Source organism: Mycobacterium sp. DHQP2018-32-09, from assembly GCF_058148405.1.
Map to the genome: position 1 here is coordinate 1 of NZ_JBYVYK010000035.1, position 57671 is coordinate 57671.

The 57671-nt window shown below is 70.4% G+C and carries 55 protein-coding genes and 1 pseudogene (1 of these 56 running past the window's edge); 20 read left to right on the forward strand and 36 right to left on the reverse strand.

What is annotated here, in order from left to right; genetic code table 11:
• Both AC30CM_RS17440 and AC30CM_RS17445 read right to left on the reverse strand, forming a co-directional pair.
• Positions 1–759: coiled-coil domain-containing protein (locus AC30CM_RS17440; RefSeq protein WP_490118159.1), on the reverse strand; the 759-nt coding region annotated here is incomplete at its 3' end.
• A gap of 237 nt (positions 760–996) precedes the next feature.
• Positions 997–1575 carry an Rv1476 family membrane protein gene (locus AC30CM_RS17445; RefSeq protein ID WP_490118160.1) on the reverse strand — a complete coding sequence of 193 codons (579 nt, stop codon included), beginning with the start codon at positions 1573–1575 and terminating at the stop codon, positions 997–999.
• A 175-nt stretch (positions 1576–1750) separates the two neighbouring features.
• Here AC30CM_RS17445 and acnA point away from each other — a divergent pair, with 175 nt between their 5' ends.
• Positions 1751–4579 carry an aconitate hydratase AcnA gene (gene acnA / locus AC30CM_RS17450; protein WP_490118161.1) on the forward strand — a complete coding sequence of 943 codons (2829 nt, stop codon included), beginning with the start codon at positions 1751–1753 and terminating at the stop codon, positions 4577–4579.
• 31 nt (positions 4580–4610) lie between these two features.
• A complete protein-coding gene (locus AC30CM_RS17455; protein ID WP_490118162.1) occupies positions 4611–5174 on the forward strand; it encodes a TetR/AcrR family transcriptional regulator in 564 nt (187 codons plus the stop codon).
• A 10-nt stretch (positions 5175–5184) separates the two neighbouring features.
• Here the strand turns inward: AC30CM_RS17455 and AC30CM_RS17460 are convergent, their stop codons facing one another.
• From AC30CM_RS17460 to AC30CM_RS17530, 15 genes and pseudogenes are all read right to left on the reverse strand, one after another.
• A complete protein-coding gene (locus tag AC30CM_RS17460) occupies positions 5185–5379 on the reverse strand; it encodes a helix-turn-helix domain-containing protein (RefSeq protein ID WP_490118163.1) in 195 nt (64 codons plus the stop codon).
• A gap of 114 nt (positions 5380–5493) precedes the next feature.
• Positions 5494–7122, reverse strand: coding sequence for an ABC-F family ATP-binding cassette domain-containing protein (locus tag AC30CM_RS17465; protein ID WP_490118164.1), 1629 nt, complete (start codon positions 7120–7122; stop codon positions 5494–5496).
• An 81-nt stretch (positions 7123–7203) separates the two neighbouring features.
• Positions 7204–8040: pseudogene (locus AC30CM_RS17470) on the reverse strand (enoyl-CoA hydratase); the annotation flags it as partial.
• A gap of 55 nt (positions 8041–8095) precedes the next feature.
• The gene (gene trxA, locus AC30CM_RS17475; protein WP_490118165.1) at positions 8096–8458 is read right to left on the reverse strand and encodes a thioredoxin; all 363 of its coding nucleotides are present in this window, start codon (positions 8456–8458) and stop codon (positions 8096–8098) included.
• An 84-nt stretch (positions 8459–8542) separates the two neighbouring features.
• Positions 8543–9637 carry an NADH:flavin oxidoreductase gene (locus AC30CM_RS17480; RefSeq protein ID WP_490118166.1) on the reverse strand — a complete coding sequence of 365 codons (1095 nt, stop codon included), beginning with the start codon at positions 9635–9637 and terminating at the stop codon, positions 8543–8545.
• Between the two features lie 60 nt (positions 9638–9697).
• Positions 9698–10351 (reverse strand): hypothetical protein, encoded by a 654-nt coding sequence (locus AC30CM_RS17485; protein ID WP_490118167.1) that lies wholly within the window; start codon positions 10349–10351, stop codon positions 9698–9700.
• Between the two features lie 41 nt (positions 10352–10392).
• On the reverse strand, positions 10393–10851 hold the full coding sequence (locus tag AC30CM_RS17490; RefSeq protein WP_490118168.1) for an intersectin-EH binding protein Ibp1: 459 nt from the start codon (positions 10849–10851) through the stop codon (positions 10393–10395).
• Positions 10852–10913: 62 nt separating this feature from the next.
• A complete protein-coding gene (locus AC30CM_RS17495) occupies positions 10914–12839 on the reverse strand; it encodes a family 16 glycosylhydrolase (RefSeq protein WP_490118169.1) in 1926 nt (641 codons plus the stop codon).
• A 446-nt stretch (positions 12840–13285) separates the two neighbouring features.
• On the reverse strand, positions 13286–13633 hold the full coding sequence (locus AC30CM_RS17500) for a metal-sulfur cluster assembly factor (protein ID WP_490118170.1): 348 nt from the start codon (positions 13631–13633) through the stop codon (positions 13286–13288).
• Complete coding sequence (gene sufU / locus AC30CM_RS17505) at positions 13630–14163, reverse strand: Fe-S cluster assembly sulfur transfer protein SufU (RefSeq protein ID WP_490118214.1); 534 nt, start codon at positions 14161–14163, stop codon at positions 13630–13632. The genes AC30CM_RS17500 and sufU overlap by 4 nt, the downstream gene beginning before the upstream one ends.
• A gap of 49 nt (positions 14164–14212) precedes the next feature.
• On the reverse strand, positions 14213–15472 hold the full coding sequence (locus tag AC30CM_RS17510) for a cysteine desulfurase (protein ID WP_490118171.1): 1260 nt from the start codon (positions 15470–15472) through the stop codon (positions 14213–14215).
• Positions 15473–15488: 16 nt separating this feature from the next.
• Positions 15489–16256, reverse strand: a complete 768-nt coding sequence (sufC, locus tag AC30CM_RS17515; RefSeq protein ID WP_490118172.1) for a Fe-S cluster assembly ATPase SufC — start codon at positions 16254–16256, stop codon at positions 15489–15491.
• Positions 16253–17449, reverse strand: coding sequence for a Fe-S cluster assembly protein SufD (sufD, locus tag AC30CM_RS17520; RefSeq protein WP_490118173.1), 1197 nt, complete (start codon positions 17447–17449; stop codon positions 16253–16255). Before sufD ends, sufC begins: the two co-directional genes overlap by 4 nt.
• Positions 17446–18873, reverse strand: coding sequence for a Fe-S cluster assembly protein SufB (gene sufB / locus AC30CM_RS17525; RefSeq protein ID WP_490118174.1), 1428 nt, complete (start codon positions 18871–18873; stop codon positions 17446–17448). The genes sufD and sufB overlap by 4 nt, the downstream gene beginning before the upstream one ends.
• Positions 18870–19625 carry a helix-turn-helix transcriptional regulator gene (locus tag AC30CM_RS17530; RefSeq protein WP_490118175.1) on the reverse strand — a complete coding sequence of 252 codons (756 nt, stop codon included), beginning with the start codon at positions 19623–19625 and terminating at the stop codon, positions 18870–18872. Before AC30CM_RS17530 ends, sufB begins: the two co-directional genes overlap by 4 nt.
• Positions 19626–19747: 122 nt before the next feature.
• On the opposite strand from AC30CM_RS17530, the gene mptB reads away from it, so the two are divergent.
• Genes mptB through AC30CM_RS17555 form a run of 5 tightly spaced genes read left to right on the forward strand, consistent with a single transcriptional unit; the run spans position 19748 to position 24925 of the window.
• On the forward strand, positions 19748–21433 hold the full coding sequence (gene mptB, locus AC30CM_RS17535) for a polyprenol phosphomannose-dependent alpha 1,6 mannosyltransferase MptB (protein WP_490118176.1): 1686 nt from the start codon (positions 19748–19750) through the stop codon (positions 21431–21433).
• Complete coding sequence (locus AC30CM_RS17540; protein WP_490118177.1) at positions 21430–22362, forward strand: ABC transporter ATP-binding protein; 933 nt, start codon at positions 21430–21432, stop codon at positions 22360–22362. The genes mptB and AC30CM_RS17540 overlap by 4 nt, the downstream gene beginning before the upstream one ends.
• A complete protein-coding gene (locus AC30CM_RS17545) occupies positions 22359–23138 on the forward strand; it encodes an ABC-2 transporter permease (protein ID WP_490118178.1) in 780 nt (259 codons plus the stop codon). The genes AC30CM_RS17540 and AC30CM_RS17545 overlap by 4 nt, the downstream gene beginning before the upstream one ends.
• A 19-nt stretch (positions 23139–23157) precedes the next feature.
• The gene (locus tag AC30CM_RS17550; protein ID WP_490118179.1) at positions 23158–23832 is read left to right on the forward strand and encodes a DUF429 domain-containing protein; all 675 of its coding nucleotides are present in this window, start codon (positions 23158–23160) and stop codon (positions 23830–23832) included.
• Positions 23833–23890: 58 nt separating this feature from the next.
• Positions 23891–24925, forward strand: coding sequence for a COX15/CtaA family protein (locus tag AC30CM_RS17555; protein ID WP_490118180.1), 1035 nt, complete (start codon positions 23891–23893; stop codon positions 24923–24925).
• Here the strand turns inward: AC30CM_RS17555 and AC30CM_RS17560 are convergent.
• Positions 24884–25813: an ATP-grasp domain-containing protein gene (locus tag AC30CM_RS17560; RefSeq protein WP_490118181.1), complete on the reverse strand. Its 930-nt coding sequence runs from the start codon at positions 25811–25813 to the stop codon at positions 24884–24886. The two genes, AC30CM_RS17555 and AC30CM_RS17560, sit on opposite strands and share 42 nt — an antisense overlap.
• 18 nt (positions 25814–25831) lie before the next feature.
• Here AC30CM_RS17560 and AC30CM_RS17565 point away from each other — a divergent pair, with 18 nt between their 5' ends.
• Together AC30CM_RS17565 and arfB are read left to right on the forward strand one after the other, a co-directional pair.
• Complete coding sequence (locus tag AC30CM_RS17565) at positions 25832–26818, forward strand: quinone oxidoreductase family protein (RefSeq protein ID WP_490118182.1); 987 nt, start codon at positions 25832–25834, stop codon at positions 26816–26818.
• Between the two features lie 10 nt (positions 26819–26828).
• Complete coding sequence (gene arfB / locus AC30CM_RS17570; RefSeq protein ID WP_490118183.1) at positions 26829–27254, forward strand: alternative ribosome rescue aminoacyl-tRNA hydrolase ArfB; 426 nt, start codon at positions 26829–26831, stop codon at positions 27252–27254.
• A gap of 29 nt (positions 27255–27283) precedes the next feature.
• Here the strand turns inward: arfB and AC30CM_RS17575 are convergent, their stop codons facing one another.
• On the reverse strand, positions 27284–28234 hold the full coding sequence (locus AC30CM_RS17575; RefSeq protein ID WP_490118215.1) for a heme o synthase: 951 nt from the start codon (positions 28232–28234) through the stop codon (positions 27284–27286).
• Between the two features lie 212 nt (positions 28235–28446).
• Between AC30CM_RS17575 and tkt the strand changes: the two genes are divergently transcribed.
• Genes tkt through AC30CM_RS17605 form a run of 6 tightly spaced genes read left to right on the forward strand, consistent with a single transcriptional unit; the run spans position 28447 to position 35280 of the window.
• Positions 28447–30540: a transketolase gene (gene tkt / locus AC30CM_RS17580; protein ID WP_490118184.1), complete on the forward strand. Its 2094-nt coding sequence runs from the start codon at positions 28447–28449 to the stop codon at positions 30538–30540.
• Positions 30541–30566: 26 nt separating this feature from the next.
• The gene (gene tal / locus AC30CM_RS17585) at positions 30567–31682 is read left to right on the forward strand and encodes a transaldolase (protein ID WP_490118185.1); all 1116 of its coding nucleotides are present in this window, start codon (positions 30567–30569) and stop codon (positions 31680–31682) included.
• A gap of 24 nt (positions 31683–31706) precedes the next feature.
• Positions 31707–33236: a glucose-6-phosphate dehydrogenase gene (gene zwf, locus AC30CM_RS17590; protein ID WP_490118216.1), complete on the forward strand. Its 1530-nt coding sequence runs from the start codon at positions 31707–31709 to the stop codon at positions 33234–33236.
• Positions 33237–33238: 2 nt separating this feature from the next.
• Positions 33239–34150 carry a glucose-6-phosphate dehydrogenase assembly protein OpcA gene (gene opcA / locus AC30CM_RS17595; RefSeq protein ID WP_490118186.1) on the forward strand — a complete coding sequence of 304 codons (912 nt, stop codon included), beginning with the start codon at positions 33239–33241 and terminating at the stop codon, positions 34148–34150.
• Positions 34143–34883, forward strand: a complete 741-nt coding sequence (gene pgl / locus AC30CM_RS17600) for a 6-phosphogluconolactonase (protein WP_490118187.1) — start codon at positions 34143–34145, stop codon at positions 34881–34883. The genes opcA and pgl overlap by 8 nt, the downstream gene beginning before the upstream one ends.
• A gap of 19 nt (positions 34884–34902) precedes the next feature.
• Entirely contained in the window at positions 34903–35280 is a 378-nt protein-coding gene (locus tag AC30CM_RS17605; protein ID WP_490118188.1) for an ATPase, read from the forward strand.
• Between the two features lie 63 nt (positions 35281–35343).
• Here the strand turns inward: AC30CM_RS17605 and AC30CM_RS17610 are convergent, their stop codons facing one another.
• Positions 35344–36285: an SDR family NAD(P)-dependent oxidoreductase gene (locus tag AC30CM_RS17610; RefSeq protein WP_490118189.1), complete on the reverse strand. Its 942-nt coding sequence runs from the start codon at positions 36283–36285 to the stop codon at positions 35344–35346.
• A gap of 80 nt (positions 36286–36365) precedes the next feature.
• On the opposite strand from AC30CM_RS17610, the gene AC30CM_RS17615 reads away from it, so the two are divergent.
• On the forward strand, positions 36366–37298 hold the full coding sequence (locus AC30CM_RS17615; RefSeq protein ID WP_490118190.1) for an AraC family transcriptional regulator: 933 nt from the start codon (positions 36366–36368) through the stop codon (positions 37296–37298).
• Between the two features lie 88 nt (positions 37299–37386).
• On the forward strand, positions 37387–38322 hold the full coding sequence (gene pip, locus AC30CM_RS17620; protein WP_490118191.1) for a prolyl aminopeptidase: 936 nt from the start codon (positions 37387–37389) through the stop codon (positions 38320–38322).
• A 10-nt stretch (positions 38323–38332) separates the two neighbouring features.
• On the opposite strand, the gene ppc is transcribed toward pip, so the two are convergent.
• A complete protein-coding gene (gene ppc, locus AC30CM_RS17625; RefSeq protein ID WP_490118192.1) occupies positions 38333–41131 on the reverse strand; it encodes a phosphoenolpyruvate carboxylase in 2799 nt (932 codons plus the stop codon).
• Positions 41132–41276: 145 nt separating this feature from the next.
• Between ppc and AC30CM_RS17630 the strand changes: the two genes are divergently transcribed.
• Positions 41277–41549, forward strand: a complete 273-nt coding sequence (locus AC30CM_RS17630; RefSeq protein ID WP_490118193.1) for an SHOCT domain-containing protein — start codon at positions 41277–41279, stop codon at positions 41547–41549.
• A 29-nt stretch (positions 41550–41578) separates the two neighbouring features.
• Positions 41579–41989 carry a hypothetical protein gene (locus AC30CM_RS17635; protein WP_490118194.1) on the forward strand — a complete coding sequence of 137 codons (411 nt, stop codon included), beginning with the start codon at positions 41579–41581 and terminating at the stop codon, positions 41987–41989.
• A gap of 12 nt (positions 41990–42001) precedes the next feature.
• On the opposite strand, the gene secG is transcribed toward AC30CM_RS17635, so the two are convergent.
• From secG to AC30CM_RS17690, 11 genes are all read right to left on the reverse strand, one after another.
• The gene (gene secG, locus AC30CM_RS17640) at positions 42002–42238 is read right to left on the reverse strand and encodes a preprotein translocase subunit SecG (protein ID WP_490118195.1); all 237 of its coding nucleotides are present in this window, start codon (positions 42236–42238) and stop codon (positions 42002–42004) included.
• Positions 42239–42269: 31 nt separating this feature from the next.
• Complete coding sequence (gene tpiA / locus AC30CM_RS17645) at positions 42270–43064, reverse strand: triose-phosphate isomerase (protein ID WP_490118196.1); 795 nt, start codon at positions 43062–43064, stop codon at positions 42270–42272.
• A gap of 3 nt (positions 43065–43067) precedes the next feature.
• Entirely contained in the window at positions 43068–44282 is a 1215-nt protein-coding gene (locus AC30CM_RS17650; RefSeq protein ID WP_490118197.1) for a phosphoglycerate kinase, read from the reverse strand.
• A gap of 27 nt (positions 44283–44309) precedes the next feature.
• Positions 44310–45332, reverse strand: coding sequence for a type I glyceraldehyde-3-phosphate dehydrogenase (gap, locus tag AC30CM_RS17655; protein WP_490118198.1), 1023 nt, complete (start codon positions 45330–45332; stop codon positions 44310–44312).
• A gap of 113 nt (positions 45333–45445) precedes the next feature.
• Entirely contained in the window at positions 45446–46429 is a 984-nt protein-coding gene (whiA, locus tag AC30CM_RS17660; RefSeq protein ID WP_490118217.1) for a DNA-binding protein WhiA, read from the reverse strand.
• A 13-nt stretch (positions 46430–46442) separates the two neighbouring features.
• Positions 46443–47459: a uridine diphosphate-N-acetylglucosamine-binding protein YvcK gene (gene yvcK, locus AC30CM_RS17665; RefSeq protein WP_490118218.1), complete on the reverse strand. Its 1017-nt coding sequence runs from the start codon at positions 47457–47459 to the stop codon at positions 46443–46445.
• Between the two features lie 20 nt (positions 47460–47479).
• A complete protein-coding gene (gene rapZ / locus AC30CM_RS17670; protein WP_490118219.1) occupies positions 47480–48358 on the reverse strand; it encodes an RNase adapter RapZ in 879 nt (292 codons plus the stop codon).
• A gap of 65 nt (positions 48359–48423) precedes the next feature.
• On the reverse strand, positions 48424–50586 hold the full coding sequence (gene uvrC, locus AC30CM_RS17675; RefSeq protein WP_490118199.1) for an excinuclease ABC subunit UvrC: 2163 nt from the start codon (positions 50584–50586) through the stop codon (positions 48424–48426).
• A gap of 10 nt (positions 50587–50596) precedes the next feature.
• Positions 50597–52024: a Mur ligase family protein gene (locus AC30CM_RS17680; RefSeq protein WP_490118200.1), complete on the reverse strand. Its 1428-nt coding sequence runs from the start codon at positions 52022–52024 to the stop codon at positions 50597–50599.
• Positions 52017–53363, reverse strand: a complete 1347-nt coding sequence (locus AC30CM_RS17685) for a MurL-like N-terminal domain-containing (protein ID WP_490118201.1) — start codon at positions 53361–53363, stop codon at positions 52017–52019. The genes AC30CM_RS17680 and AC30CM_RS17685 overlap by 8 nt, the downstream gene beginning before the upstream one ends.
• Complete coding sequence (locus AC30CM_RS17690) at positions 53360–54160, reverse strand: hypothetical protein (RefSeq protein ID WP_490118202.1); 801 nt, start codon at positions 54158–54160, stop codon at positions 53360–53362. The genes AC30CM_RS17685 and AC30CM_RS17690 overlap by 4 nt, the downstream gene beginning before the upstream one ends.
• Before the next feature lie 48 nt (positions 54161–54208).
• Here AC30CM_RS17690 and AC30CM_RS17695 point away from each other — a divergent pair, with 48 nt between their 5' ends.
• On the forward strand, positions 54209–54679 hold the full coding sequence (locus AC30CM_RS17695; protein ID WP_490118203.1) for a GNAT family N-acetyltransferase: 471 nt from the start codon (positions 54209–54211) through the stop codon (positions 54677–54679).
• On the opposite strand, the gene AC30CM_RS17700 is transcribed toward AC30CM_RS17695, so the two are convergent.
• From AC30CM_RS17700 to AC30CM_RS17715, 4 genes are all read right to left on the reverse strand, one after another.
• Positions 54672–55148 (reverse strand): PH domain-containing protein, encoded by a 477-nt coding sequence (locus AC30CM_RS17700; protein WP_490118204.1) that lies wholly within the window; start codon positions 55146–55148, stop codon positions 54672–54674. The genes AC30CM_RS17695 and AC30CM_RS17700 overlap by 8 nt on opposite strands.
• Positions 55145–55624, reverse strand: a complete 480-nt coding sequence (gene ribH, locus AC30CM_RS17705; protein WP_490118220.1) for a 6,7-dimethyl-8-ribityllumazine synthase — start codon at positions 55622–55624, stop codon at positions 55145–55147. Before ribH ends, AC30CM_RS17700 begins: the two co-directional genes overlap by 4 nt.
• Positions 55621–56946 (reverse strand): bifunctional 3,4-dihydroxy-2-butanone-4-phosphate synthase/GTP cyclohydrolase II, encoded by a 1326-nt coding sequence (locus AC30CM_RS17710; protein WP_490118205.1) that lies wholly within the window; start codon positions 56944–56946, stop codon positions 55621–55623. The genes ribH and AC30CM_RS17710 overlap by 4 nt, the downstream gene beginning before the upstream one ends.
• 139 nt (positions 56947–57085) lie before the next feature.
• Positions 57086–57671, reverse strand: the 3' portion of a protein-coding gene (locus AC30CM_RS17715; RefSeq protein WP_490118206.1) for a riboflavin synthase. Its footprint extends 17 nt past the window's final position; only the last 586 of its 603 coding nucleotides appear in the window; its start codon lies beyond the right edge, outside the window — the gene reads right to left on this strand; it ends in the stop codon at positions 57086–57088.

Here is a 57671-nt window from a genome sequence, read left to right on the forward strand (position 1 = left end):
GGCGTTGCCCTGCGGCACCGCCGCAGGGCCTGCGGCGGCGGGCGCGGAGGCCGGGCGCGCGGCGTCCAGTTCGGCCTTGGCGGCGGCCCGCTCCGCCGACAGTCGGTCGAGTTCGGCCTGCTGAGCCTTGAAGGTCTGCTGCGCCGCGGTGAGGGCGGCGACGGCGTCGTCCTGGCTGGTCTGGGCGTCGACGACGGCCTGGTCGGCCTTCTGCTTGGCCAGCCGCGCCGCGGATTCGCGATTCACCTGGTCGGTCCGGGCGCGCTGCAGGTCGGCGACGACCTGCCGCGACGACACCTTGAGCGTCTCGTCGGCCGAGGCCGCGGTCAGGATGTCGGCGGGGTCCTTCGCCGTCAGATAGGACCCCGACGGGCCACTGACGTAGGTCGACGCCGCGAAGACGTCGAAGCGGTGCTGGGCGGCGCCGATGGCGGCGTTGGCCTCGTCGAGGCCGCGCTGGCTGGCGTCGACCTCGCCCTGGGCGGCGGCAGCCGCATCGCGTGCGGACTGCACGCCGACCAGGGCCTTGTTGACGTCCTCCTGCTGCGTCTGGATCTGGGCGCCCAGTTCCTGCAGCTTCTGGTCGGCGTCGGCGACGGCGGCGACGAGCCGCGCAACCCCGTCGGCACCTCCCGGTTCGGCCACGGCGATCCCCGAGCCGTGGCCGAACACCGAGGTGAGCAGGATGCCGAAGGCGACGGAACACGCGCCGACCCGACCGCATGCGCGGTAGGCAGAGGCGCTCGGGATGCGTCTCATCAGACTCCGGTCTCCTTGGGCTCAGCGCGGACGCCGACACGTCCGTCCGGGCTTGGTAACAACTGAGTCACAAATGTCACTTGGAACGCAGCTGCAACATCAAGCACCTTCTGCACCGTACGTCACAGAAAGCGCCAAAGAAACGTTCGCGAAGAATTACAGAGTTGTAATTGAAACGAGCGTTATCGAATGGTTACGAACAATTTCTCGAATTGCGAGGAATGGCCGCGACGGCGCTCAGATCGCCGGGGGCGCAGCGCTTTCAGCGTCGGGCGGGACGTGACCGGACGCACCCCGAGCCGGCGCCGAATTCGCGAACGCGCGCCGGGCCCGCACCTGCAATGCGCGCACCCCGACGATGGCCGCCGCGACGAGCACGATGACGGCAACCGACAGCGCCGTCCAGGGAAAGTCCGGGGTGGTGAGTTGCCCGACGAAGTTCTGCGCCGACTGCACGGGGTCGCCGTAGACCTTGGCGACGTCCTGGCCGGCCTCGAGCGTGACCCGGTCGAACTGCGTGCTGTAGGTGCCGGCGTAGGACGGGCTGATCGCCAGCACCGTGGACCCGGGATGCGCGTGGCCGACCTCGGTGGCGATGTCGCGCAGCGGGGTGTCGATCGGTGGATTCGTGGGGATGACGACGATCTTGAGGTCGATGCCACGCGACGCCGCCTCCGCGACCACCGCCTTGAGCGCAGGAACGTCGGCCGGCGGCGCGCTGACCCCGTCGGCGGACACGGCCGCGTTCACGGCGGCCATGTCGACGTCCGGCGGAATGTATGCCGGCAGGAACGAGAGGTCGTGCGGTCCTGTCACAGGGGCAATGTACGTGACCGGGCCGACGGGCCGGCACCGACACGCATTGGCAGCACACGTCACCTCGACGAGACTGGACCCCGCATTCCGGCGCAATAAAGGACAAGCGTACTGTAGGAAGTCGGAAGCGCCGTCGACACAGCCCGTCGCGGCGACACCTATCCCGGGAGTTGATGTGAGCAGCGTTGATTCATTCTCCGCCAAGGACACCCTGAAGGTCGGAGAGCAGAGTTACGAGATCTACCGGTTGGACGCCGTCCCCGGTACCGAGAAGCTTCCCTACAGCCTCAAGGTCCTCGCCGAGAACCTGCTGCGCACCGAAGACGGCGCCAACATCACCAAGCAGCACATCGAGGCCATCGCCAATTGGGATCCCGAGGCCGAGCCCAGCGTCGAGATCCAGTTCACGCCCGCGCGCGTGCTCATGCAGGACTTCACCGGCGTGCCGTGCATCGTCGACCTGGCCACCATGCGCGAGGCCGTCGCGACCCTCGGCGGCGACCCGGACAAGGTCAATCCCCTCTCGCCCGCGGAGATGGTCATCGATCACTCGGTGATCCTCGACGTGTTCGGCCGGGCCGACGCCTTCGAGAAGAACGTCGAACTCGAATACCAGCGCAACGGCGAGCGGTACCAGTTCCTGCGCTGGGGCCAGGGCGCCTTCGACGACTTCAAGGTGGTCCCGCCGGGCACCGGCATCGTGCACCAGGTGAACATCGAGTACCTGGCCCGCGTCGTGATGACGCGGGATCGGGAGGTGGACGGGAAGACCGTGAGCGTGGCCTACCCCGACACCTGCGTGGGCACCGACTCGCACACCACGATGGAGAACGGTCTGGGCGTGCTCGGCTGGGGCGTCGGCGGCATCGAGGCCGAGGCGGCCATGCTCGGCCAGCCGGTGTCGATGCTGATCCCCCGCGTCGTCGGCTTCAAGCTGACCGGTGAGATCAAGCCCGGCGTCACCGCCACCGACGTCGTGCTGACCGTCACCGACATGCTGCGCAAGCACGGCGTCGTCGGCAAGTTCGTCGAGTTCTACGGCAAGGGCGTCGCCGAGGTGCCGCTGGCCAACCGCGCCACGCTGGGCAACATGAGCCCCGAATTCGGCTCGACCGCAGCGATGTTCCCCATCGACGAGGAGACCATCAACTACCTGCGGTTGACCGGCCGCAGCGACGAGCAGCTGGCGCTGGTCGAGGCCTACGCCAAGACGCAGGGCATGTGGCACGACCCGGACTCCGAGCCCGTCTTCTCCGAGTACCTGGAGCTGGACCTGTCGACCGTCGTGCCGTCCATCTCCGGCCCGAAGCGCCCGCAGGACCGCATCGCCCTCTCCGATGCCAAGAACGCGTTCCGCAAGGACATCCACAACTACGTCGAAGAGAACCATCCCGCGCCGGAGACCAAGCTGGACGAGGCGGTCGACGAGTCGTTCCCGGCCAGCGACTCGGTGTCGCTGTCGTTCGCCGACGACGGCGCCGTCGACGCCCGGCCGTCGGCCGCCAACGGGGCCGAGGGCAGGCCCACCAAGCCGATCACGGTGCGCTCCGCCGAGCGCGGCGAGTTCGTCCTGGACCACGGTGCCGTGGTGGTCGCGGGCATCACGTCGTGCACCAACACGTCCAACCCGTCGGTCATGCTGGGCGCGGCCCTGCTGGCCAAGAAGGCGGTCGAGAAGGGCCTGACCACCAAGCCGTGGGTCAAGACCAACATGGCCCCCGGCAGCCAGGTCGTCACCGACTACTACGACAAGGCCGGCCTGTGGCCGTACCTGGAGAAGCTCGGCTACTACCTGGGCGGCTACGGCTGCACCACGTGCATCGGCAACACCGGTCCGCTGCCCGACGAGATCTCGGCGGCGATCAACGACAACGACCTGTCGGTGACCGCCGTGCTGTCGGGCAACCGCAACTTCGAGGGCCGCATCTCCCCCGACGTCAAGATGAACTACCTGGCCTCGCCGCCGCTGGTCATCGCCTACGGCCTGGCCGGCACCATGGACTTCGACTTCGAGTCCGATCCGTTGGGGCAGGACACCGACGGCAACGACGTCTTCTTGAAGGACATCTGGCCTTCCGCGCAGGAGATCCAGGAGACCATTGCCTCCTCGATCAACCGGGAGATGTTCAGCGACTCGTACGCCGACGTGTTCAAGGGCGACGAGCGGTGGCGCGCGTTGCCCACGCCCGAGGGCAACACCTTCGAGTGGGACGAGAACTCCACCTACGTCCGCAAGGCGCCCTACTTCGACGGCATGCCCGCCGAGCCGGAGCCGGTGGCCGACATCAAGGGCGCCAGGGTGCTTGCGCTGCTTGGTGATTCGGTGACCACCGACCACATCTCGCCGGCAGGCAGCATCAAGAAGGGCACGCCTGCCGCCCAATACCTCGAAGAGCACGGCGTGGAGCCGAAGGACTTCAACTCCCTGGGGTCGCGCCGCGGCAACCACGAGGTGATGATCCGGGGCACGTTCGCCAACATCCGGCTGCGCAACCAGCTGCTCGACGACGTCTCCGGTGGCTACACCAGGGACTTCACCCAGGACGGTGGCCCGCAGTCGTTCATCTACGACGCGTCGGTGAACTACCAGAAGGCGGGCATTCCGCTGGTCGTGTTGGGCGGCAAGGAGTACGGCTCCGGTTCGTCACGCGACTGGGCGGCCAAGGGCACCACGCTGCTCGGCGTGCGCGCCGTCATCACGGAGTCGTTCGAGCGCATCCACCGGTCGAACCTGATCGGCATGGGCGTGATCCCGCTGCAGTTCCCGGCGGGCGAGTCGGCGAAGTCGCTCAAGCTCGACGGCACCGAGACCTTCGACATCGAGGGCATCACCGAGCTGAACGAGGGCAAGACGCCCAAGACGGTGCACGTCACCGCGACCAAGCAGGATGGCGGCACCGTGGAGTTCGACGCCGTGGTGCGCATCGACACCCCCGGTGAGGCCGACTACTACCGCAACGGCGGCATCCTGCAGTACGTGCTGCGGAACATGTTGAAGTCGTAGCGGGAATCGACCAGGTAGACAAGGCAGTTCGTTGCCCCGCGTAACCGACGATCACCTCGCGGCGCGCCGTCGACAGATACTCGACGGCGCCCGCAGGTGTTTCGCGGAGTACGGCTACGACAAGGCGACCGTGCGGCGGCTCGAGCAGACCATCGGGCTGTCGCGCGGCGCCATCTTCCACCACTTCAAGGACAAGGACACCTTGTTCTTCGAGCTGGCGCACGAGGATGCCGAGCGGATGGCCGACGTCGCCGCCCGCGAGGGTCTGGTGCAGGTGATGCGCGACATGTTGGCCGCTCCGGAGCAGTTCGACTGGTTGGCCACGCGGCTGGAGATCGCACGCAAGCTGCGCAACGATCCGGTGTTCAACCAGGGTTGGGCGGAACGGTCGGTGGAGCTGTCCACCGCCACCGCCGACCGGTTGCACCGGCAGAAGTTGGCGGGACGGCTACGCGACGACGTCCCCAGCGAGGTGCTGCAGACGTATCTGGATCTGGTGCTCGACGGGCTGGTGGCGCGGCTGGCCTCCGGTGATGACACCGCCAGGCTCGGCGCCGTACTCGACCTCGTCGAGGCCTCGGTGCGGCAGCCCTGACCCCGTGGGATCAGTCGCGACTGCGGTTGCGGTGGTTGGGGCCGCCGCGGCTGCGCATCGTGGTGCCGGACTCGCGCAGCATCGCGTGGATCGAGCCGTAGGACCGCCCGGTGCTGGCGACCAGCGAACGGATGCTGGCCCCCTTCTCGTACTCGGAGCGCAATTCGTCGAGTAGCTGTTCGCGTGACTTGTTTCCGTCGCTCATCGATACCTCCCGGGCCTCGTCACGTTCGGCGGGTACCCGGGGCACGGGGGGCTCAATCACGGGTCCGCGGATCGCGATCGGCGAATTCCCCGGCACCCGTTATTGGCGTCTACGTCAAGCCAATTCGATGAGTTCGCGATACTCGTCGGACCAGAAGTCCTCGGTGCCGTCGGGCAGCAGCACCACCCGCTGCGGTTCGAGCGCCTCCGCGGCACCGGGGTCGTGCGTCACCAGCACCACGGCGCCCTCGTAGCTGCGCAACGCGTCGAGCACCTGCTCCCGCGATGCCGGATCCAGGTTGTTCGTGGGTTCGTCCAGCAACAGGACGTTGGCCGTCGAGGCCACCAGGCCGGCCAGCGCCAACCGCGTCTTCTCGCCGCCGGACAGCGTGCCCGCGGGTTGCTCCAGCTGCGGGCCGGTGAACATGAACGCCCCCAGCAGGCCGCGCAGGTCCTGCTCCCCCGTGTCGGGCGCGGCGTGGCGGATGTTCTCCCACACCGTGGTCATGTTGTCCAGGGTGTCGTGCTCCTGGGCGAAGTAGCCGATCTTGAGGCCGTGGCCAGGCTCCATCTCGCCGGCGTCCGGTGTCTCGACCCCGGCCAACAGTCGCAGCAGCGTCGTCTTGCCCGCGCCGTTGAGGCCCAGCACCACCACGCGCGAGCCGCGGTCGATGGCCAGGTCGACGCCGGTGAAGATCTCCAGTGAGCCGTAGGTCTTGGTGAGCCCCTTGACCACCAGCGGGGTGCGGCCGCACGGCGCGGGGGTGGGGAACTTGATCTTGGCGACCTTGTCCGACACCCGCTCGGCGTCGAGTTCGGCGATCATGCGCTCGGCTCGACGCAGCATGTTCTGTGCGGCAACGGCTTTGGTGGCCTTGGCACCCATCTTGGCCGCCTGCGCGCGCAGCGCCGACGCCTTCTTCTCCGCGTTGGCGCGTTCCCGCCTGCGGCGCTGCTCGTCGGTGGACCGTGCATCGAGGTACTTCTGCCAACCCATGTTGTAGACGTCGGCCTCGCCACGCACGGCGTCGAGGAACCACACCCGGTTGACCACGTCGGCCAGCAGGTCCACGTCGTGGCTGATCACCACCAGACCGCCGGTGTGGTTCTGCAGGAACGACCGCAGCCAGGTGATGGAGTCCGCGTCGAGGTGGTTGGTGGGCTCGTCGAGCAGCAGCGTGGTGGCCGCTCCCGACCCCGCGTCGGAGGCCGCGAACAGGATGCGCGCCAACTCGACGCGGCGGCGCTGACCGCCCGAGAGCGTGCGCAGCGGCTGGGTCAGCACGCGGTCCGGCAGGCCGAGGCTCGCACAGATCCGGCCGGCCTCGCTCTCGGCGGCGTATCCGCCGAGAGCGGCGAAGCGCTCCTCCAGCTGCCCGTAGCGGCGGATGGCGCGGTCGCGCGCCCCCTCGTCGACCACCTCGGCCATCAGCGCCTGCTGCTTCTCCAGGTCGGCGATCAACGTGTCCAGCCCACGGGCCGACAGCACGCGATCGCGCGCCAGCACCTCGAGGTCGCCCTCCTTGGGGTCCTGCGGCAGGTAACCGATGGGGCCGCTGCTGGTCACGGTGCCCGCGTAGGGCTCGCCCTCACCGGCGAGGATGCGCATGGTGGTGGTCTTGCCCGCGCCGTTGCGGCCGACGAGGCCGATGCGGTCGCCGGGTTGCACGCGCAGCGCGGCGCCCTCGATGGCGAGCAGGGTGCGCGCTCCGGCGCGGACCTCCAGGTCCGTTGCGGTGATCACGCCGTACTGCTCCTACTCGTCGGTGGCTGCGCCGTCCTGCGACGCGCGGCCCACGGGGGCCGTGGGGGTCTGGGCGGCCCGGTCGTCGGTGAAGACCGGGGGTCGGTGCTCGGCGCGCGCGGCAACCGCTTCCTCGAAGTTCGCGGTGAGTAGGCGCACGAAGAGCTGACCCAGTCCCTCGGCCTGCATGTGGCCCTCCAGACTACCCGCGTCCAGTCCACTCCAGAGCGTCCGCTTGGTCAACTCGACGCCCGGGCGGGAGAAGCTCGCGATGCGCTCGGCCATGTCGAAGCACGTGCCGAGCAACTCGTCGTCGGGCACCGCGTGGGAGACCAGACCGATGCGTTCGGCCTCGGCAGCGGCGACGTCGCGACCGGTCAGCATCAACTCGAACGCCCGCGACGTGCCGATCGCCCGAGGTAGCAGGTAGGACAACCCCAGTTCGCTGGCCGTCAACCCGTTGTTGATGCCCGCGGCCCGGAAGTAGGCGGCGTGCGCCGCGACGCGGATGTCACACGCCAGCGCCAGGCACAGGCCGCCGCCGATCGCGGCACCGTTGACCGCCGCGATCACCGGTTGGTGCAGCTTGCGTATGGCGAGGATCACGTCGTCGAGGACATCCATGGAGCGCAGCGCGTACGTCGGCCGGGTCAACCCGTCGACGTGCGGGATGGCGCCTGCCGACTTGTGGTCGGCACCCGACGAGAACCCGCGGCCCGCGCCGGTGAGGACCACCGCCCGCACCGAGTTGTCGTGCGTCAACTCCGCCAGCGCCGCCCGCAGCGGCAGCATCGCGTCGAACGCCATCGAGTTCATGCGCTCGGGCCGGTTCAACGTCACCAGCGCGACGTGCGGCCGTGGCCGATCGACCAAGACCAGGGGCGCGCCGCCGGCGGTGTCTTCGCTCACGCGCTGCACGCTACTGGCCCACCCCGGGGCGCCGCGGCCGGACGGCCGGGGGGAATCGCGGCCGCTACTGCTCGGACTGCTGCGCCTGCTGGATGGCCGCCTCGACGTCGAACTCCTTGATCTTCTCGATCACGTTCTCGAGGTCCTTGGCGGGCAGCATGCCCGAGTGCCGGAACACCATGTGGCCCTTCTTGAACGCCATCAGCGTCGGGATGGCCTGGATCTCGGCGGCCTGGGCCAACCCCTGCTCGGCCTCAGTGTCCACCTTGGCGTGCACGACGTCGGGGTGCTTGTCCGCCGACGCGGCGAACGTGGGCGCGAACGCCTTGCACGGCCCGCACCAATCCGCCCAGAAGTCGACCAACACGATCTCGTTGTCGGTGATGGTCTGGTTGAACTGCGCGGCGGTGATGTCTTGCGTGGTCACGGTGGTCCTAACGTCGTGGGAAAGGGGGATGTTCCCCGGGATCTCGTGCGACCGGGGGTCTCGTTCGATCGGCGGTCGCGGGCGTCAGTGCAGGCCCGCCAGAGCCTTGCGGGCGTCATACCCATTGAACCCGTCGAGCGAACCCTCCCGCAGCCGGTTCACCCACGTGGGGTCGGCCAGCAGTGCCCGGCCGACGGCGACGACGTCGAACTCGCCGGCGTCGAAACCAGCCACCAGCCGGTCCAACGAAGCGGGCGCGATGACCTCGCCTTCCCTCTCGCTGCGGAATTCCGTCTGCAACCCCACCGAGCCCACCGTGATCACGGGTACCCCCGTCACCCTCTTCGTCCAGCCCGCGAGGCTCAGTGTGGGGTCGACGTCGGGGAAGGCCGGCGTGTAGTGCCTGCGCGTCGACGGGTGCAGCACGTCGACGCCCGCGTCGAGCAGCGGCAGCAGCAGGTCGCGCAGCTGGGCCGGGTCGTCGGCGATGCGCGCCTGGTAGTCGGTGGCCTTCCACTGCGAGAAGCGGTAGACGATCGGGAAGTCCGGGCCCACCGCGGTGCGGACCGCGGCCACCACCTGCGCCGGGAAGCGGGTGCGCCCCGCCACGTCGCCGCCGTAGGAGTCCGTGCGGCGGTTGGTGGCCTGCCACAGGAACTCGTCGAGCAGGTAACCGTGGGCGCCGTGCAGTTCGACGGCGTCGAAGCCCAGGTCGCGGGCCGTCCGGGCGGCCGTGGCGAACGCCTGCGCGATGTCGTCGAGTTCGCCGGCCGACAGCGCGCGGCCCCTGGGCTTGCCGTCCGGATCGACTCCCGACGGGCTGACCGGCGCCACCCCGTCCGACGTCTCGCGCCGCTCACCCTGGTGCCACAGCTGCGGCGCGATGGTGCCACCCTCGGCGTGCACGGCGTCGACCACCCGCCGCCATCCGGCCAGCACGGCGTCACCGGCGATGGTGGGCACCGCGAACGGGAAACCCGCGGCCGGATCGGGAAGCCGCACGCCTTCGGTGATGATCAGACCGACGCCGCCCGCGGCGCGGCGCCGGTAGTACTCGGCCACGTCGGGCCCGGGGACGCCGCCGGGCGACGCGGCACGTGTCATCGGCGCCATCGCGAAGCGGTTCGGCACCGTCAGCGAGCCGACGGTCAGCGGCGTGAACAGGTCATCGAGAGCCATGCTGCGGTTCAACGGGTCCTGCCGCACCGCGATTCCCCCGCACGCGACACGAGCGGAACGTCACTCCCCCTCGAGGCGGCCCCGCCCCTCGGCGAGGAAGTCGGCGATCTGGGCGGCCAGTGCGTCGACGTCGGCGGTCGGGTCGAGCGACCGCAACGCGCCGAAGGGGGCGTTGAAGAACGGTCCGCGATGCGCCGTGACGTCGAACGGGGCGACGTAGGCGTACGGCAGCGGATGCAGGTCGTCACCCGCGGCCACGCCGTAGGTCACCTGGTCGGCGGCGACCGCGACGTCGAAGTGCTCCGGCCACAGCACCGGGTGGCCGTCGGGCAGCACCTGCGTGAGCGCGAAACCCCCGGCGTAGAGGCTGCGATAGAGCAACGCCGCGGCTTCGGGATTCAGGTCGAGCACCGTGTCGGCGGGCATCGGGGCGGCACTGCGATAGGCCCCGTCGGGCGGGCCGTAGTCGAGGCCTGCCGCCGCGGCGACCGCACCGACGGGCCCGGCCAGCTCCGCGCGGTCGTCCTGCCACGTGAACGTGGTGCCGTGGACGGCCAGCGGCAGCGCCGTCGCGGCGAACCCGTCGGGACGGACCGCGAGCCGGATGGTGCCCGCCGCCCGGTACTGCGGCCCGGCGATCAGGCTCTCGGCCACCCCGCGAAGCTGGTCTCGCGTGCCGGCGTAACCCTGCACGCGCTCCGAGCCCTCCGTCACGCCCTCCATGACACTCCCTTCGCCCGTCGGACCAGGCTAGGTCACGGCGTGGCTGCCACGGCCGACCCGGTGGGCACGTTCGGCGTCTGCGCACCTGGGGCGACGACGCCGGAGCTGGGTGCCGGTTCCCCGAACTCCGGGTCCGGCGGCGGCGCCGAGGCGGGCGGCGCAGCCGACGTGCCCACGACGGCGGTGGCCGTCGGCGTGGGACCCGCGGCCTGGCTCTCCTCGGCCAGCCCGATGCACTCGTAGGAGTTGCCCCCGGTACACGGCACGCCGGCGACCTCCGGCGGCCCTCCGCCCGCGGGCGTGGTCTCCTCGATGAGGTTGGTGGGCGGGGCGGGCATGCACACCTCGGTCACCAGGTCCCTGCTTTCCCCGGTCGGACACGTGGTGGCGGTCGAGGTGGGAGCGGGCATCGCGAGCACGCCGCCGGCCGCCGCCAGCACGGCAAGACCCGCGACGGCCGCCATGGTCCGACGGACGGGGTTGACAGGCACCCCATAGGAATACCGCATCGGGTTCCCAGGCGCGCGGTCGTTCACCGACCGTTCGCCGGTATCTACAGCTTCCACACCTTCACCCAGTCGACCTTCATCTGCGCATTGAGCGGGGTCGACGTCCGGTCGGGATCGCCGGTCCACGGGTTGCCGACGGCCGGCGTGAGGATGAGGTAGTGCGGCCAGGCCCCCGAGAACGGCGTCCAGTCGCCGCCGAGCGCCTGATACTGCGTCTTGGTGACCTGTCCGAGGTTCTTGCCGTCGACGGTCCAGACGATGCGGTCCGGGTACCAGTCGATGCCGTAGTCGTGGAAGTCGGCGGACAGGTCGACGCCGAGGTTGGCGAAGACGTCGTCCAGCTTGACGTCCTGCGCGCCGTTGCCCGCCGCCGGACCGTGGACGTTGCCGGTCCAGTGTTGCCGGAACGCCGCGTCGGCCATGCCGGGGAACTCGACGATGTCGATCTCGCCCTGCCGTGGCCAATCGAACTCGTGACCGGGTTCGAGGCCGACGGTCCAGAACGCCGGCAGCAGACCCTTGGCGTACGGCATCTGCATCCGCGCCACGATGCGCACCGGCGGTTCCACCGACTGCTTGCCGTAGGTGACGACGCGGGCCGACGTGTAGTCGTACGGGGCGGGCTTGCCGTCGGGTGCGGTCTCCTGCCTGACGGAGATCACCAGGTTGCCGTCGGCGTCGATCGCGATGTTGGAGGTGCCCGGCGTGTAGTACTGGTTCTCCCCCGCCGACCCGCCCCAACGTCCGGTCTGCAGGTCCCACGACTTCAGCATCTCGGCCATGTCGGTGAAGTTGGTCTGCCAGAGCAGGACCGGATCCTGCCCCGTCGGCGGGTTGGTGGGGGTGCCCGGGGTGCCCGGTCCCGTCGACGTCACCGCGGTGCCGTAGATGCGGCCGCGCACGCCGGTCCACCAGGTCTCGACTGGCCCGAACAGCGGCAGCGGCAGGAGCACCGCGAGGCTGCCGTCGACGGGCAACCCGACCGCGCGCAGCACGTCCACGACGATCGTGCCCACCGTGACGCGTCCGCCCACGAGGGCGTCGTCACCTCGCACCGGCGCGGCCGACGTGGCGGCGGCGGCCGGAGTGGACGTGACCGTCGCGGCCGTGGTGGTCGTGGTGGTGGAGGTGGTCGAGGTGGTGGAGGTGGTGGTGGTCGTGGTGGAGGTGGACGAGGTGGAAGCCTGCACGGTCGGCTGGGCCGACGCGTTCGCCTCCGGTGCCGGGTGCGTGACGGTCTCGGCCGCGACGTCCGGACGTGAGGTCCGGGGGGCCTCCACCTCGCCGATCGTCTGCGCGTCCTGCTTCCCGGCGTCGGCCGTCGGCGTGGCGGTCGACGATCCGACCGACGTGGCCGTCGGTGCCGTGCCCGCCGGTGCCGTGCCGTTCGTCGCCGTCCCCGGCACCGGGTCTGGCACCGGGTCGGGTGTCGCCGCGCCGGGACCGTCGCTCGCCTGCGTAGCGGACGACCCGGTTGTCGGCTTCGTCTTCTCGGTGCCGGTCTTCTCGATGCCGGTCTTCTCGGTGCCGGTCTTCTCGGTGCCGGTCTTCTCGGCGCCGGTCTTCTCGATGCCGGTCTTCTCGGTGCCCGTCTTCTCGGTGCCCGTCTTCTCGGCCTGCCGGGTCGTGGTCGCCGATCCGGCGCGCTGGGTCCCGGTCGCGCTCTTCGCGGTGCCGGACGCCGACGCTCGACTCGCCTTGCCGGCCGGACCGGGCTGGCCGCGACCGTCGGCGCCCGACGGACGCTCGTTCCCGGACGTCCCGCCACCGGCCCCCGAACGCGCCGGGCCCGCCGCACTCGACGCGGACGTCGACGCACCGGCATCCCCGTCGCCCGACGGCGCGGCGTGGGCCATGGCCTGGCCCGACACCACGGCCGCGCCGAGCCCGGCGGCCACCACACCTGCCGCCCACCACGTCCCCCGCGGTGCCGGGCAACCGGACTGCCGATTCCTGGGTCGCACGAACATTTCTCCACCTCATCTGCCGGTCGAATTCACCAAGTCATCGAAATGCTCGGAAAGGAACGGAAAGAAACAGACCGAAAGGATCGAAATTTCGGCGGCTATGAAACCAAGGGTACGAAGTATTGTCTGTGCCGCAGATGCCATCGATGCAGATCAAGAAGCTCCATGGCAGATTTTGTTTTATGAACTAATCACATTGTCATTGCACCGCGGACGCTACTTCACATCGCAACCAGTTGCACTGCCAATTCCGCAATCAACGTATGACGAAATGGCGAACCGATCGGTAACTCGGCATCGACCACAAGGCGTTTCCCACGTATCGATGCACGTGACCATCGCTGCAATGCCTTTGCCAGAATCGCGCCGTGGCGCACGGCGTGCAGGCGCCCACGACGACACAGCGCGCCCGGCGAGACGCCGGGCGCGCTGTGACGAAGAAGGTGGGGTCAGACGGTGAAGCCGAGGGCACGCAACTGTTCGCGGCCGTCCTCGGTGATCTTGTCCGGACCCCACGGCGGGTTCCACACCCAGTTGATCTTGATCTCGTTGACGAGGCCCGCGCCGACGAGTGCCGTCCGCGACTGATCCTCGATGACGTCGGTCAGCGGGCACGCCGCCGACGTCAACGTCATGTCGATCAGCGCCACCTTCCCACCGTCGGAGTCCTCGACGTCGAGGCCGTACACCAGCCCCAGATCGACGACGTTGATGCCCAGCTCCGGGTCGACGACGTCACGCATCGCCTCCTCGAGATCGGCCATGAACTCCTCGTTCGGTATCGCCGTGTCGCTCATGCGGTCTCCCTCTTGGGCTCGTGGACTGGATTCTGTTCGTCGGCATGCCGTCCGCCGGCAAGCGGTTCGTCGACGTGCCGTTCGTCGACGTGCCGTTCGTCGACAGGGTCGTGGGCTCGCGCCAGCGCATCCTTGAAGGCCATCCACCCCAGCAGCGCGCACTTCACGCGTGCCGGATACTTGGCCACCCCGGCGAACGCGATGCCGTCGCCGATGACGTCCTCGTCACCGTCGACGGTGCCGCGTGAGGACACCATCTCGGTGAACGCCGCGACGGTCTTCAGCGCATCCCCCACCGACCGACCGATCACCTGGTCGGTGAGCACCGACGTGGACGCCTGGCTGATGGAGCAGCCCTGGCCGTCGTAGGACACGTCGGTGACGGTCTCGCCGTCGCTCGACAGGGCCAGCCGCAGCGTCACCTCGTCACCACACGTCGGGTTGACGTGCGACACCTCCGCGACGAAGGGTTCACGCAATCCGCGATGGTGCGGATGCTTGTAGTGGTCCAGGATCACCTCCTGGTACATCTGCTCGAGCCTCACGATTCACCCCCGACCCTGGTCACGCGACGAACCCTCATGCGAAGAAGTCCACGGCACGGCGCACGCCGGCGACCAAGCGGTCCACCTCGTCGAGCGTGTTGTACACCGCGAACGACGCCCGCGCCGTGGCGGCGATGCCGAACCGGCGGTGCAGCGGCCACGCACAGTGATGCCCGACGCGCACGGCCACCCCGTCGTCGTCGAGCACCTGCCCCACGTCGTGCGCGTGCACGCCGTCGACCACGAACGAGACCGGCGAACCGCGCCGCTCCGTGTCCAGCGGACCGATGATGCGCACCTGCGGGACGTCGGCGAGGCCCCGCAGCGCCGCGGCCACCAGCTCCTCCTCGTGAGCCTGGACCGCCGGCATCCCGATCTGCTCGAGATACCGTGCGGCAGCTCCCAATCCGACGACCTGGGACGTCATCGGCGTGCCGGCCTCGAAACGCTGTGGTGCGGCAGCGAAGGTGGTGGCCTCCATCGTGACGGTCTCGATCATCGAGCCTCCCGTCAGGAAGGGAGGCAGCGCGTCGAGCAGCTCGCGCCGACCGTACAGCGCGCCGATCCCCGTCGGCCCCAACATCTTGTGCCCCGAGAACGCCGCGAAGTCCACGTCGAGCGCGTGGAAGTCCACGGGCTGGTGCGGCACCGACTGGCACGCGTCGAGGACCACCAGCGCACCGACCGCCCTGGCGCGGGCCACCAGCTCGGCGACCGGTGCCACCGCGCCCGTGACGTTCGAGTGATGGCTGAAGGCGACGACCTTCACCGAGTCGTCGAGGACCAGCGAATCGAGGTCGATGCGGCCGTCCTCGGTGACGCCGAACCACTTCAGCGTCGCCCCGGTGCGCCGGGCCAATTCCTGCCAGGGCACCAAGTTGGCGTGGTGCTCCAGCTCGGTGGTGACGATGACGTCGCCGGGACCGACGGCACCCTCGAAACGCTTGTCGCCCAACGCGTATGCCACCAGGTTGATGGCCTCGGTCGCGTTCTTCGTGAACACCAATTCGTCGGTGTCCGCGCCGACGAACCGCGCGACGTCCGCACGCCCCTGCTCGTAGGCGTCGGTCGATTCCTCCATGAGCTGATGCGCACCGCGGTGCACCGCACCGTTGGAGTTCAGCAGGAAGTGGCGTTCGGCGTCCAGTACGGCGAGCGGCTTCTGCGACGTGGCACCGGAATCGAGGTAGGCCAACCGACATCCGCCGCGCATCACCCGTTGCAGGATCGGGAAGTCGGCGCGGATCGCGGCGATCGTTCCCGCGTCCAACGGGCGGACGGCGGACTGGGTCATCGGAACCTCCTCGGGTCTACGACGCGGTGGTGGCCTGCGTGAAGCGCTCGTAGCCGTTCTCCTCGAGTTCGTCGGCCAGCTCGGGGCCACCGGACTCGATGATCCGGCCGCCCACGAACACGTGCACGAACTGCGGCTTGATGTAGCGCAGGATCCGGGTGTAGTGCGTGATCAGCAGGACGCCACCGTTTTCGGCGTCCTTGTACCGGTTCACGCCCTCGCTCACGACGCGCAGGGCGTCGACGTCCAGCCCGGAGTCGGTCTCGTCGAGGATCGCGATCTTCGGCTTCAGCAGGCCCAGCTGCAGGATCTCGTGGCGCTTCTTCTCGCCACCGGAGAAACCCTCGTTGACGCTGCGCTCCCCGAAGGCCGGGTCGATGTCCAGGTCGCTCATCGCGGCCTTGACCTCCTTGACCCAGTGCCGCAGCTTCGGCGCCTCACCGCGCACGGCGGTGGCCGCGGTGCGCAGGAAGTTCGACATCGACACTCCCGGCACCTCGACGGGGTACTGCATCGCGAGGAACAGGCCCGCCCGGGCGCGCTCGTCGATGCTCATCTCGAGGACGTCCTCACCGTCGAGCGTGATCGACCCGGAGGTGACGGTGTACTTCGGGTGCCCGGCGATGGCGTACGACAGCGTCGACTTGCCCGATCCGTTGGGCCCCATCACGGCATGGGTCTCACCCGACCTCACGGTGAGGTCGACGCCCTTGAGGATCTCCTTGGCCTCACCCTCGGGGGTGTTGACGGAGACGTGCAGGTCCTTGATTTCCAGGGTGGTCACGACTGGGTTCCTTCGGTGAGTGCGAGCTCGCGCTCGATGGCTTCGGTGAGGCGCTCCCGCACCTCGGGGACGGCGATCTTCGCGATGATCTCGTTGAAGAAGCCGCGGACGACCAGGCGGCGGGCCTGCGCCTCGGGGATGCCGCGCGCACGGAGGTAGAACAGCTGCTCGTCGTCGAAGCGACCGGTCGCGCTGGCGTGTCCGGCGCCGACGATCTCGCCGGTCTCGATCTCCAGGTTGGGCACCGAGTCGGCGCGGGCGCCGTCGGTGAGCACCAGGTTGCGGTTCACCTCGAACGTGTCGGTGCCGGTGGCCGCGGCGCGAATCAGCACGTCGCCGATCCACACCGTGTGCGCATCGGGCTTGTCCGAACTCGGATCGCCTTGCAGCGCACCCTTGTAGAGCACGTCCGAGGAGCAGTTCGGCTGGGAGTGGTCGACCAGCAGCCGCGACTCGAAGTGCTGTCCGTCGTCGGCGAAGTAGGTGCCGAACAGCTCCGCCTGGCCACCGGGTCCGGCGTAGCGCACGTTGACGCTGGTGCGCACCACGTCGCCACCGAGGGTGACGTTGACGTGGCTCAACCCGGCGTCGCGGCCCAGCAGCGCGTGATGGGCACTGACGTGCACGGTGTCGTCGTCCCAGTCGGCGATCCACACCACGCCCAGCCCCGCCGAGTCGCCGACGATCAGCTCGACGTTGTCGGCGTACACGCCGCTGCCCCGCAGGTCGACGACGACGGTCGCCCGCGAGAGTTCCTCGACGCGGATCTGCAGGTGGCCGTACGCCACCGCGCCTGCGCCGGGACCGTGCACCGTGATCTCGATGGGTTCGGCCACCTCGGTGTCGCGGGCCACCGTCACGACGGTCGCGCGCTCGAAGGCCGAATACGCCTGCGCGGCAACGCGATCGGCGGGCACCCCGGCACGCCCCACGCGCTCGTCGGACCGGTCGACGGTCTCGACGGTGACGCCGGGTCGCGCGCTCACCTCCACCAACGCGCTGCCGGTTGCGACGGCGGTGCCGTCGTGCAGGCCGCGTAGGCGCTTGAGCGGCGTGAACCGCCACAGTTCGTCACGTCCGCCGGGCACCTCGAAGGCGTCGACGTCGTAGGAGGCGAACAACTCGCCCTTGTTCAGGTTCAGCACCGAGCCCGGCTTGGCCGCGCCCTCTGCGGCTTCCGTCACCCCGGTCATCCGACCGCACCTTCCATCTGCAACTCGATCAGCCGGTTCAGCTCGAGCGCGTACTCCATGGGCAGCTCCTTGGCGATGGGCTCGACGAACCCGCGCACCACCATCGCCATGGCCTCGTCCTCGGACAGCCCGCGGCTCATCAGGTAGAACAGCTGGTCCTCGCTGACCTGCGAGACGGTCGCCTCGTGGCCCATCGTGACGTCGTCCTCGCGGATGTCCACGTAGGGGTAGGTGTCGGAGCGGCTGACCGAATCGACCAGCAGCGCATCGCACTTCACGCTCGACCGGGAGCCGTGCGCGCCCTTGTTGATCTGGATCAGACCACGGTAGGACGCGCGGCCACCGCCGCGCGCGACCGACTTCGACACGATGTTGCTCGACGTGTGGGGTGCCAGGTGCAGCATCTTGGCGCCGGTGTCCTGGTGCTGGCCCTCGCCGGCGAACGCGACCGAGAGCACCTCACCCTTGGCGTGCTCACCGGTCATCCACACGGCCGGGTACTTCATGGTGACCTTGGAGCCGATGTTGCCGTCGATCCACTCCATGGTGGCGCCCGCCTCGGCCCTGGCCCGCTTGGTCACCAGGTTGTAGACGTTGTTGGACCAGTTCTGGATGGTGGTGTACCGGCAGCGGCCACCCGGCTTGACGATGATCTCGACCACGGCCGAGTGCAGCGAGTCGCTCTTGTAGATCGGTGCCGTGCAGCCTTCGACGTAGTGCACGTAGGCGCCCTCGTCGACGATGATCAGCGTCCGCTCGAACTGGCCCATGTTCTCGGTGTTGATGCGGAAGTACGCCTGCAGCGGGATGTCGACGTGCACGCCCTTGGGGACGTAGATGAACGATCCGCCCGACCACACCGCGGTGTTCAGCGCGGAGAACTTGTTGTCCCCGGCCGGGATCACGGTGCCGAAGTACTCCTTGAACAGCTCCGGGTGTTCGCGCAGCCCGGAGTCGGTGTCCAGGAAGATCACGCCCTGGGCCTCGAGGTCCTCGCGGATCTGGTGGTACACCACCTCGGACTCGTACTGCGCCGCCACACCGGCGACCAGGCGCTGCTTCTCGGCCTCCGGGATGCCCAGCCGGTCATAGGTGTTGCGGATGTCCTCGGGTAGGTCCTCCCACGAGGCGGCCTGCTTCTCCGTGGACCGCACGAAGTACTTGATGTTGTCGAAGTCGATGCCGTCGAGATCCGAACCCCAGTTCGGCATGGGCTTCTTGCCGAACGTGCGCAGGGCCTTGAGGCGGATGTCGAGCATCCACTCCGGCTCGCTCTTCTTGGCCGAGATGTCGCGCACCACGGCCTCGTTCAGGCCACGCTGCGCACTGGCGCCCGCGACGTCGGAATCCGCCCAGCCGTAACCGTAATTACCCAGGGAGGCAATGGTCTCCTCCTGGGTCAGCTGCTCGGGTGTGGTCGTCATGTCGACGCTCCTTGCTGGTTGGTGGTGACGTCGGCGCGGGCCGTGCGCCGATCGGTCGGCACGTGCGTGGTGCACGCACAGTCGCCGTTGACGATGGTGGCCAGCCGTTGCACGTGCGTACCCAGGATCTCGGCGAACGCCTCGCGCTCGGCGTCGCAGAGTTCGGGGAACTCCTCGGCGACGTGCGACACCGGGCAGTGATGCTGGCAGATCTGGACCCCGCCGACGCCGCCGGGCACGGGAGCGGTGGTGGTGGCATACCCGGCCTTGGTCAACGCGGCGGCCACGTCCTGCGCGGCGCGGGCCACCGCCGAGCGCTCGGTGGTGTCCGCCTCGGGCACCTCGGCGAGGATGCCGTCGATGCGGCGTCTGGCGAACACGCGCACGGCGTCGTCGCCGCCGATCTCGCGGAGTTGCCGCATGGCGGCCACCGCTAGGTCGTCGTAGGCGTGGTCGAGCTTGCCGCGGCCGGCCGGGGTCAGCCGGTAGCGCTTGGCGGGGCGGCCCCGGCCGTGATGCTGCCACGCCGCGGCGGCGTTGGCCTCGGCGTCGCCCGCCTCGACCAAGGCGTCGAGGTGGCGGCGCACGCCGGTGGCGGAGATGCCCAGACGGTCGCCGATCTCGCCCGCCGTGATCGGGCCCTGCATCAGCAGCCGCACGATCTCGGTCCTGGTGTGACCGTCGCTCGGCGACGCAGCGGCAACCGGCGTGGCGGCGGCGCCACGTGGTGTGCTCTCGTCGTCGAATTTCACAACACCATTGTGGCGGAATTGCCGAACCCGGTCTAGCAAGGTCACCCTTAGCCGAGGGTGGACATCCTCACCCCGCCGTGCGGGAATACGGACGACGGTTACCCGCCGGTTACTCTGCTGGCATGGCCGCCCGCCTGCAACCTCTGAGTTCGGCCGTGGCCCGTTGGCACGCCGACGAGGTGGCCGTCGGATCCCCGCTGACCCCCGCGGACGTCGCCTCGGTGCGCAACACCCGCGTGTTCGGGGCCACCGGCACGGTCCTGATGGCGATCGGCGCGCTCGGCGCAGGCGCCCGCCCGGTGGTGCAGGATCCGACGTTCGGCGTCCGGCTGCTCAACCTGCCCTCGCGCATCCAGACCGTCTCGCTCACGATGACCACCACCGGCGCGGTGATGATGGCGCTGGCGTGGCTGATGCTGGGCCGCTTCGCGTTGGGACCCCGCCGGCTGTCGCGCAGTCAACTCGACCGCACACTGCTGCTCTGGGCACTGCCACTGCTGCTGGCGCCGCCGATGTACAGCAAGGACGTCTACTCCTACCTGGCACAGAGCGAGATCGCGCGCAACGGGCTGAACCCCTACGTCGTGGGCCCCGCGCCGGGTCTCGGCCTCGACCACGTGTTCACGCTGTCGGTGCCGAGCATCTGGCGCGAAACGCCGGCGCCCTACGGGCCGCTGTTCCTGTGGATCGGGCGCGGCATCTCCGAACTCACCGGCGGCGAAATCGTGGCCGGCGTGCTGCTGCACCGGGTCGTCGTGCTGCTCGGCGTGGCGCTGATCGTGTGGGCGACGCCGCGGCTGGCGCGCCGCTGCGGGGTCGCCGAGGTCAGCGCCCTGTGGCTGGGCCCGTGCAACCCCCTGTTGCTGATGCACCTGGTGGCCGGAATCCACAACGAGGCGCTGATGCTCGGCCTCATGCTGGCCGGCACCGAGTTCGCGCTGCGCGGCGTCGACTCCACCGCGCGGCTGCTCCCCCGGCCCGTCCGGTGGCCGCGGGATCGCCGGCAGTGGCGCGCGTGGACGCCCGCGGCGATGCTGCTCGCCGGCACCGTGCTGATCGCCCTGTCGTCGCAGGTCAAGTTGCCGTCCCTGCTGGCCATCGGCTTCGTGGCGATGGCGCTGGCCTGCCGGTGGGGCGGCACGGTCAAGGCGTTCTTCCTCGCAGGCGGCCTGCTGACCGTCGTATCGATCGCCGTGATGGCCGTCGTCGGCTGGGTCAGCGGCCTCGGCTTCGGTTGGCTGTTCACGCTCGGCACCGCGAACGTGGTGCGGTCCTGGATGTCGCCTCCCACGCTGATCGCCCTGGGCACCGGACAGGTCGGAATCCTGCTGGGCCTCGGCGACCACACGACGGCCGTGCTGGGGCTGACCCGCGCGATGGGCGTGACGATCATCGCGATCTTGGTCACCTGGCTGCTGCTGTCGGTGCTGCGCGGCCGGTTGCACCCCGTGGGCGGGCTCGGCGTCGCGCTCGGCGCGACGGTGCTGCTGTTCCCCGTGGTCCAGCCCTGGTATCTGCTGTGGGCGATCATCCCGCTCGCGACGTGGGCCACGCGGCCCGGGTTCCGCGGCACTGCGATCGTGATGTCGCTGGTCGTGGGCATCTTCGGACCGACGGCCAACGGCGACCGGTTCGCGCTGTTCCAGATCGTCGACGCGGTCCTGGCCAGCACCCTGATCGTGGCGATACTGGTGGCGCTGACCTACCGCAGGTTGCCGTGGCGCGGACTGCCCGGCAGAGATCGGTCGGCCGACGAGCCACCGCCGAGGCAGGACGTCCGCACCGACGCCTACGCTGAATCCCCGTGAGCGCTGCATCCGAGGTCCCCGTTCTCCTGGAGGGCGTCACCAAGCGTTACGGGTCCACCGTCGCCGTCGACGGGCTGGACCTTCAGGTGGGGCGCGCCGAGGTGTTCGCGTTGCTGGGCCCCAACGGCGCGGGCAAGACCACGACGGTGGAGATGTGCGAGGGGTTCGGCAGGCCCGACGCCGGCCGCATCCGCATCCTGGGCCTCGACCCCGCGGCCGACAACGCCAAGGTGCGCGAGCGCATCGGCGTGATGTTGCAGGGCGGCGGCGGTTACCCGGCGGCGCGCGCCGGCGAGATGCTACGGCTGGTGGCGTCCTACAGCGCCAACCCCCTCGACCCGGCATGGCTGATGGACGTCCTCGGCCTGACCGAGGCGGCGCGCACCACCTACCGGCGCCTGTCCGGCGGCCAGCAGCAGCGCCTGGCGTTGGCGTGCGCCGTCGTGGGCAGGCCGGAGCTGGTGTTCCTCGACGAGCCCACCGCGGGCATGGACGCCCACGCCCGCATCGTCGTGTGGGATCTGATCGACGGCCTGCGCCGTGACGGGGTGACGATCGTGTTGACGACTCATCAGCTCGGCGAGGCCGAACAGCTCGCCGACCGACTCGTGATCGTCGACCACGGCAGGGCCGTCGCCACCGGCACCCCCGCCGAACTCATGCAGCGTGGCGCGGAGAACCAACTGCGTTTCTCGGCACCCCCCAAACTCGACCTGTCGCTGCTCGTCACGGCGCTGCCGGAGAGCTATCGCGCCGCCGAGGTGACACCCGGCGAATACCTCGTCGAAGGGCACGTCGACCCGCAGGTGCTGGCCACCGTGACGGCGTGGTGCGCGCGCCTCGACGTACTGGCCACCGGCATGCGCGTCGAACAGCGCAGCCTGGAGGACGTCTTCCTGGATCTGACGGGACGGGAGCTGCGCCCATGAGCACCACCAATCGCTTCGAACCCGGCACGTTCACGCCCGATCCGCGGCCGTCGACCGTCGCCCGGATGCTGGCCGCCCAGTTCGGCCTCGAACTGAAGCTGCTGTTGCGCAACGGCGAACAGCTGTTGCTGACGATGTTCATCCCGATCACCCTGCTGGTGGGTCTGACGCTGTTGCCCTTCGGCGACTTCGGCGACGACCGGGCCGGGGTGTTCGTGCCCGCGATCATGGCGTTGGCGGTCATCTCCACGGCCTTCACCGGGCAGGCCATCGCGGTCGCGTTCGACCGCCGCTACGGCGCCCTCAAGCGCCTGGGCGCCACCGCGCTGCCCGTATGGGGCATCATCGCGGGCAAGGCGCTGGCCGTGGTGACCTGCGTGTTCCTCCAGTCGATCCTGTTGGGCGCCATCGGATTCGCCCTCGGCTGGCGGCCCGCGCCGCTGGGCCTGGCGCTGGGCGCGGTGATCATCGCGCTGGGCACCGCCGGGTTCGCCGCACTCGGCCTCCTGCTGGGAGGCACGCTGCGCGCCGAGATCGTGCTGGCACTGGCGAACCTGCTGTGGTTCGTGTTCGCCGCACTCGGGGCACTGACCCTGGAGGGTGGCATCGTGTCGCACTGGATGGGCATGCTCGCGCGGTTGACGCCGTCGGGAGCACTCACCGAGGCGCTCACGCAGGCGCTGACGCTGTCGGTGGACTGGTTCGGCATCGCGGTGCTGCTCGCCTGGGGAGCCGTGGCCGCGCTGTGCGCGCTGCGTTGGTTCCGCTTCACCTGAGCCGACGGATCTCACCGCCGTGACGAGCGTCCTCGGCATCGACGCCTACCGTGGCGGCTGGGTGGGCGTCGAGTTGTGCGAAGGCGCGTTCGTCGGCGCGCACGTCGGCGACGCACTCGCCGACGTGGTCGCCGGAGTGCCCGGTGCGGCCGCCGTCGGCGTGGACATGCCGCTGGGGTTGGTGGACCGCGGCGTCCGCGACACGGACGCCGCAGCACAACGCCTCCTGGGCAGACGCCGCTCGAGCATCTTCGTGATTCCTCCAGCGCCGTGCTGGCAGGCCGCCAGCCACGCCGAGGCGTCCGCGCTGAGCAAGGAGCTGACGGGCAAGGGCATGAGCATCCAGGCGTGGGGGTTGCGCCGCAAGCTGCTCGAGGCCAACGCCCTGTACGACGACGGCGCCGCCCTGTGGGAGGTGCACCCCGAGCTGTCGTTCGCAGAACTCGGGCTCACCGCCGACGACGGCTCGAAGAAGACCTGGCGCGGCCAGCGTGCCCGGCTGCGGGTGCTGGCGGCGGCGGGCATCGACGTGCCCGAAGACCTGGGTGCCGCGGCGGCCGTGCCCGCCGACGACGTGCTGGACGCCGCGGCCGTCGCGTGGAGCGCCGCGCGGATCGCCGCGGGCCGGGCCTTCGGCGTGCCGGAGCGGACCCAGCTCGACACCCGGGGCAGGCGCATCGCGATCTGGTGTTGACCGGCGCCCCACCAACCCCTACTACGAGGCGTAGTTTCGGTTCCACTACCATCGGGGCGTGGTCGTCGGACGCGTGTTCACCAGGGCCGTCGACGTGCTGCCGATGCCCAGCCTGCGCGTGCAGCGCCTCATCGCGTTCGCCGTCATCCTCACGCAGGGCGGCATCGCGGTCACCGGCGCCATCGTGCGCGTCACCGCGTCCGGCCTCGGCTGCCCCACGTGGCCGCAATGCTTCCCCGGCAGCTTCGTGCCCGTTCCCCACGCCGAGGTGCCCGTCGTGCACCAGGCCGTCGAGTTCGGCAACCGGCTGCTGACGTTCCTGGTCGTGCTGACCGCCGCCGCAGCCGTGCTGGCCGTGACCCGCGCGCGCCGCAGGCGCGAGGTACTGGTCTACGCCTGGTTGATGCCGGCCTCGACCGTCGCGCAGGCCGTCATCGGCGGCATCACGGTGCTCACCGGGCTGCTGTGGTGGACGGTGGCGATCCACCTGCTGGTGTCGATGGCGATGGTGTGGCTGGCGGTGCTGCTGTACGTGAAGGTGGGCGAACCCGACGGTAAGGGCACGGTCGGCGGAGCCGACGATCAGATCACGGTCGGCGGAGCCGAGGGCGGGGTCGTGACGCCCGCCGTGCCGCAGCCGCTGCGCTGGCTCGTCGCCCTGGTGGGCGTCGCGCTGTCGGCCGTCCTGGTCACCGGCACGATGGTCACCGGCGCGGGCCCGCACGCCGGCGACAAGAGCATCGAGCGGCCCGTGCCGCGCCTCGAAGTGGAGATCCTCACCCTCGTCCACGCGCACTCGACGCTGCTGGTGGGCTATCTGTCGCTGGTCGTGGCGCTGGGATTCGCCCTGGTGGCCGTGCGCGCGCCGCGCCCGGTGCTGATCCGCCTCGGCGTGCTGGCCGCCCTGGTGGTGGCGCAGGGACTGGTGGGCGCCGTCCAGTTCTTCACCGGCGTGCCCGCCGTGCTGGTGGCCGTCCACGTCGCGGGTGCCGCCGCCTGCACGGCGGCCACCGCGGCACTGTGGGCCGCGACGCGCCCGCGGGTGCCCGCCTCAGCGGGCCAGCGGCCCCTGCCCGAGCCGGTCAAGGGCTGATTCCAGACACAGCGTGAACTGGCGCTGCTGCCGGTCGCGGGTCTCCTCGTCGAGCTGACGCCACCCCAGTGACGGCTCGACGAGTTCCAGCTCGAGCAGCCGCGGGTCGTCACGCTCCCCGATCACGTCGACCCGCGCATACAGGAAGTCGGCGGGACGCACGTGCAGGCGTGCCGCGGCCGCCCGCAGCGCCGCGTGGCCGACGTCCCACATCTCGAAGTCCGGGTCCGCCGGCCGCAACGTCTCCTCGGCGAAGGTGCCCGAGGCGTCCATCGCGGCGGCGCTCCCCGGCGGGGGCAGCATGGGCCCCTTGGTGAACGCGTGCGACGGCTCACCGCCCAGGAACACCATGGCCGTCTCCCCGGCCTCGATGCGCCGATCGTAGGGCTGCACCAGCACGGTGCGGCCCGCCGCCTGCAGCGCCGACGCGTGCCTGCGGGCGTCGTCGGGGTCGGTGAAGCGTTGCGCACCGACCGATCCCGCGCCCACGGCGGGCTTGACCACCACCTCACCCGCCGGCACCTCGACCGTCTCACCGGGCGCGTAGAAGGCGCTCGGCACCGTCGGCACGCCGGCCGCGGCGAGATCGGCGAGGTAGCGCTTGTCGGAGTTCCACGCCACGACGTCCGGCGCGTTGATCAGGTTGCGCACCCGTCGCGTCCAGGCCAGGAACTCGTCGAGCCGCTCCGTGTAGTCCCACGTGGCGCGCAGGATCACGACGTCGGCGCGCTCGGTCTCGGGGTCGTCCCACGACCGCCAGCGCGCGTGCAGGCCGCGCGCGCGCAGCGCCGCGACCAGGCCGGCGTCGTCGCCGTCGCCCTCGACGAGGGCCGGACAACCTGCGAAGACGATCCGTGGGTGGTGCAGTTCGGGCCGCGCGAGTTTCACGCCTGCATGATAGGAGGCATGTACGCCATCGAAGTCGCCGAGACCGGCGGTCCCGAAGTCCTCACCCGCGTCGAGAAGGAACGGCCCTCCCCCGGGCCCGGCCAGGTGCTCATCAAGGCCGAGGCCATCGGCGTCAACTTCATCGACACCTACTTCCGGTCGGGGCTGTACCCGCGGCAGCTGCCGTTCGTCGTCGGCACCGAGGTGTGCGGCACGGTCGCAGCCGTCGGCGACGACGTCGCCGCCCTGACCGTCGGGGATCGCGTGGTGACCGCCCAGGCCGACGGGGCCTACGCGGAGTACTGCCTGGCGCCCGCGGACTTCGTGGCCTACGTCCCCGACGCGGTGTCCGCCGAAGTCGCGGCGTCGGCACTGCTCAAGGGCATGACGGCGCACTACCTGATCAAGTCGGTCTACCCCGTGCAGCAGGGCGACGCGGTGCTGGTGCACGCCGGCGCAGGCGGCGTGGGCCTGATCTTGACCCAGTGGGCCACCAGCATGGCCGTGAAGGTCATCACGACGGTGTCGACCCCGGAGAAGGCCGAGTTGTCCCGCCAGGCGGGTGCCGTCGAGGTGCTGGACTACCCCGGCGAGGGTGACGAGGGCGCCAAGGCGTTCGGCGCACGGGTGCGCGACCTCACCGGCGGCGTCGGCGTCGCCGCGGTGTACGACGGCGTGGGCGCGTCGACGTTCGAGGCGAGCCTGCACAGCCTCGCGCTGCGCGGCACCCTGGCGCTGTTCGGCGCATCCAGCGGCCCGGTGCCGCCGTTCGACCCGCAACGCCTCAACGCCGCCGGATCGCTGTTCCTGACTCGCCCCACCCTGGCGCACTACGCCGGGGTGCCCGACGAGTTCTCCTGGCGGGCCGGCGAGCTGCTCGACGCCATCGCCACCGGCACGTTGTCCGTGACCGTCAGCGAGCGCTATCCGCTGGCGGAGGCCACGCGGGCGCACACCGACCTGCAGGGCCGCCGGACCGTGGGTTCGGTGGTGCTGGTGCCCTGATGATGCGCCGATGACAGCCGATCTGCCCGTGACTCGGACGCTGGTGGTGCCGGCGTCCGAGCTGCGGGAACGGTTCTCGCGGTCGTCGGGGCCCGGCGGTCAGGGCGTGAACACCGCCGACAGTCGCGTCGAGCTGTCCTTCGACGTGGCGCACTCGCCGTCGGTGCCGCAGCACCTGCGCCACCGGATGCTGTGTCGGCTCAAGAGCCGGTTGACCGGTGGTGTGCTGGTGGTCGTCGCCAGTGAGCATCGCGCGCAACTGCAGAATCGGGCCGCGGCCCGGGAACGCATGGCGCGCCTGCTGCGGGACGCCGCCGCCCCGCCCCCGCCGATGCGGCGGCCCACCAGGCCGACGCGCGGTTCTCAGGAGCGCCGGATCGCGCAGAAGAAGCGCCGCGGCGTCACCAAGCGGGGGCGCGGCGGCGGCTGGGACTGAACGCCCCGGTTCGACGGCCGGCGACGCCGTCAGTGCAGGAGCGTCGGCAGCGCCAGCGCGGAGTCCACGGCCAGGGCGCAGAACACCACGGCCAGATAGTTGTTGGACTGCAGGAACAGCCGCAGCGGCTTGACCGGCTGGCCCTTCTTGACGCCCCGGTAGAGCTGGTGGGCCATCAGCAGGAACCAGGCGCCGGCCAGCGCGGCGACGGCGGCGTACAGCCAACCCGCGGCCAGCGCCAGCCCGAGCGTCGCCAGCACGGTCAGCCAGGTGTAGATGAGGATCTGCCGGGTGACCTCGCGCTCGGTCGCCACGGCGGGCAGCATCGGCACGCCGGCGGCCTTGTAATCGTCCTTGTAGCGCATGGCGAGCGCCCACGTGTGCGGCGGCGTCCAGAAGAAGATCACCAGGAACATCACCAGCGCGGGCCACTGGATGGTCCCGGTCACCGCCGACCACCCGATCATCACCGGCATACAGCCCGCAGCGCCGCCCCACACCACGTTCTGCGACGTCCGCCGCTTGAGCAGCAGCGTGTAGACGAAGACGTAGAACGCGATGGTGGCCACGGCGAGCAGCCCGGACAGCAGGTTCGACGACCACCACAGCCAGAAGAACGACGCCACCGACAGCACCAGGCCGAAGATCAGCGCGTGCCGCGTCGGCACCGTCGCGCGGGCCAGTGGCCGCAGCGCCGTGCGCTTCATGACCTTGTCGATGTCGGCGTCGGCGACGCAGTTGAGGGTGTTCGCGCCCGCGGCGGCCAGCATGCCGCCGATCAGCGTGTTCAGGATGAGCAGCGGGTCGACCGTGCCGCGGTCGGCCAGCAGCATCGCGGGAATGGCGGTGACGAGCAGCAGCTCGATGACGCGGGGCTTGGTGAGGCCCACGTACGCCAGCAGCGTGGAACGGATCCGGCCGCCCGCGGGCTTGTCCGCCGATCCACTGCCGGAATGTCCGACGAGACGGCGCTCGCGAATGCTCACGCAGTTGACTCCTCGATGTTCCGCGGCAGCGCACAGCTTCTACTACGGACGATGGTAGACCGCCGGGGTCGGATCACCACATCGCAGGGTCGCTTCGCGGTGTCCGGCAGGTGAACCGATGTTCACGAGGGGATGCGTCCTGCAGGACCGAAGCGTTGAGCACTAGGGTGAGGGAGTCTGACTTTGCGACCAGGAGGAGTGAGTTCGTGACCACCGTGGAAGAGATTTCCGCACTCACCCAGCCCCACCACCCCGACGATTGGACGGATCTCGACTCCGTCGCCGTGGACACCGTCCGCGTCCTCGCCGCCGATGCCGTGCAGAAGGTCGGCAACGGCCACCCGGGCACCGCGATGAGCTTGGCCCCGCTGGCCTACACGTTGTTCCAGCGCCAGATGCGCCACGATCCGAGCGACGTGCACTGGCTGGGCCGCGACCGTTTCATCCTGTCGTGCGGGCATTCCAGCCTGACGCTGTACCTGCAGCTCTACTTGGGCGGTTTCGGTTTGGAGCTGGAGGACATCGAGGCGCTGCGCACCTGGAAGTCCAAGACCCCGGGGCACCCCGAGTTCCGGCACACCAAGGGCGTCGAGATCACCACCGGCCCGCTGGGCCAGGGCCTGGCGTCGTCCGTCGGCATGGCCATGGCGGCGCGTTTCGAGCGCGGCCTGTTCGATCCCGACGCCGCGCCGGGCACCAGCCCGTTCGACCACTTCATCTACGTCATCGCCTCCGACGGTGACATCGAGGAAGGCGTCACCAGCGAGGCGTCGTCGCTGGCGGGCACCCAGCAGCTCGGCAACCTCATCGTGTTCTACGACAAGAACCACATCTCCATCGAGCACGACACCGACATCGCGCTGAGCGAGAACGTCGCCGACCGCTACCGCGCCTACGGCTGGCACGTGCAGGAGATCGAGGGCGGCGAGAACGTCGCCGGCATCGAAGCGGCCATCGAAGAGGCCAAGAAGGTGACCGACAAGCCGTCGTTCATCTCGGTGCGCACGATCATCGGCTATCCCGCGCCGACGAAGATGAACACCGGCGGCGTGCACGGTTCGGCGCTCGGCGACGACGAGGTGGCCGCGGTCAAGAAGGTGCTGGGCTTCGACCCGGACAAGACGTTCGAGGTGCGCCCCGAGGTCATCGAGCACACCCGCAAGCTCGTCGACCGCGGGCGCGAGGCCCACGAGAAGTGGCAGACCGGCTTCGACGCGTGGGCCGAGCGCGAGCCCGAGCGCAAGAAGCTGCTCGACCGGCTCACCGCCGAGGAGCTGCCCGAGGGCTGGGACGCCGACATCACGCACTGGGAGCCCGGCAGCAAGCCCGTCGCCACGCGCGCCGCGTTCGGCCAGGTGCTCAACGACGTCGCCCCCAAGCTGCCCGAGCTGTGGGGCGGTTCGGCCGACCTGGCGGGCAGCAACAACACCACGATCAAGGGCGTCGACTCGTTCGGCCCGCCGTCGATCTCCACCTCGGACTTCACCGCCAGCCCGTACGGGCGGGTGCTGCACTTCGGCATCCGCGAACACGCCATGGGCGCCATCCTGTCCGGCATCGTGCTGCACGGCCCCACGCGGGCGTTCGGTGGCACGTTCCTGCAGTTCTCGGACTACATGCGGCCGGCGGTGCGGTTGGCCTCGCTGATGGACATCGACACCATCTACGTCTGGACGCACGACTCGATCGGCCTCGGCGAGGACGGCCCCACCCACCAGCCCATCGAGCACCTGTCGGCGCTGCGCGCCATCCCGAACCTGTCGGTGGTACGTCCCGGCGACCCCAACGAGACCGCCTACGCGTGGCGTAGCATCCTCGCCCGCGGCAACGGCTCCGGGCCGGTCGGTTTCATCCTCACCCGCCAGGGCATCCCCGTCCTGGAGGGCACCGACGCCGACGGCGTCGCCAAGGGCGGCTACGTCCTGGGCGGCGGCAACCCGGCCGACGACGCCGACGTCATCATCATCGCCACCGGGTCCGAGCTGCAGCTTGCGGTGGAGGCGCGAAAGCAGTTGGCGGAGAAGGACATCGTCGCCTACGTGGTGTCCATGCCGTGCGTCGAGTGGTTCGAGAGCCAGCCCAAGGAGTACCGCGACAGCGTGCTGCCCCCCGAGGTGTCCGCCCGCGTCGCCGTCGAGGCCGGCATCGCGCAGAGCTGGCACAAGCTGGTCGGCGACACCGGCGAGATCATCTCGATCGAGCACTACGGCGAGTCGGCCGACGACAAGACGTTGTTCCGCGAGTTCGGCTTCACGCCCGAGGCCGTGGTGGCCGCCGCGGAACGATCGATGGACAACTGACGAACACACGATTTCGAGGAGCGACAATGGCGCAGAACCCCAACCTGGCGGCGCTGAGCGCCGCGGGTGTCTCCGTATGGCTCGACGACCTGTCCCGCGACCGGTTGCAGTCGGGCAATCTGACGGAGCTGATCAACACCCGCAGCGTCGTGGGCGTCACCACCAACCCGTCGATCTTCCAGGCGGCGTTGTCCAAGGGCGACGCCTACGACGGGCAGATCGCGGAACTCGCCGAGCGCGGCGCCGACGTCGACGCCACCATCCGCACCGTCACCACCGACGACGTGCGCAACGCGTGTGACCTGTTCGCCAAGGTCTACGAGTCCACAGGCGGCGTCGACGGCCGGGTGTCCATCGAGGTGGACCCGCGGCTGGCCCACGACACCGACAAGACGATCCTGCAGGCCATCGAGCTGTGGAAGATCGTCAACCGGCCGAACCTGCTCATCAAGATCCCGGCCACCAAGGCAGGCCTGCCCGCCATCACCGCGGTGATCGCCGAGGGCATCTCGGTCAACGTGACGCTGATCTTCTCGGTCGAGCGCCACCGCGCGGTGATGGACGCCTACCTTGCCGGTCTGGAGAAGGCGAAGGAGGCGGGTCACGACCTGTCCAAGATCCACTCCGTCGCCTCGTTCTTCGTCTCCCGCGTGGACACCGAGATCGACGCGCGCCTGGAGAAGATCGGGTCGGACGAGGCGCTGGGCCTGCGCGGCAAGGCAGGAGTGGCGAACTCCCGGCTGGCCTACGCCGCCTACGAGGAGGTCTTCGGCGGGGAGCGGTTCGCCGCCCTCAAGGGTGACGGTGCCCGCGCGCAGCGCGTGCTGTGGGCCTCGACCGGCGTGAAGAACCCGGACTACTCCGACACCCTGTACGTGACGGAGCTGGTCGCCCCCAACACCGTGAACACCATGCCGGAGAAGACGCTCGAGGCCGTCGCCGACCACGGCGAGATCACCGGCGACACCGTCTCGGGTACCGGTGCGGCGGCGCAGCAGGTCTTCGACGCGGTCGCGGGCGTCGGCATCGACCTCACCGACGTGTTCCTGGTGCTGGAGAACGAGGGCGTCGAGAAGTTCGAGAAGGCGTGGGGCGAACTCCTCGAGGCCACGCAGCAGCAGTTGGACGAGAAGAAGTCCTAGCCGCTGATGACCGACTGCGCGAACATGCCCGCGGACTGGGTGAACCCGCTGCGGGACAAGCGTGACAAGCGCATGCCCCGCATCGCGGGCCCGTGCGCGGTGGTGATCTTCGGCGTGACGGGCGACCTGGCCCGCAAGAAGCTGATGCCGGCGATCTACGACCTGGCCAACCGCGGCCTGCTGCCGCCCACGTTCGCGCTGATCGGTTTCGCGCGCCGCGACTGGGCCGACGAGGACTTCGCGAAGGTCGTCTACGACGCCGTCAAGCAGCACGCGCGCACGCCGTTCCGCCAAGAGGTGTGGGACCGGTTGGCCGAAGGCTTCCGGTTCGTGCAGGGCACGTTCGACGACGACGAGGCCTTCGCCCGGCTCAAGGACACCCTGCACACGCTCGACGACGAGCGCGGTACCGGCGGCAACCACGCGTTCTACCTGTCGATCCCCCCGAACGCGTTCCCGGTGGTCTGCGAGCAGCTGTCGAAGTCGGGGCTGGCCAACAAGCCCGACGGATGCTGGTCGCGCGTCGTCATCGAGAAGCCGTTCGGCCACGACCTGAAGAGCGCCGAGGAACTCAACGCGGTGGTCAACAGCGTGTTCCCGGAGTCGTCGGTGTTCCGCATCGACCACTACCTGGGCAAGGAGACGGTGCAGAACCTGTTGGCGCTGCGCTTCGCCAACGAGATGTTCGAGCCCATCTGGAACTCGCATTACGTCGACAGCGTGCAGATCACCATGGCCGAGGACATCGGCCTCGGCGGCCGCGGCGGGTACTACGACGGCGTCGGCGCCGCGCGCGACGTCATCCAGAACCACCTGATGCAGCTGCTGGCGCTCACGGCGATGGAGGAGCCGCTGAGCTTCTCCCCGCACGAACTGCAGGCCGAGAAGATCAAGGTGCTCTCGGCCAGCACGCTCGCCGAGCCGCTGGACGAGACCACGGCACGCGGGCAGTACGCGGCCGGCTGGCAGGGCGGCGAGAAGGTGGTGGGCCTGCTCGACGAGGAGGGGTTCTCCAAGACCTCGACCACCGAGACCTTCGCGGCCATCACCGTCGACGTGGACACGCGCCGCTGGGCGGGGGTGCCGTTCTACCTGCGCACCGGAAAGCGGTTGGGCCGCAGGGTCACCGAGATCGCGCTGATCTTCAAGCGGGCGCCGCACCTGCCGTTCGACGCGACCATGACCGAGGAGCTGGGGCAGAACGCCCTGGTGATCCGGGTGCAGCCCGACGAGGGCATCACGTTGCGGTTCGGCTCGAAGGTGCCCGGCAACAACATGGAGGTCCGCGACGTCAGCATGGACTTCTCCTACGGTTCGGCGTTCGCCGAGGAGTCCCCCGAGGCCTACGAACGCCTGATCCTCGACGTGTTGCTGGGCGTGCCGTCACTCTTCCCCGTCAACGAGGAAGTCGAATTGTCCTGGAAGATCCTCGATCCCGCGCTGGAGCACTGGGCCAGCCAGGGCAAGCCGGAGCCCTACGAGTCCGGTGGCTGGGGTCCGGAGTCGGCGTTCGAGATGTTGCGGCGCAGCGGCCGGGAATGGAGGCGACCCTAACGATGATCGTCGATCTGCCGGACACCAGCACCGGGGCCATCAACAAGAAGATCGTCGCACTGCGCGAGGAGGGCGGGGCCATCACGCTGGGCCGCGTGCTCACGCTGGTGATCGCCCCCGACACCGAGGCGGTGCTCGAGGAGTCCATCGACGCCGCGAACGCCGCCAGCCGCGAGCATCCGTGTCGGGTGATCGTGGTGAGCCCGGGCGACCGGTTGGCCAACGAGGCCCGGCTGGACGCGCAGCTGCGGGTGGGCCGGGACGCGGGCGCCAACGAGGTGGTGGTGCTGCGCCTGTCGGGTCCGCTGGCCAACCACGCCAGCAGCGTCGTCACGCCGTTCCTGCTGCCGGACACCCCCGTGGTGACGTGGTGGCCGGACGTGGCGCCGCCCGTCCCCGCGCAGGACCCATTGGGCCAGTTGGCTATTCGCCGCATCACCGACGCCACCAACGGCGTCGACCCGCTGGAGTCCATCAAGGGTCGGCTCGCCGGTTACACCCCCGGCGACACCGATCTGGCGTGGAGCCGCATCACGTACTGGCGGGCGCTGCTGACGTCGGCGCTGGATCAGGGTCCGTTCGAGAAGATCGAGTCGGCGCTGGTGTCGGGTTTGCAGTCCGAGCCCGCCCTCGACGTGCTGGCCGGGTGGCTGGCCAGCCGCATCGACGGTCCCGTGACGCGCGCCGTCGGGGACCTCAAGGTCGAGTTGGTGCGTGCCAGCGAGACCATCACGCTGGCCAGGCCCCAGGAGGGCATCACGGCGACGCTGTCGCGCACCGGCAAGCCGGAGGCGTTGGTGCCGTTGGCGCGCAGGGAGACCCGCGACTGCCTGGCCGAGGACATGCGTCGCCTGGACGCCGACGAGATCTATCAAGCCGCCCTGCAGGGCATGGACAAGGTGACGTATGTCTGAGGTCGAGATCGAGAAGTACGCCGACGCCGAGCACCTGACGGCGGCCGCCGGGCACCGCCTGGTGCGCACCATCGCCGCGGCCGTGGAGGCCCGCGGCGTCGCGCACGTGGTGCTCACCGGCGGCGGCACCGGTGTGAAGCTGCTGGCGCGCGTCGAGGATCATGCGGCCGACGTCGACTGGAGCAAGGTGCACGTCTACTTCGGCGACGAGCGCTTCGTGCCCGCCGACGACGACGAGCGCAACGAGAAGCAGGCGCGCGAGGCGCTGCTGGACGACCTGTGGATCCCGGATTCGCACATCCACGCCATCGCCGCCAGCGACGGTGAGTTCGGTGACGACATCGAGGCCGCGGCCGCGGGGTACGCGGCGGTGCTGGCCGAGTTGGCCCCCGACGGCGAGCCGACGCCGCGCTTCGACGTGCACCTGTTGGGGATGGGCGGCGAGGGTCACGTGAACTCGTTGTTCCCCGACACCGCGGCGGTGCGTGAGACGCAGCGGACGGTGGTCGCGGTGACCGACTCCCCCAAGCCGCCTCCGCGTCGCGTCACGCTGACGCTTCCTGCCGTGACGCGGTCGCGCGAGGTGTGGTTCGTGGTGGCGGGCGAGGAGAAGGCCGACGCCGTCGCGGCGGCGGTGGGCGGCGCGGCACCGGTCGACGTGCCCGCAGCCGGTGCGGTGGGCACCGACGCCACCGTGTGGCTTCTCGACGAAGCCGCCGCGGCCAAGCTCTAGCTCGGCGCATACTCGACGGATGGCGGACAGGGGCACCGGTCGGCGCGACAACGGTGGTGGCCGGCAGCGGCTCAAGACCTTGACCCAGGCCGCCTTGAACGCCGACGTGACCGTGGAGCAGGTCGATGCGCTGCTCACCGGCCTGGGACAGACGCTCGACGATCTGGACCGGTCCACCACCGGGTTGGACACCACGTTGGCCCGCTTCAACGAGACCATCACGCGGATCGACGAATTGGCGCCGCGGTTGATCGCCGTGGTGGAGCGGCTCGAGGTCATCGTCGACCGCGTGGAGCGCATCGTCGGCGTCGGTGAATCGGTGATCGCGCCGCTGACGGTCACGGAGAACGTGGTGCGCGGCGCGGTGAGCGTGTTCCGGAAGTCCACCGGCCGGTAGCGTCGCGACGCGGTGTCCGGTGAGGTAACCGGCGCCGGCTGCCGGGCTTGATCACCGGGACGGTCACCGGGGCAGTTGCCCCGACAGGGTGGCCAGGTCCCAAAGCCATTCCGCAGCAGCATGATCCGCGGCATGCGGAGCGAGCCCGCCCGGCCCCGCGGCATCGACGGCGGCGGGTTGATTGTCCTCGAAGTACCTTCCGGTCACCTGCGCCGTGAGCGGCGAGGCGGCGAGCAGCACGCTGGGAGCGGCACCTTCGGCGAGGGTCTTCGAATACGGCTGCGGAATCACGTTCCCGGCGTCGTCGATCGCGCCCATGTCCCGCAACGTGTCGCCGTCGAGATGACGCTGCAGGCCGGTCATGACCCAGCCCGGGTTCAGCGAATTGGCGACGATGCCGTCGTCGGCCCACCTCCGGGCGGCCTCGGCGGCGAACAGGATGTCGGCGGTCTTGGACTGTGCGTAGGCGACCCAGCGGTCGTAGGGACGCCGTTGGAACTGCGGGTCGTCGACGTCGATGCCCGCGTCGCGGTGGGCACCCGACGACACCACGACGAGCCTGCCGCCCCCGCCCTCGGACAGCGCGGCGCGCAGGCCGTGCGCGAGGACGAAGTGGGCCAGGAAGTTCACCGACAGGTGATGTTCCCATCCCGAGGAGTCGACTTGCCGGTAGGGGAAGGCCATGATCCCGGCGTTGGCGATGAGCGCGTCGAGCCGTCCGCGCCACGCGGCGGCGAAGGCGGCCACGGCGCTCGTGTCGTCGAGGTCCAGTCGTTCGAGGTGCACGCGTGATGCCAGGGCTCCCGTCAGGTCGTCGTCGACGCGCCGAGGGTTTCGGACACCGACGACCACGTCCGCGCCGGCCCGGGCCAGCGATCGGGTGATCTCGGCCCCGATCCCCGAGCCGCCACCGGTCACCAGGAACCGGTGGCCCGTCAGGTCGACGTCCTCGAGGACGTCTGCGGCCGTGGTGCGAGCGTCGTAGGGCAGGGATGTGTGCGTCATACCGCCAACATATGACCGCCGCGGTGGACGGAGAATCCCTGAGGGTCGACTTTTCTTTAGCGATCGTCCAGACTGTCGGCGTGGACCCGCTCTCGGACGTGTTGCGGCTGACCGGTGTCACCGCGCACGTCACGGCCGGGATCACCGGCAACGGACCGTGGGCGGTCGCCTTCGACGCCCCCACCGGCGTGAAGTTCAACGCCGTGATGCGCGGGCGATGCGGGGTGCGGGTCGGCGATGCCACCGTCACCGTGTCGGAGGGCGACTGCTTCCTGCTTCCGGCACGGCTGCCGTTCCTGCTGTTCACCGACCCCGCCGCGATCGTGCGACCGGCGTCCGAGATCTTCGCCGGTGTCACGGGGGCAGTCCCGGCCCATGTCGGCGAGCCGTCCGACGTGCCCGAGGTGAGCGTGCTCGGCGGACACTTCGACTTCACCTCCCGCGCCGACGCGCTGCTGCTGCAACGCCTTCCGCCCCTCGTCTACCTCCCGGCGGCCAAGCCGGAGTCGCGGCCGGTCAGGGCGCTCGTGGAGGCCATCGACCGGGAACTGCACGATCCCGCGCCCGGATCCGACGTCATCGCCGAGAGCCTCGCGACGGCAATGCTCGCGCGGGTGCTGCGAACCCACCTGCGGGACGCCGCGGCGCCGACCTCCGGCTGGCTGGCGGGATTGCGCGACCCGGTCGTGGCGCAGGCGATCTCGGCCATCCACCAATCCCCAGAGCGGCGTTGGACGGTGGCGGGGCTCGCGTCGCGGGCCGCGGTGTCACGCTCCACGCTTGCGGCCCGTTTCACCCACGCCGTCGGATCTGGACCGCTGGAGTACCTGACCGCCTGGCGGATGGAGGTGGCCGCAGACCGGTTGCGGAGGACCGACGAACCGCTCGCCGCCATCGCCAAGGCCGTCGGCTACGGCTCCGAGAGCGCGTTGAGCGTCGCGTTCAAACGGGTCATGGGCATGCCTCCGGACGCGTTCCGGCGCCAGGCGATCACGTCGGCGCGCCACCGCTGACCGGCCGACGGTCCGGCCACCACACCGCGAGCGGATCGACGTGCGCTGCCAGCCCACCGTCTCGGGCGTCTCGGGTAGCGTCGCTCGCATGCCTCCGCTGGACGTCGGCGATGGCCAGCGCGTGTTCTGGGTGCAGGACGGCAACCCCGAGGGCGTCCCGGTGGTGTGCCTGCACGGCGGTCCGGGCGGCGGACGGGTGCGTGGACACCGGAAGTTGTTCGATCAGAACGTGTTTCGCACCATCACGTTCGACCAGCGGGGTTGCGGTGACAGCGTGCCGCACGTGTCGGACCCGGCGGTGGGGCTCGACGCCAACACCACCTGGCACCTGATCGCCGACATCGAACGGCTGCGCGAGCACCTGGGCGTCGAGCGGTGGCTGGTGTACGGCGGATCCTGGGGATCGACGTTGGCACTGGCGTACGCGCAGACCCATCCGCAGCGCGTCAGCGGCCTGTTCCTGGTCGCGGTCACCACCACGACACCCGACGAGATCGACTGGCTCTACCGCGGAGTGGGGCGACTGCTGCCGCGGGAGTGGGAGGCCTTCGTCGCGGGTGCGGGCGGATCCGACGGCTCCGCCGTAGGTGACCTGCTGGCGGCCTACGGCAGCCTGGTCGCAGACCCCGACCCGGCAGTGCGCGAGCGCGCCGCGGCGGACTGGGTGGCGTGGGAGGACGCCGTGATCGCCCACGAGACCGCGGGCGCACCGGGCAGCTACGGCCGCCGCGCCGGGGCCGACCTGGTGGCGTTCGTCCGGTTGTGCGCGCACTTCTTCGGCAACCAGGCGTGGCTACGAGACGGACAGCTGCTCGCCGGGATGCCCGCCATCGCGGACCTGCCCGGCCGCATGGTGCACGGCCGCCGTGACCTCGGCTGCCCGGCGCGCACCGCCTGGCAGCTGGCCAAGGCGTGGCCCGCCGCGCGACTGACCCTCGTCGACGACGCGGGCCACACCGGCAGCCCGGCGTTCACGGCGGCGATGGCCGCCGCCGCGCGCGACTTCGCCGACCTGCTGGGCTGAACCGGTCGGGCTACCCGCTGTTGCGCAGCGCGGTCGCCAACCCGCTCATGGTCAGCAGGATGCCGCGCTGCACCTTCTCGTCCTCGTCCCCCGACCGGTAGCGCCGCAGCAGCTCGACCTGCAGGTGGTTGAGCGGCTCGAGGTACGGGAAGCGGTTGAACACCGAACGCGCCAGCGCGGGGTTGTCGGCCAGCAGGTCGTCGTGCCCGGTGATCAGCTCGTGCATCCGGATGGTGCGGTGGTACTCGTCGACGATCTGATCGAACACCCGGTGACGCAGGGCCTCGTCGGCGACCAGCTCGGAGTAGCGGGCGGCCAGGCCCATGTCGGCCTTGGCCATGACCTGCGCCATGTTGGAGAGCACGGTGCGGAAGAACGGCCAGCGCTCGTACAGGTCGCGCAGCACCGCCAGCCGCTCGTCGCGATCGTCACCGGTGCCGATCCACTCCTCGAAGGCCGTGCCGGTGCCGAACCAGCCCGGCAGCATCACCCGGCACTGACTCCATGCCAGCACCCACGGGATGGCCCTCAGGTCGGAGATCGACGTGGTGGGCTTGCGCGACGTCGGCCTGCTGCCGATGTTGAGCGCCCCGATCTCGCTGACCGGCGTGGACGCCTTGAAGTAGTCGACGAAACCGTCGGTGCGGTGCACCAGGTCGCCGTAGGCGCGTTGCGCCCGCGCGGCCAGGTCGTCGAGCACCTCGTAGGCCCGTTCGGCGAGATCCCCCAGACCCTCCGTGTCGAGCAGCGTCGACTCGAGCGTGGCGGCCAGCAACGTCTCCAGGTTGCGGTGCGCGATCCGCGGCTCGGCGTACTTGGCGGCGATGATCTCGCCCTGCTCGGTGAGCCGCAGGGAGCCGCGCACGGCGCCGGGCGGCTGGGCCAGGATCGCGTCGTAACTGGGGCCACCGCCGCGGCCGACGGTGCCGCCGCGACCGTGGAACAACCGCAACCGGATCCCGGTCTTCGCGGCCGTCTCCACCAGGTCCAGCTCGGCCCGGTAGAGCGCCCAATTCGCGGCGAGATAGCCGCCGTCCTTGTTGGAGTCGGAGTAGCCGAGCATGACCTCCTGCTGGTCGGCACGGCTCGCCACCAGTGCGCGGTACAGCGGCAGGTCCAGGGCGGCCTCCAGGATCGCCGAGCCGCGCTGCAGGTCGTCGATGGTCTCGAACAGCGGCACGATGCCCACCGGGCAGTGCGGGTGCTCCCCCGCCCCGTCGAGCAGCCCGGCCTCCTTCAGCAGGATCGCGGCCTCCAGCATGTCGGACACCGACTCGCACATCGAGATGACGTAGTTGGGCACCGCCTGCGGTCCGAACACGCGCACCGCCCGGGCGGCGGCGGTCACGATGGCCAGTTCCTTGCGGGCCAGCTCCGAGAGGTCGGCGTCGGGCGCGACCAGGGGGCGCCGCGTCGCCAGCTCGGCCGTCAGGACCTCGACGCGCCGGTCCTCGGGCAGGCTCGCATAGTCGGGGTGCACCCCCGCCCAGGCCAGCAGCTCGGCGACCACCTCTTCGTGCACGTCGGAGTTCTGCCTCAGGTCCAGGCCCGAGAGGTGGAAACCGAACACGTGCACGGCTTCCCGCAGGCGCGCCAGCCGGTCGTCGGCCAGCACGGCGCTGCCGTGCGCGCGCAGCGAGGCGTCGATGACGTCGAGGTCGGCGAGGAACTCCGCGGGCGTCTCGTACCGCGGCGCCCCCAGGTCGAGCCCATGCTCGGGTTGGCGATCCAGGATCTCGGCGGCCGTGGTGGTCAGCCTGGCGTGGATGGCGCGCAGCGCCCGGCGGTAGGGCTCGTCGGCCGGTTCGGCGCTCGCCTCGGCCAGAGCCAACATGACGTCGTCGACCGCCACCAGGCGCCCCGACAACGACAGCTCCCGTTCGAGGGCCGTCAGTTCGTCGACGTAGTGCGTGAACGCCGTGTAGGCGGCGCTGCCGGTGGCCAGCCGCACCACGTCGGCGGTCACGTTGGGGTTGCCGTCGCGGTCACCGCCGATCCACGATCCCGGCCGCAGGATGGGCTCGCGCAGCAGGTCGGCCTCGGGCCAACGGGCCCGCAACGCGGCGCGCACCTCCGCGTTGACCCGCGGGATGACCTCGAAGAAGGCCGCCGGGTAGTAGCGCAGCCCCGTCTCGATCTCGTCTTGGATCTTCAAGCGCGACAAGCGGATCAGCGCCGTCTGCCACAGCACCAGGATGTGGCGGCGCAACTCCACCTCGATGCTGCGGCCGGCGTCGTCGCGGTCCTGCCCGCGCAGCCGCAGCCGCATCAGCTCGGTGATGCGCCGCTGCGTGTCGAAGATGGTGCGACGACGCGTCTCGGTGGGGTGCGCGGTGATCACCGGGGACACCAGGGCGCCGGCGAGGGCGTCGGCGACGGTCGCCGAGTCGAGGTCGGCGTCCTCGAGCTTCAGGTAGGTGGCGGCCAGGCTGCTGCGCTGGGGCGGTTCGCCCGCGGCGACGTGCAGGGCGCGGCGCCGCTCGCGGTGGATGTCCTCGGCGACGTTGGCGAGCAGGGCGAAGTGGGTGAAGGCGCGGATCACCGGAATGGCCGTCTGCGCGTCGACGTCGCGGAACAGCTCGGTGAGTTCCGAACGGTCGATCTCGGAGCGCCGCACCCGGAACGATTCCACGCGGGCCCGCTCGACCAAGTCGAAGACGGCGTCGCCGTTCTGCTCGCGCACGGTGTCACCGAGGATCGCGCCCAGCAGGCGGATGTCCTCACGCATCGGCTCGGTAGCCTCGCGGCCCACCTGGGTGCGCAGCACCGCTCCGATGGGTTCCAGTACGGCGTCAGTGGAGTCGGGCATCCCTCGATTATCGGCACCCGGCAGCCGGCACGCAGAACGAGGTGGGTCGCGGGCGCCCCACCAGGGACCATCTGCCCTAGACGGGGGTGCCGGTGCTCGTCGCACCCTGGAACCAGGCAGACGACGGCGGCGGAAGGACGGTTCGATGATGGGCGGAGACGGCTGGATGTGGGGCCACGGCTGGAGCTGGGGTGGGTGGGTCCTGATGAGCGTGCTGATGGTGCTCGTGCTGCTGGCCCTCATCGCGGCCGTGGTGGTGGCCATTCGGTACGTGAGCGGATCCGGCACGGCGGGCGAAGGTCCGACCGGCAACGTGCGCCAGGGGCCGGAAAGCGTGCTCGCCGACCGGTTCGCCCGCGGCGAGATCGACGACGACGAGTATCGGCGCAGATTGTCGCTGCTGCGCCTGCACGGCTGAGCCGCGACGGATCACGGGAGGGCTGACGCGTGGCCGAAGACACGACACCGTCGGGCGCCCCGCCCGCGGAGCCACCGGAGATCCCCGCGGAGCCGCCGGAGGTCCCCGCGGAGCCACCGCAGATCGTGGTGCCGCCCCGGAACGACCGGGCGCGCAGTCGACGCAACGTCCTGCACGTCGCGTTGGCGTGGGTGGGCATCGTCGCCGGCGCGGCGTTCGTGGTCGCGGTGGTCTACTTCTCCGGCTTCATCGTGGGTCGCGGCGCCGAGGAGTGGGCCGGCTGGCACCCTTCGGGGCCTGGCGATGTTCGGGGCCCCGGCGCACCGGTGGCCGGGTGCCCGATGATGGGGCCGGACCGCGACGACATGTCACCCCACCACGACGGCGACGGACCCTACTGGGGCCCAATGTCGCCAGGCGAGTGGCCGCCCCCGCGGTGACCCGCGACGGCGTCAGACGCCGTACTTGATCTGCAGCGCGACACCGATGATCGAGACCAGCCAGATGCCGGTGACGAAGTAGGTCAGCCGGTCCAGGTTCTTCTCCACGACGGTCGAACCCGACAGGCTGGACTGCACGCCGCCACCGAACAGCGTCGACAGGCCGCCACCCTTGGCGCGGTGCAACAACACCAGCAACACCACCAACACGCTGGTGACGATGAGGGTGATCTGCAGAGCCAGGAACATGGCGCTCAGCCTACCGGTTCGACCGGCCGGCTCAGGGCAGGGGCCCGCCCGCCGCGATGGCCGACAGGATCGCGAACTGCTCGCCGTCGAGCGAGGCCCCGCCCACGAGCGCGCCGTCGACGTCGCCCTGCGCCACGATCTCGCCGACGTTCTTGGCGTTGACCGATCCGCCGTAGAGCACCCGCACCCCCGCCGCGACGTCCACCGATGCCAGCTCGGCCAGTTCGCCGCGGATGGCCGCGCACACTTCCTGCGCGTCGGCGGCGCTGGCGACCCGGCCGGTGCCGATGGCCCACACCGGCTCGTAGGCGATCACGACGTTGGCGATCTGCTCGGCCGACAGGCCCGCGAGCGAACCCTTCAGCTGGCCGGTGCAGTGCGCGACGTGGTTGCCCGCCTCGCGGACCTCCAGGCCTTCGCCGATGCACACGATCGGGGTGAGCCCATGCTTGAGCGCGGCAGCGGCCTTGGCCGCCACCAGCGCGTCGTCCTCACCGTGGTAGGTGCGGCGCTCGGAGTGCCCGACGACGGCGAACGTGCAGCCGAGCTTGGCCAGGAACGCCCCGCTGACCTCACCGGTGTAAGCGCCGGCGTCGTGCCGGCTCACGTCCTGGGCGCCGTACGTCAGCCGGAGCTTGTCACCGTCGACCAGCGTCTGCACGCTGCGCAGGTCGGTGAACGGCGGGATCACCGTGACGTCGACCTTGTCGAAGTACTTGTCCGGCAAGGAGAATGCGATCTTCTGCACCAGGGCGATGGCCTCGAAGTGGTTGAGGTTCATCTTCCAGTTGCCGGCGATCAGGGGCTTGCGTGCGGCTTTCGACATGGGTCAGGACTCCAAGACGTTGATGCCGGGCAGTTCCTTGCCCTCGAGGTATTCCAGCGATGCGCCACCGCCGGTGGAGATGTGGGAGAAGCCGTCCTCGGGCAGCCCGAGTTGGCGGACCGCGGCGGCCGAGTCGCCGCCACCGACGACGCTGAACGCCCCCTTGCCGGTGGCGCCGATGATGGCCTCGGCCACGCCCTTGGTGCCCGCCGCGAACGCGGGGAACTCGAACACGCCCATGGGCCCGTTCCAGAACACCGTCTTGGCGTTGGACAGCAGCGCCGTGAAGCGCTTGACCGACTCGGGGCCGATGTCCAGGCCCAGCTTGCCGTCGGGGATCGCGTCGGCCGCCACGGTCTCTGGCGGCGAGTCGGCGGCGAACTCGGCGGCGACGACGATGTCCACCGGCAGGTGGATGACGTCGCCGTAGTCCTCGAGCAGCTTGCGGCAGGTGTCGACCATCTCCTCCTGCAGCAGCGAGGACCCGACCGAAAGTCCCTGCGCGGCAAGGAAGGTGAAGCACATGCCGCCACCGATGACCAGGCTGTCGGCCTTGGTGGCCAGGTTCTCGATGACCGCCAACTTGTCCGATACCTTCGACCCGCCCAGCACCACGGCATACGGTCGCTCGGTCGAACTCGTCAGCTGCTGCAGCACCTTGACCTCGGCGGCCACCAGAGTGCCGGCGTAGTGGGGCAGCAGCGAGGCGACGTCGTACACCGACGCCTGCTTGCGGTGCACCACGCCGAAGCCGTCGGAGACGAAGGCCCCGTCCTCGCCGACCAACTCGACCAGGGCCTTGGCGAGCTTGCCGCGCTCCGCGTCGTCCTTGCTGGTCTCCCGCGGGTCGAAGCGCACGTTCTCCAGCAGCAGCACGTCACCGTCGGTGAGCCCCTCGGCCCGCGCCAGGGCGTCGGTGCCGACCACGTCGCCGGCGAGCTGGACGTGCCTGCCCAGCTTCTCCCCCAGCGCCTTCGCGACCGGGGCCAGCGAGAACTTCGGGTCCGGCTCGCCCTTCGGCCGCCCGAGGTGCGCGGCGACGACGACCTTGGCGCCCGCATCCGAGAGCGCCTTCAGCGTCGGCACCGAGGCGATGATGCGGCCCGGGTCGGTGACCTTGCCGTCGTCGTCGAGAGGGACGTTGAGGTCGGAGCGCACCAGCACGCCCCGACCCTCGACACCCTCGGCCAGCAGATCGTCGAGAGTCTTGACGGCCATCGGCTTCCTCTTCTCCGCCTCGCGCGGTTAGAGCGACTTGCCGACGAGCGCGACCAGGTCCGCCAGCCGGTTGGAGTAGCCCCACTCGTTGTCGTACCAGGAGACGACCTTGGCCTGGTTGTCGATGACCTTGGTCAGGCCGGCGTCGTACAGCGAGCTGTGCGGGTCGGTGACGATGTCACTGGAGACGATGGGCGCGTCGTAGTACTTCAGGATGCCCTTGAGCGGGCCCTCGGCGGCGGCCTTCATCGCGGCGTTGATCTCGTCGACGGTGGCCGACTTGCTCAGCTCGGCGGTCAGGTCGGTGACCGAACCCGTGGGGATCGGCACGCGCAGCGCGTAGCCGTCGAGCTTGCCCTTGAGTTCGGGCAGCACCAGGCCGATGGCCTTGGCGGCGCCGGTCGAGGTGGGCACGATGTTGATGGCCGCGGCGCGGGCGCGGCGCAGGTCCTTGTGCGGGCCGTCCTGCAGGTTCTGGTCCTGCGTGTAGGCGTGGATGGTGGTCATCAGGCCCTTGACGATGCCGAACTCGTCGTTGAGCACCTTGGCCAGCGGGCCCAGGCAGTTCGTGGTGCACGAGGCGTTGGAGATGATGTTCTGGCTGCCGTCGTACTTGTCGTCGTTGACGCCGAGCACAATCGTGATGTCCTCGTCGCTGGCCGGTGCGGAGATGATGACCTTCTTGGCGCCCGCGTCCAGGTGGCCTTGCGCCTTGGCGCGCGCGGTGAAGATACCGGTCGATTCCACGACGACGTCGACGCCCAGGTCACCCCACGGCAGCGCCGCCGGGCCCTCCTTGACCTCCAGGGCCTTGATCTCGTGGTCGCCGACGACGATGGTGTCCTCGCCCTTGAGGCTGACGTCGTAGGGCAGCCGGCCCAGGATCGAGTCGAACTTCAGCAGGTGGGCCAGCGTCGCGTTGTCGGTGAGGTCGTTGACCGCGACGATCTCGATGTCGGTGTTCTTGCCCTGGGCCTTCTGCGCATCGAGTGCCCGGAAGAAGTTCCGTCCGATTCGGCCGAAGCCGTTGACGCCTACGCGGATGGTCACGCTGTCTCCTTCGTCACTGTGATCTGGGTGATCGCTCGTGGTCAGCCTAGTAGCGCGCATCGGCGGGTGCGCAGCGTGGTCAGAGCCGCGTCGAGCGGCGGTCGCGACGGGGTCTAATCCGCCTCGTCGTCGAGCAGATCCGGGGTGACGGCCGACTCGGTGTCGGGGATGCCGTCGAGCTTCGCCTTGCGATCGGCCATCGACAGCAGCCGCCGAATCCGGCCCGCCACGGCGTCCTTGGTCATCGGCGGGTCGGCCAGCCGACCCAGCTCCTCCAGCGACGCCTGCCGGTGCTCGACGCGCAGCCGACCCGCCGCCGACAGGTGGTCGGGCACGGTGTCGCCGAGGATGTGCAACGCGCGCTCCACCCGGGCCGCGGCGGCGACCGCCGCGCGCGCCGACCGGCGCAGGTTGGCATCGTCGAAGTTCGCCAGCCGATTGGCCGTCGCACGGACCTCGCGCCGCATGCGGCGCTCCTCCCACGTCAACCGGGTGTCCTGCGCGCCCATGCGGGTCAGCAACGCGCCGATGGCCTCCCCGTCGCGCACCACGACGCGGTCGGCGCCGCGCACCTCCCGCGCCTTCGCGCTGACGCCGAGCCTGCGGGCGGCCCCCACCAGCGCCAGTGCCGCCTCCGGTCCCGGGCAGCTGACCTCCAGCGCCGACGACCGGCCGGGTTCGGTGAGCGAGCCGTGCGCCAGGAACGCCCCGCGCCAGGCCGCCTCGGCATCGCCGACGCTGCCACCCACCACCTGGGCGGGCAACCCGCGCACCGGGCGACCCCGCAGATCGAGCAACCCGGTCTGGCGCGCCAGCGCCTCCCCGTCGGCCGCCACGCGCACCACGTACCGGGTGCTCTTGCGGATCCCCGTCGCCGACAGCACGTGCACCACCGCGTTGTAGCCGTAGAGGTCGTGGATGTCCTTGCGGAGCCGGCGAGCGATGATGCCGAGGTCGACTTCCGCCTCCACGACCACGCGCCCGCCCACGATGTGCAGGCCGCCGGCGAACCGCAGCAGCGAGGCGACCTCGGCGCGCCGAGCGCTCACCGAGTTCACCACCAGCCGGCTCAGTTCGTCCTTGACCTCGGCAGTCATCGCCACGGAAACGTCACCTCTCGTCGACCGACCGGACGGCAGGCGTGGGAATCGTCGGCTCCTGCGGGGCGCCGCCGGGAGCACTGCCCCGCAGCCGCACCCGCTCGAGAGCCGCGGCCAGACGCGCCGGGTCATGTAATGGTGTACCAGGTCGCGAAACGTCGGCAAATTCGACGGCGGCCGACAACGTCGCCGCCGTCCGGCGCAGCTGTTCGCGCTCGCGTTCGCTGGGCACGCCGGCCGCGTCCACGATGATGTCGTGCACCGTGAAACCCGGTGCGTGCTGGGCCAATACGTGCAGGTGCCGCTCGGCCGAGAAGCCCGCCGTCTCCCCCGGTTCGGAGACCAGGTTGAGCACCAGCGCCCGGCGCGCGGTGGTCGCCTGCAACGCCGCCACCAGCTGCGGCACCAGCACGTGCGGCAGCACGCTGGTGAACCACGACCCCGGGCCGAGCACCACCAGGTCCGCGGCCATGATCGCGTCGACCGCCTGCCGCGTCGCGGGCGGATTGCTCGGCAGCAGCCGCACCCGGCGCACCTTGCCCACGGTGGTGGCCACCGCCACCTGCCCGCGGATCACCCGGCTCATCCGCGGGTCGGACTCCAGCCCGCCGACGTCGGCCTCGATCTGCAACGCGATGGGACACATCGGCAGCACCCGGCCCTTGAGGCCCAACACGCGCCCCAGCTCGTCGAGCGCGGCGACCGGGTCGGCGAGAACCTCGTTGAGACCCGCCAGCATCAGGTTGCCGATGGGATGCCCGGCCAGCGCGCCGCTGCCGCCGAACCGGTGCTGCAGGATCGTGGCCCACAGTTGCCCGTGCGGGCTGTCCGACGCCAACGCGGCCAACGCCATCCGCAGGTCGCCGGGCGGCACGACGTCGAGTTCCCCGCGCAACCGACCCGACGAGCCGCCGTCGTCGGCGACGGTCACCACGGCGGTCACGTGCGGGGTGAGCCGACGGGCCGCCGACAGCGTCGCGTACAACCCGTGCCCGCCGCCGAGGGCGACGATGCGGCCGGGAGGCAGCAGATCGTCCCGGCCGGCGGTCACTCGCGCCCCATGTCCCGGTGCAGTACCCGCACCGTCAGGTGGTCACCGCCCTGCAACCGGCCCGCCAGCGCCTCGGCGATGGCCACGCTGCGATGCTTGCCGCCGGTGCAGCCGATGGCAACGGTCATGTAGCGCTTCCCCTCCCTGCGGTAGCCGTCGATGACGACCTCCAGCAGCCGATGGTAGGTGTCGAGGAACTCCTCCGCCCCGGGTTGGGAAAGGACGTAGTCGCGGACGCCCGGATGCTGGCCGGTGTGCGGGCGCAGCTCGTCGACCCAGTGCGGGTTCGGCAGGAACCTCATGTCCATCACCGTGTCGGCGTCCATCGGCAATCCGTACTTGTAGCCGAACGACTCGACGGTGACGCTGGTGTGCGGCACCACCTCGCTGCCGAAGGCGCGCTCGACCGCGTCGCGCAGCCCGTGCACCGACAGCGTCGACGTGTCGATCACCAGGTCGGCGGCCGCCCGCACGGGCTCGAGCATCGTGCGTTCGGCGCTGATGCCCTCGGCCAGCGTGTGGTTGCCCTGCAGTGGATGACTGCGCCGGTTCTGCTCGTAGCGCCGCACCAGGATGTCGTCGGACGCCTCCAGGAACACCACGCGCGGCGAGATGTTGCGCGTCGCCAGGTCGTTGCGGACCCAGTCCAGGTCGCCGGTGAACCCGCGCGACCGCACGTCCATCACCACCGCCAGCCGGGTGATGCGCGACCCGGCGTTCAGGCCCAGCTCGACCATCCGCGCGATGAGTTCGGGCGGCAGGTTGTCGGCCACGTACCAGCCGAGGTCTTCGAGCACCTTGGCCGCCGTCCCCCGGCCCGCGCCGGACAGGCCGGTGACGAGCACGACGTCGATGCCGCCCTCCCCGTCGTGCATGCCCTGACCCTCGTAGCCCTTGCCGTCGTAGCCCTTGCCGTCGTATCGATCCGTCACGTCGTCCCTCACCCCGGTGTCCTGGTCCGATCATCGTCGATCGGGACGTTCTCGACGAGGCCGGTGTCGTCGGGGCCGGTGTCGTCGGGGGTGGTGTCGTCGAGGCCCGTGTCGTCGGGGGTGGTGTCGTCGAGGCCGGTGTCGTCGGGGGTGGCGGCGGTGGCACTGCCCGGCTCGGGCGCGGCATCCCCCGGGGACGGCGAGTCGGGGACGTCGGGGGCGTCGGGAACCGCCGCGTCCTGCGGCACGCCGAGCGCCTCCAGCACCGCCTTCGCCGTGGCGACGCCGATGCCGGGTACCGAGGTGATCTCCTCGACGCTGGCCTGCTTGAGCTTGGCCACCGAGCCGAAGTGGGCGACGAGCGCCTTGCGCCGGTGCTCACCGAGGCCGCGCACCGAGTCCAGCGCCGACGCCGTCATCCGCTTGGACCGCTTGCTGCGGTGATAGGTGATCGCGAAGCGGTGCGCCTCGTCGCGCACCCGCTGCAGCATGTACAGACCCTCGCTGTTGCGGGGCATGATGACCGGGTCCGGCGACGAGCCGTCGAGGTTGGGCACCCACACCTCCTCGAGACGCTTGGCCAACCCGATCACCGCGACGTCGGTGACGCCGAGGTCGGCGAGCACCGCGGCGGCCGCGTTGACCTGCGGCGCGCCCCCGTCCACGACGAAGAGGTTCGGCGGGTAGGCGAAGCGCCGCGAGCGGCCCTCGGCCACCATGGGCGCCTCGGCATCGGCGACGTGGCGCGCGAACCGGCGCCGCGTCACCTCCGCGATCGAGGCCACGTCGTTGGACTTGCCGTCACCGGCAGCCTCCCGGATGGCGTAGTGCCGGTAGTCCGACTTGCGGGGCAGACCGTCCTCGAACACCACCAGCGAGGCCACCACGTCGGTGCCCTGCACGTGGCTGATGTCCACGCACTCGATGCGCAGCGGTGCATCGGTCAGACCCAGGAAGTCCTGGATGCTCTGCAGGGCAGCCGATCTCGCGTTGAAGTCGCCGGCACGCTTGAGCTTGTGCTGCGCCAGGGCCTCCTGCGCGTTGCGGTGCACGGTCTCCGCGAGTGCCTTCTTGTCACCGCGCACGGGCACGCGCAGTCGCACCTTGGAGCCTCGCAGGTCGGACAGCCACTGCGCCAGTTCGCCCTCGTTCTCCGGCAGCACCGGCACCAGCACCTCGCGCGGCACCGGGTTGGTCGCCTCGTCGGCGGCGGCACCCAGCTCGGCCTGGTCGCCGTAGAACTGCGTGAGGAACTGCTCGACGAGGTGCTCCTGCCCGGCTTGGGTACTGTCGCCGGACTTCTCGACCACCCAGCCGCGCTGGCCGCGCACGCGCCCGCCGCGCACGTGGAACACCTGCACCGCGGCCTCGAGGTCGTCGTCGGCGAACGCCACCACGTCGGCGTCGGTACCGTCGCCGAACACCACGGTCTGCTTCTCCAGCGCCCGGCGTAGCGCGCCGATGTCGTCGCGCAGCCGCGCGGCGCGTTCGAAGTCCAGCTCCTCGGCCGCGGCGTTCATCTGCTTCTCGAGGTCGCGCACCAGACGGTCGGTCTTGCCCGCCAGGAAGTCGCAGAAGTCCTCGACGATCGTGCGATGCCGTGCGGCGTCGACCTTGCCGACGCACGGTGCCGAACACTTGTCGATGTAACCCAGCAGGCACGGGCGACCGATCTGGTTGTGCCGCTTGAACACTCCGCCGGAACAGGTGCGCGCCGGGAACACCCGCAACAACAGGTCCAGCGTCTCGCGGATGGCCCACGCGTGCGAGTACGGCCCGAAGTAGCGCACCCCCTTGCGCCGCGGCCCGCGGTAGACGAACAGCCTCGGGTACTCCTCGTCGAGCGTGACCGCCAGCACCGGATAGGACTTGTCGTCGCGGTAGCGGATGTTGAACCGCGGATCGAATTCCTTGATCCAGTTGTATTCCAGCTGCAGCGCCTCGACCTCGGTGGTGACCACCGTCCACTCGACGCTGCCCGCCGTGGTGACCATCTGCCGCGTGCGCGGCGCCAGCGCCGACAGGTCCGCGAAGTAGGAATTGAGGCGGCTGCGCAGGCTCTTGGCCTTGCCCACGTAGATGACGCGGCCGCGCGGGTCCCGGAACCGGTAGACGCCCGGCTGCACCGGGATGGACCCGGGAGCGGGTCGGTACGTCGCTGGATCGGGCACGTGGTCCAGGTTAGTGCGAGGGGGGGACGGCGCCTTCGGCGCCGCGGTCGAGCGCGCCTTCGCCACCCGCGCCGCGGCCGAACGCGTCTTCGCCACCCGCGCCGCGGCCGAGCGCGTCTTCGCCACCCGCGCCGCGGCCGAGCGCGTCGATGAAGCCGCAGAACGCCGCCGCCTTCGCCTCGTAGTTCGCGTACAGGTCGTAGCTGGCCGCACCGGGTGACAGCAGTACGACGTCGACGCCGGGGACCGCGGCGGCCAAAGTCACGGCGTGTTCGAGATCACGGGCCACGCACACGTCGGCGGGCCGCTGCCTGGCGAAGCGCTCCCCGATCCGCACCCCGTTGGACGGCGCCTGGACGAGCGTGACGCGGCGTGCGCCCGCGCACAGGTAGTCGTCGACCGCGGAGTAGTCGAGGTGGCGATCCTTGCCGCCCACGATCAGCGCCACGTGCGCGTCGGCGGGCATCGCCCGCAGCGCGGCGACCACGCTCTCCCCGGTGGTGGCCAGGGTGTCGTCGATCCAGCGGATGCCCGCGGTGGTGCGCACCGTCTGGAGTCGGTGCGGCAGGCCCGCGTACGTCTCGGCGGCCGCCTGCACGGCCGCCGAGTCGACGGTGCACCCCAGCTCGCGTGCCGCGGCGGCGGCCAGTGCGGCGTTGACGACGTTGTGGGCGTAGGCCATCACCGACGTCCCGGTGAGCCCCGGCGCGGCCGCCGGGTCGACGGTGACGACACGCGGGGGCAGGTCGACGATGCCCACCCCGGCGAGCTTGGCGACGACGTCGGGCACGCAGATCAGCGCGTCGGCGCCGAGCCGGAACACGTTGGCCTTGGCCGCGTAGTACGACGCGGTGTCACCGTGCCAGTCCAGGTGGTCCTCGTGGAGGTTGGTGATCACCGCGATCGCGGGCGAGGCCGTCAGCAGCGCCGACTGCTGGCTGGACAGTTCGGCGACGACGACCTGGCCCGGCGTCGGCGCCAGATCCGACAGCGGCGTGCCGATGTTGCCCGCCACCACGGCGTCGACGCCGAGCGTGGTCAGCAGGTGAGCGAGGAACGACGCGGTGGTCGACTTGCCCTTGGTGCCCGTGACGCCGATGGTCTGGGCGCCCCACCGCGTGACGAACCAGTCCGCCGCGCTGGAGACGTGCACGTCCGACGCTCGCAGCGCGGCGAACAACGGATGCTGCCACGGCACGCCCGGGCTGACGAACACCGCGTCACAGGCCCGCAGCAGGTCTAGGTGCTCCGGTCCGCGGTGCACCGTCAGCCCGCCGATGGCGGGATCGTCGGCACCGGCGAGCGCCGGGCGGGCACCGTCGTCGACGGCGTCGATGCGCGCGGCGCCCGCCGCGGCCGCGATCCGGGCCATCGACCTGCCTTCGCGGCCGAAGCCCCAGATGCCGACGCGGCGGCCGGCCAGCTCGGCGTCACTCATCGAGCGCGGCGGCGTAGCGCTCGGGTACGTAGTGCACTGCGGGCGTGGTGTCCTGCGTCGCGGCCACCGCGACCAGCTCCGGCCGCCGGTCCCGCACCGCCTCGACCACCGGCAGCCCACCCCAGTCCGGATCGTCGAGCAGGGCGATCATGGCCTCGGCGGCCTCGTAGTACTCGCCGACGCACTCGAAGGGCTTGTGGGCGCCCAGGCCCACGATGTCCTCGACACCCGGCAGTACGTCGGCGTCGCCGAACACGTTGCGGCCGAAGATCTTCTCGAGTTGGGTGCGGCCCAGGCGCGGTCCCATCAGGAGGAACACGAACAGGCACTTCGGGCAGTGCCCGCACCACGACGCGGCGCGGCGCTGCGGGTCGAGGGCGAACGGGCGGTTGCAGCTGATGAACGCCTCGAAGTACCGGGGCCAGCGGCGGAACCGGTCGGCGATCTCGGACTCCGACAGCGCGCGCAGCAGGGAGAAGTACCGGTTGGGGTCGAACCCGTTGTGACGCAGCGTCTCCCGCAGCAGCGTCTCGTACTCGATGCTCTTGGACCACTGGTGGTTGACGTCGCGTCCCTGCCACGACACGTTGCCGACGTTGGAGGACCGCTCGTTGGAGAACACCACGGGGCCCAGCCCGCGGGCGTCGGCGACGATGAGCCCGATGACGCTGTTGATGGCGGTCACGGGGACGTGCCCGTTGTGGGCGCCGCGGGCGTTGGCCTCGATCAGCAGCGGATCGATGCGCCTGCGCACGCGCGTGCCGTCCAGTCCGCTGATCTCGATGCACCGGTCGATCGGGGCGAACTCGTTGACGCTGAACGCCATCGGGTTCACGCCGAGCGCCTTGAGCAACTCGAGGGTGACCACCGAGTCCTTGCCGCCGCCCACCGGCACCAGCGGCCGGGCGTCCGCGTCGAACGCCTCCGATGGAAGGGACCCCGCGCGGCCGGCCTCGGGGCCGGTGATCGCCGGGGTGAGCGCGTCGGGCAACCCGTTGCGGTAGGCGAACTCGCCCAATCCGCCGGCGATCAGCTCGGCCAGGTAGGCGCGCTCGAACGGGGCGGTCGGGAACGCGATCTCGATGGTGCCGGGGGCAGCGGCCTTGTAGTAGCTGGGGGCGCACGTCAGCGCCAGCAGCCGCAGCAGTCGGTCGTCGACGGTGCGGGCGGAGTCGACGGTGCCGGTGGCGTCGACGGTGCCGAAGTCGACGACCTCGGCGAACGCCCAGGACTCGCCCTGCCCCCGCAGGGAGTACCGCGCGGTGAACACCCCGCCCGTCAGCTCGTAGCCGTCGATGCCGAACACCGAGAAGGCAGCGGGGTCGAACGTATCGCTCACGTGTGCTCCAGGAGGAATCGCGTCGGCGCGCCGACGGGGTACGGGGTGCCATCGAGGTCGCTCACCGGGTGCGTCTCGAAACGCGGCGACGTCCACCACACGGCGGTGGCGTCGGCGGGCCGGGCGGTCACCCGGGCGATCGGCGTGATGACGCCTGCGGACTCCAGCCGGTCGAGGACCGCCGCGGGACCGTCGAGGCCGCACACGCCGGCCGATGTCTCGAACACCAGCGCGCCGAGCACCGGCGCCGCGTGCGCGGCGGTCGTCGAGATCGCGTCGGCGAATCCGCGGTGGGCCAGCCACCGGTGCGCCCGATCCGCCTCGGCGTGGCTGGTGGTCCTGGCCGCCATGCGCTGCCACTGCGGGATCGCCGTCACCGGCGCCGGCAGCGCCATCCCCGCGATGCGGACCGGCGTCGCGTCCCACGCGGTCACCGGCTCCCAGCGCGAGACGACGTTCGTCAGGTCGCCGTCGGCGAACAGCGTCACGGTGAGCACGTCCAGGGCGCGGGGCCGGGACGCCGACCGCGGACGGTGCTGCAGGGCGGCGCGCAGCACCTCGGGGGCGGGCATGGCGATGCCGAAGAAGGCCGCGGTCTCGGCGAGGTGGTCCGCGATGGCGGCGGCGTCGACCTGGGCGTCGGCGCGGACGGGGACGCAGACGGTGGGGTTGGTACCGAGGTGGGCGACGAGCTGCGTCACGGGAAGCCGGACACCGTCGTTCTCGGGTACTCCGCTCTCGGGTACACCGTTCTCGGGGACTCCCGGGAACGCCACGGCCGTGCGAAAATCGGTCACTATCAGCGCATTCTATCGCACCAGGGAAACGGAGCCGGCCGACGCCGCATGACCGCACCGAGGGTGGCCAGACTGGCCGAGAGCGACTGGCGCGCGTTCGCCGTGCTGCGCCTGCGCGCGCTGCGCGATGCGCTGGGCGTCGAGGACCAGCACTACCGCGACGAGGCGGCGTTCACCGCCGCGCAGTGGCGCCGTCGGCTGCGCATGCACGCCCAGTTCGCCGCCGTCCTCGACGACCGGATGGTGGGTCTGGTGGGCGCGCAGCGCGACCCCACCGGCACCGTGTACCTGTACTCGTTGTGGCTGGAGCCTGCGGCGCGGCGCCGCGGCCTGGCTCACGACCTGCTCACCGAGGCGGTGTCGTGGGCCCGCGCGGGTAACGCACACGCGGTGACCTTGCGCGTCGACACCGGCAACGCGCCGGCACTCGCGGTCTACGAGGCCCTCGGCTTCACCGTCGACGCGTCGGCGCGGCCCTCGCGCAACGGCGAGGTGGTGATGCGGCTCGACGTCAGCTGACGTCGGTGCGGTAGCGCGCGACCAGCGTGCGGACGCGGTCCATGGCGTCGACGGCCCGCTCCTTGTCCACGGCCTGGATGGCCATCGCGGGCACGTACTCGTCGTCGGGTAGGTCCACGCGCGCCCACCGGGCGCCGGGGGGAAACGTCACGTCCACCACCATCGACCACGGGATCAGCTTGTCGCTCAGCAGATTTCGCACCGCAACGCCCTGTGGACCCACCCGCAGCCGGGGCCGCGCGAACAGCAGCACCAGGCCGGCGATGATGATGCCGATCGACGCGATCCCCACCTGGTCGGACGTCTGGAAGATGACGCCGCTGGACCCCACCTTCAGGAGGAACCCCACCGCGATGTGCGCCGCCGCGATCAGGAACGCGGCGCCGTAGGCGAAATAGGGCGTCAGGTGCGGCCGCACCTCCAGGTCCCATCCGCCGTGTGCGTCCCCGGCGGCGCCGTCGCCGGTCATGAGCGCCGCAGGTCCCGCAGGGTCAACGCGGTCGACAGCGCCGCCGCGGCGGCCTGGGCGCCCTTGTCCTCCGAGGAGCCGGGCAGGCCCGCCCGGTCGACGGCCTGCGCCTCGTCGTTGACGGTCAGCACGCCGTTGGCCACCGGCGTCGACTCGTCGAGCGACACGCGCGTGAGGCCCTGCGTCACGGCATCGCAGACGTAGTCGAAGTGCGGCGTCTGCCCGCGGATCACCACGCCGAGTGCCACCACCGCGTCGTGGTCGGCGGCCAGCGCCTGGGCCACCACGGGAATCTCGATGGCACCCAGCACCCGGACCACCGTGGGCTCGGTGACCCCGCTGTCCTTGGCCGTGCGCAGGGCGCCGTCCAGGAGCGCGTCGCAGATGGCGTCGTGCCACGTGCTCGCGACGATCGCCAGACGCAGGCCGGAGGCGTCGACGGCCGGCATCTCCGGCACGCCGTGACCGCTCATCAGAGGGATCCCTTCTCGTCCGGGGCCGCGGGCGTCCGGTCACCCAGCAGGAACACCGCTTCGTCGTAGCCGTCGGCCTTTACGGCCTCGTCGTAGTCGTCGAGACCGGTCAGGTCGTGTCCCATGCGGTCGCGCTTGGTCATCAGGTAGCGGATGTTCTCCGCGTTGGCCCGGACCGGCAGCGGCACGCGCTCGATGATGTGCAGGCCGTAGCCGTCCAGGCCGACGCGCTTGGCCGGGTTGTTGGTGAGCAGACGCATCGACTTGATGCCCAGATCCACCAGGATCTGCGCACCGATGCCGTAGTCCCGGGCGTCGGCGGGCAGGCCCAGGTTCAAATTGGCGTCGACGGTGTCGTCGCCGGCGTCCTGCAGCTGGTAGGCCTGCAGCTTGTGCAGCAGCCCGATGCCGCGCCCCTCGTGGCCGCGCATGTAGAGCACCACGCCGCGACCCTCCCGCGCCACCATGGCCATGGCCGCGTCGAGCTGGGGGCCGCAGTCGCAGCGCCGCGACCCGAACACGTCACCGGTGAGGCATTCGGAGTGCACGCGCACCAGCACGTCGTGGCCGCTGCCGTCCTCCCCCGCGATGTCGCCGCGGACCAGCGCCACGTGCTCGACGTCGTCGTAGATGCTGGTGTAACCCACCGCACGGAACTCACCGTGACGGGTGGGGATGCGGGCCTCGGCCACGCGCTCGATGTGACGTTCGTGCTTGCGGCGCCATTCGATGAGGTCGGCGATCGAGATCAGCGCCAGGCCATGGTCGTCGGCGAAGACCCGCAACTCCTCGGTCTGCGCCATCGAGCCCTCGTCCTTCTGGCTGACGATCTCGCAGATGGCGCCTGCCGGCTGCAGCCCGGCCAACCGCGCCAGGTCGACGGCGGCCTCGGTGTGGCCCGGCCTGCGCAGCACGCCACCGTCCTTGGCGCGCAGCGGCACCACGTGCCCGGGCTTGGTGAACTGGTCCGGGCCCGCGGTGGGATCGGCCAGCAGTCGCATCGTGGTCGCGCGGTCCGACGCCGAGATGCCGGTGCCCACGCCGGCCTTGGCGTCGACGGTGACGGTGTAGGCGGTCTGGTGCTTGTCCTGGTTGACCGCGTACATCGGCAGCAGACCCAGCCGGTCGCACACCTCGCCGGACAGCGGCACGCACAGGTAGCCGGAGGTATAGCGCACCATGAAGGCCACCAGCTCCGGCGTCGCCTTCTCGGCGGCGAAGATGAGGTCGCCCTCGTTCTCGCGGTCCTCGTCGTCGATGACGACGACGGCCTTGCCCGCCTGGATGTCGGCTATCGCCCGTTCGACGGAATCAAGCCTCGTCATCTTCAGTCACCTACTTCGAAGGGGCGGCCGCGACGACTGCTCGCCGTCCGCCCAGGACCATGTGAACCGACACAAGTATGAACCACTGGGACGCATGGGTTATTGCCGCCGTGTCGCAGCGCCCCACGATGTGACCGGATCAGCCGGCGGCGCGCTCGCCGAGGAGCCGTTCGACGTACTTCGCGATCACGTCGACCTCCAGGTTCACCGGGGTGCCCACCTCCGCGTGGCCCAGCGTCGTCATGCCCAGCGTGGTCGGGATCAGCGATACCTCGAAGTAGTCGGGGCCCAGTGCCGACACCGTCAGCGACACCCCGTCGACGGTGATCGACCCCTTCTCGACCACGTAGCGGGCGAGGTGGGCGGGCAGCGCGATGCGCACCACCTCCCAGTGCTCCGACGGGGTGCGCGACACCACGTGGCCGGTGCCGTCGACGTGGCCCTGCACGATGTGACCGCCCAGGCGGCCATTGAGCGCGGCGGCGCGTTCCAGGTTGACGCGGCTGCCGACGCCGACGCCCGCCAGGCTCGACCGGTTCAGGGTCTCGGCCATCACGTCGGCACTGAAGGCGCCGTCGGGCAGCACCGCCACCACGGTCAGACACACGCCGTTGACGGCGATCGAGTCACCGTGGCCCGCGTCGGCGGTCACCACGGGGCCGCGGATGACGAACCGCGCCGCGTCGGCGAGGTCCTCCTTCGCGACGATCTCCCCCAACTCTTCG

Coding starts and splice junctions, on each gene's coding strand:
- AC30CM_RS17460 (WP_490118163.1), bottom strand. CDS start 5,379: ATGAGCGACGGAAACAAGTCACGCGAACAGCTACTCGACGAATTGCGC.
- AC30CM_RS17480 (WP_490118166.1), bottom strand. CDS start 9,637: ATGGCTCTCGATGACCTGTTCACGCCGCTGACCGTCGGCTCGCTGACG.
- AC30CM_RS17495 (WP_490118169.1), bottom strand. CDS start 12,839: ATGTTCGTGCGACCCAGGAATCGGCAGTCCGGTTGCCCGGCACCGCGG.
- AC30CM_RS17500 (WP_490118170.1), bottom strand. CDS start 13,633: ATGAGCGACACGGCGATACCGAACGAGGAGTTCATGGCCGATCTCGAG.
- sufU (WP_490118214.1), bottom strand. CDS start 14,163: ATGTACCAGGAGGTGATCCTGGACCACTACAAGCATCCGCACCATCGC.
- AC30CM_RS17510 (WP_490118171.1), bottom strand. CDS start 15,472: ATGACCCAGTCCGCCGTCCGCCCGTTGGACGCGGGAACGATCGCCGCG.
- sufD (WP_490118173.1), bottom strand. CDS start 17,449: ATGACCGGGGTGACGGAAGCCGCAGAGGGCGCGGCCAAGCCGGGCTCG.
- sufB (WP_490118174.1), bottom strand. CDS start 18,873: ATGACGACCACACCCGAGCAGCTGACCCAGGAGGAGACCATTGCCTCC.
- mptB (WP_490118176.1), top strand. CDS start 19,748: ATGGCCGCCCGCCTGCAACCTCTGAGTTCGGCCGTGGCCCGTTGGCAC.
- AC30CM_RS17545 (WP_490118178.1), top strand. CDS start 22,359: ATGAGCACCACCAATCGCTTCGAACCCGGCACGTTCACGCCCGATCCG.
- AC30CM_RS17565 (WP_490118182.1), top strand. CDS start 25,832: ATGTACGCCATCGAAGTCGCCGAGACCGGCGGTCCCGAAGTCCTCACC.
- arfB (WP_490118183.1), top strand. CDS start 26,829: ATGACAGCCGATCTGCCCGTGACTCGGACGCTGGTGGTGCCGGCGTCC.
- tal (WP_490118185.1), top strand. CDS start 30,567: ATGGCGCAGAACCCCAACCTGGCGGCGCTGAGCGCCGCGGGTGTCTCC.
- zwf (WP_490118216.1), top strand. CDS start 31,707: ATGCCCGCGGACTGGGTGAACCCGCTGCGGGACAAGCGTGACAAGCGC.
- opcA (WP_490118186.1), top strand. CDS start 33,239: ATGATCGTCGATCTGCCGGACACCAGCACCGGGGCCATCAACAAGAAG.
- pgl (WP_490118187.1), top strand. CDS start 34,143: ATGTCTGAGGTCGAGATCGAGAAGTACGCCGACGCCGAGCACCTGACG.
- AC30CM_RS17605 (WP_490118188.1), top strand. CDS start 34,903: ATGGCGGACAGGGGCACCGGTCGGCGCGACAACGGTGGTGGCCGGCAG.
- AC30CM_RS17610 (WP_490118189.1), bottom strand. CDS start 36,285: ATGACGCACACATCCCTGCCCTACGACGCTCGCACCACGGCCGCAGAC.
- pip (WP_490118191.1), top strand. CDS start 37,387: ATGCCTCCGCTGGACGTCGGCGATGGCCAGCGCGTGTTCTGGGTGCAG.
- ppc (WP_490118192.1), bottom strand. CDS start 41,131: ATGCCCGACTCCACTGACGCCGTACTGGAACCCATCGGAGCGGTGCTG.
- AC30CM_RS17630 (WP_490118193.1), top strand. CDS start 41,277: ATGATGGGCGGAGACGGCTGGATGTGGGGCCACGGCTGGAGCTGGGGT.
- secG (WP_490118195.1), bottom strand. CDS start 42,238: ATGTTCCTGGCTCTGCAGATCACCCTCATCGTCACCAGCGTGTTGGTG.
- tpiA (WP_490118196.1), bottom strand. CDS start 43,064: ATGTCGAAAGCCGCACGCAAGCCCCTGATCGCCGGCAACTGGAAGATG.
- AC30CM_RS17650 (WP_490118197.1), bottom strand. CDS start 44,282: ATGGCCGTCAAGACTCTCGACGATCTGCTGGCCGAGGGTGTCGAGGGT.
- whiA (WP_490118217.1), bottom strand. CDS start 46,429: ATGACTGCCGAGGTCAAGGACGAACTGAGCCGGCTGGTGGTGAACTCG.
- rapZ (WP_490118219.1), bottom strand. CDS start 48,358: ATGCACGACGGGGAGGGCGGCATCGACGTCGTGCTCGTCACCGGCCTG.
- AC30CM_RS17680 (WP_490118200.1), bottom strand. CDS start 52,024: ATGAGTGACGCCGAGCTGGCCGGCCGCCGCGTCGGCATCTGGGGCTTC.
- AC30CM_RS17695 (WP_490118203.1), top strand. CDS start 54,209: ATGACCGCACCGAGGGTGGCCAGACTGGCCGAGAGCGACTGGCGCGCG.
- AC30CM_RS17700 (WP_490118204.1), bottom strand. CDS start 55,148: ATGACCGGCGACGGCGCCGCCGGGGACGCACACGGCGGATGGGACCTG.
- AC30CM_RS17710 (WP_490118205.1), bottom strand. CDS start 56,946: ATGACGAGGCTTGATTCCGTCGAACGGGCGATAGCCGACATCCAGGCG.